Origin of the sequence: Curtobacterium sp. MCLR17_031 (genome assembly GCF_003234775.2) — a bacterium.
GTDB lineage: Bacteria > Actinomycetota > Actinomycetes > Actinomycetales > Microbacteriaceae > Curtobacterium > Curtobacterium flaccumfaciens.
Genome location: NZ_CP126270.1, coordinates 3,477,545 through 3,531,991 on the forward strand (window position 1 = coordinate 3,477,545; position 54,447 = coordinate 3,531,991).

The following is a 54,447-nucleotide window of genomic DNA, read 5'->3' on the forward strand; positions in this document are numbered from 1 at the left end:
AGCGCTGCCTCGCGCTCCTCTTCCTGCTCGCGCTCCCAGGCGTCCTTCACGAACCGGTACCAGAGGAACACGGCGAAGCCGGCGAAGACGACCCACTCGATCGCGTAGAACAGGTTGAGCCAGTCGAACTGGACCTCGCGCGACGGTGCACGGTCGGCGATGGTGCCGAGGTCGGCGGCCTTCGCGGTGGTGCCGTCGGCGACGACGTACCCGAGGTACATGCGGTCGTCGAAGGCCTGCCAGGTGTTCACGAACCGGGCGGGGGCGACTGCGGAGTACTCGCCCTTCTTGTAGGCGTCCTGGTCGGGCGACTCCGCCGGGTAGTAGCGGCCCTGGATCGTGAGCGTCTGGCCGTCCGCCAGGCGCTCGCCCCCGGCGACGGCGGCCGACCGCTGGTCGGACCACCCGATGACGACCGGGAGGCTCGCCCCACCGTCCGAGTCCACCAGGTGTCCGACGGTCTGGTACTTCCCACCCCCGGTGCGGCCGGTCAGGACGGTGGTGTCGTCGGCGACGAAGGTCCCGGTGACGGTGACCTTCTGCCCGGCGAGACTCTCGCTGACGGGGCGCTCGGGGGTGGTGACCGCCTCGAGCGTGCGGCGGGTCTCGGTGGTCGCCGGCAGGGGCTTGCCGTTGGCGATCGACCGCTCCAGCTGCCACTTGCCCAGCCCGGCGAACACCGCCGCCAGCACGAGCGCCAGCAGCAGCAGCGCGATCCACCTCGGTCGTCGGGCAACGGCCCACATCTGTATCAGTACTCCGGATCGCGCTGTCGGACCGGGCGCTCGGGGCGCTCGGCGGGGATCTCGACCGGCGACGTCACGGGTGCGGACGTCGGCTCGGACCCCTCATTGTCTCGCTCGTCCCTGCCAGCCGCCTCGACGAGCGCGAACTCCTCGGCGAACTGGCGGTCCCGCTCGGCCTTCCGCGCCGCGGCGGTGGCGTCCGCCTCGGCCTCGGCCGCTTCGGCGCTCTCGGCGGCGGCTGCGGCGGCGACGGCACGTCGGCCGCCCAGGCGTCCGCGCAGGCGGATGAGCCGACCCGGGCGCACCACGAGGCGGCCGATCCGGTCCGAGTTCACCGCGAGCAGCGGCCCGAGGACGGCCATGCAGAGGACGTAGAGGCCCGCGAAGGCGGTGATCCGCGCCTCCAGCCCGGCGGCAGCCGACAGCGTCGCGAGGATCAGCGCGAACTCGCCACGGTTCACCAGGATGACGGCGGTGTTGATGCCCTGCTGGACGTTGAAGCCGTTCATCCGCGCGACGATCTGGCCGGCGACCGCGTTGAGCACGACCGTCATGCCGATCGCGCCGAGGACGGGCCAGAGCACCTCACCGAAGGTCGACAGGTCGAGGCCGAGCCCGAAGTTCACGAAGAAGAACGCGGCGAAGACGTCGCGCATCGGCAGGGCGAGCTGTTCGATGCGATCGCGGTACCGGGTCGCTCCGCAGAGCAGGCCGATGACGAAGGCACCGATGGCGTCGGTCACGCCGAGCAGATCGCCGATGCCACCGAACATGACCGCGAGTCCGAAGAACAGCACCGTGAACAGCTCGTCGTCACGGGTGGCGAAGATCTTCGAGACCCACTTGCCCGCGAAGCGCGCGAGCGTGAACATCACGATGAGGAACCCGAACGCGAGTGCCAGCTTGCCGACGACGGCCCAGACGTTGGTGTCGCCGGACAGCACGACCGAGACGATCGCCAGGTAGACGGCGATGAAGACGTCCTCGATCACGGTGACGCCGAGGATCATCGGGGTCTCGTCGTTCGCCAGGCGCCGGAGCTCGATGAGGAGCTTCGTCACGATGGCGCTCGAGGACGTCGCCGTCATGCCCGCGATGATCAGGGCTTCTCGGGTGCCCCAGCCGAGCGAGAACCCGAAGGCGAACCCCACGCCCATGTTGATGACGACGTAGGTGCCGCCGGACACCAGGAGCTTGCCGGCGTTGCCGTAGAACTCCTCTTGGTCGAACTCGAGCCCGAGGTTGAACAGCAGCAGGATGAGCCCGAACGTCGCGATGAGCTCGATCGTGTGGGACTCGACGCTCAGCCCGAACCACGGGGTGTTCGGACTCGCGACGAGTCCGACCACCATGTAGATCGGGATGGCCGGCAGACCGATGGTCTTGCCGAGCCGGCCCAGGACGTAGGCGATGACGAAGAGCACACCGATGGTGAGCAGCTCACCACCCAGGTGCATGCGCTAGCTCTTCCGCGGGGCCTCGGCCGAGGCGGCCGCAAGCTCTCCGCTGCGGTAGAAGGAGAACGCCTTGGCGACCTTCTCGGGGGATCCGGCGACGACGATGGTGTCTCCGGGGAAGACGACGAAGTCCGACGACGGCGCCGGGTTGGCGCTGTCGCCACGGACCACGGCGACGACGGTCAGGCCGATGAAGCCGGAGTCGTGCAGGTCGCCGAGGGGCTTGCCCGCGATGGCGTCGTCGTAGTCGACGGAGAACCAGTCGATGGACAGCCCGGGGATCTCGTCGAGCTTGTCGAGGCCCTCGGTGATCCGGGTGCCGCCGAGCAGTTCGGCGAGCGTGTGCGCTTCGTCTTCGCTGAGACGCAGCGAGACCTTCTCGGACTTGTCCGCGCCGTCGGAGACGTCGGCGAACGAGATGAGGTCGGAGTGCCCCGACCGGTGCGTGATGACACCGCACTTGCCACCGTCGTCGGTGTAGAAGCTGTGCAGCACGCCGACTCCGGGGAGTTTGACGCGATGGACGTCGACCATGATGGCTCCCTCTTCGAGTACCCCCATGCTAACCACCCGGTGACCCCGCGCATTCCTCCCGCTACTGTTCTGTGGATGGGGAGAACACGGATCGTCGTGGCCGTCGTCGGGGTGCTGGTCGTGACGCTGTACGCGGCCTTGCTCGCGGTGCAGCAACTCGTGCTGGATCCGCTCGCGGCGGTGCCGGGCACCTCGCTGGACGCGATCCACGCGCACCTCGAGGGGCAGGGGTTCGACGTCCGCGGTGACGTCGTCGCCATCCTCGTCACCGCGGCGATCGGTGTCGCGCTGGCGCTCGTGGCCGCGACGGTGACGCTCTGGCGGCGCGTGGAACCGCACTTCGTCGTCGCCTGGATGCTCGGGATCATCGCGGCGGGTGCGGTCCCGTTCTTCGTCACCGGCTTCCAGCTCGGCATGGACGTCGCCGACGGCTACGGGGTCAGCGGCCACGCCCACACCGCCTGGGCCGGTGTCCTGTACGTCACGAGCCTGGTCGCGTTGGTCGCGATCCCGGTGGTGATCGTGTTCGGCGAGCGGCGGCGCGCCCTCCGGGCCACGTCGGGACCGCGGGTCGCCTGACGGACGCACCACGGGCCTCCAGTCCGGTCTGCTGGCCTGGAGGCCCGTGGTGCGTCCGCGACGCGGCTCGCTACTCCGGCTCGCTCGTCTTCTCGCCGACGACCTGCTCGTCGGACGCCTTCGCGCCCTCGGCGCCGTCCGAGCGACCGCCGCCCACGACCACGTCGTCCTCGTCGAAGCCGAACGCGATGTCCGGGGCCTCGAGCCGCACGCGGTCCGCGCTCTCGTCGTCGGGCTGCAGCTGCGACTCCCGTTCGGCGGCGACACGCTTCAGGTAGTTCGCGACCTCGTGCTCGGTCGTCTCCTGGTCCCACCCGAGCACGTCCGCCATGAGCTTCGCGGCGACGGGCGCTGCTGACTCACCGCGATCCCAGGCCTCGATGGAGATGCGGGTGCGGCGGGCGAGGACGTCCTCCAGGTGCAGGGCGCCCTCGTGCGAGGCGGCGTAGACGACCTCGGCGCCGATGTAGTCGTCGGCCCCCGGCAGCGGTTCGGCGAGCGCGGGGTCCTGCTCGACGAGCTGCAGCACCTCGGTCGCGAGGGTGCCGTACCGGTTGAGCAGGTGCTCGATGCGGACCTTGTGCACGTTGAAGCTCCGTGCGGTGCGGGCGCGTCGGTTCCACGCGGCGGGGTAGCCCTCGGCACCGAGGAGCGGGATGTCCTCGGTCGTCGACTCCGGGATCCTGCCGTCCATGGCCGCGACGGCCTCGTCGATGGCGTCCTTGCCCATCACCCGGTAGGTGGTCCACTTGCCGCCGGCGACCACGACGAGCCCGGGCACGGTGTGCGCGACGACGTGCTCGCGGCTGAGCTGCGAGGTCTGGTCGGACTCCCCCGCCAGCAGCGGGCGGAGTCCGGCGTAGACGCCCTCGACGTCCTCGCGAGTGAGCGGGACGGCGAGCACCTTGTTGACGTGCTCGAGGATGTAGTCGATGTCCGCCGCGGTCGCTGCCGGGTGCGCCTTGTCGAGGTACCAGTCGGTGTCGGTCGTGCCGACGAGCCAGTGCCGGTCCCACGGGATGACGAAGAGGACGCTCTTCTCGGTGCGCAGGATCATGCCCGTGTTCGACTGGAACCGGTCACGGGGGATGACGAGGTGGACGCCCTTCGACGCCCGCACCTTGAACTGGCCGCGGGTGCCGATCATCGCCTGGGTGTCGTCGGTCCAGACACCGGTGGCGTTGACGACCTGCTTCGCGCGGATCTCGAACCGTTCGCCGGTCTGGATGTCGTGGGCCTGCGCGCCGACCACGCGCTCCCCGACCTTGATGAACCCCTCGATGCGGACGCGACTGGCTGCCTCGGCGCCGTAGGAGGCGGCGGTGCGCACGAGCGACGCGACGTAGCGGGCATCGTCGACCTGGGCGTCGTAGTACGTCATGCCGCCGACGAAGGCGTCCTTCTTGAGCCCGGGCATGTTCCTGAGCACCTGCTTCCGGCTGAGGTGCCGGTGGTGCGGGACGCCGGGCGGACGGCCGCCGGACCAGCTGAACACGTCGTACATCGCCATGCCGATCCCGATGTAAAAGCGCTCCCAGACCCGGTGGTTGAGCGGGTAGAGGAAGCGCACGGGCTTCACCAGGTGCGGGGCGATGCGCTGGAGCAGCAGGCCGCGTTCGATGAGCGCCTCGCGGACGAGTGCGAAGTTGAGCTGCTCCAGGTAGCGGATGCCGCCGTGCACGAGCTTGGACGAGCGGCTCGACGTCCCCGAGCCCCAGTCGCGGGCCTCGACGATGCCGACGCTCAGGCCGCGGGTCACGGCGTCGAGCGCGCTGCCCGCACCGACGATCCCGCCGCCCACGACCAGGACGTCGAGCTCCTTGGTCTTCAGCGTCTCGATCGCGGCCGCACGTTCGTCCGGCCCGAGCTTCGCCGCGGGGTCGAACCCCACGCCGGGCGCGACGTCACGCGGACGTCCGGCCGTGCTGGTCTGCTTCGTCGTGCTGGACTTGGCCATCGTCGCCTCCGGGTCACGGTCGGCGCCGTGGCGTCACCCGGGTTCGTGCCCGGGTGCCACCGTCACTGGTGGTACGGCGCCACGACCACTTCTACTCGCTGGAACTCCTTGGCGTCGGAGTATCCGGTCGTCGCCATCGAGCGGCGCAGGGCACCGACGAGGTTGGCGCGGCCGTCGTGGGTCGGCGTCGGGCCGTTCAGGACGTTCTCGAGCGGGGCGATCGTGCCCACCTCGACCCGGCGGCCGCGGGGCAGCTCCGGGTGGTGCGCCTCGGCACCCCAGTGGTAGCCACCCCCCGGGGCCTCGGTCGCGCGGGCGAGCGCGGTGCCGAGCATCACGGCGTCGGCACCCACGGCGATGGCCTTGACGATGTCGCCCGCGGTGTCGAGCCCGCCGTCGGCGATGACGTGCACGTAGCGGCCGCCCGACTCGTCGAGGTAGTCACGACGGGCACCGGCGACGTCCGCGACGGCGGTCGCCATCGGGGCGTGGATGCCGAGCGCGGCGCGAGTGGTCGACGCTGCGCCGCCACCGAAGCCGACGAGCACACCGGCGGCACCGGTGCGCATGAGGTGCAGCGCCGACGTGTACGTCGAGGCACCGCCCACGATCACCGGGACGTCGAGCTCGTAGATGAACTTCTTGAGGTTGAGGGGTTCCTCGGTCTGGGAGACGTGCTCGGCCGAGACCGTGGTGCCGCGGATGACGAACAGGTCGACACCGGCGTCGACGACCGTCTTCGAGAACTCCTGGGTGCGCTGCGGGCTGAGCGAGCCGGCGACCGGCACCCCGGCTGCGCGGATCTCCGCCAGGCGTGCGGTGATCAGCTCGGCCTTGATCGGCTCGGAGTAGATCTCCTGCATGCGCTTCGTGACGTTGCCGTCGGTGAGCGACTTGATCTGGTCGTAGTACGGGGTCGGGTCCTCGTAGCGGGTCCACAGGCCTTCGAGGTCGAGCACACCGAGGATGCCGAGCTTGCCCATCTGGATGACCGTCGCCGGCGAGGACACGGAGTCCATCGGCGCGGACAGGATCGGCGACGCGAACGTGAACGCGTCGATCGACCACTGCACGCTGACGTCGCGCGGGTCACGCGTCCGCCTGGAGGGGACCACCGCGATGTCGTCGAACGCGTACGCCCGACGTCCGCGCTTGCCTGCACCGATCTCGACTTCGCTCACTCGGACAGCCTACCGGGCGGGCTCTGCGGCGTGCACGGGCCGGACGGTGCGGGTGCCGGGCAACCTCGCACCGTGCGAGGCCTGCCGCCTACGGTGCGAGGTTCCGTGTTCGGTGCGAGGTCTCGAGGGTCGCACCGAACACGGAACCTCGCACCACGCAGCCGTCAGCGCGGGTGGCGCGGGGCCCGGCGGCGCTTCCGGAGCGCCCGCAGCACGAAGCCGAGCAGGAGCGCGAGCACCACGAGGACGACGAGCAGCACGGCCGCGACCTTGACGAGCAGCGCCGCCCCGACGAAGAGCGCGATGAACACGAGCCAGACGAGGGCGTCGAGCACGAGGGGTCCAGAGGTGCGCACCCGCGGAACGATACCGACCCGCGCGGGGCGAGCCGCGCCTCCTGGCCGGGTGCGACGGACGACGCCGTCGTCAACGGAAGACGCCGTCGTCAGCGCAGGACACCGCCACGCCGACGAGACGCCGCCGAATTCCGAGGCGTCTCGACGGGACCGCGGCGTCAACGGAACACGACGGCGTCATGCGACCACAGTCATGCGACCAGGGGCGAGCCGCGCCTCCTGGCCGGGTACAGGAGCGGGGCCGTGCGGCGCGAAGCGACCACGCACGGCCCCACCCGTCACGGATACCACCCCCACAGCGGTACCCGTAGTCGACGACAGCGCTAGCGCTGTGCGTCGACGTCCTTGGCGAGCGTCCCCAGGTAGAGCTCGATGACCTTGGGGTCGTCAGCGAGTTCCTTCCCGGTGCCCGAGTACGCGTTCTTCCCCTGGTCGAGCACGTACCCACGATCGCAGATCTGCAGACAGCGTCGCGCGTTCTGCTCCACCATGATGATCGACACACCGGCCTTGTTGATCCGGCGGGTCCGCAGGAAGGTCTCGTCCTGGCGCACGGGGGACAGTCCGGCGCTCGGCTCGTCGAGCAGCAGCACCTTCGGGTCCATCATCAGCGCACGGGCCATCGCGACGGACTGCCGCTCACCACCCGAGAGCGATCCGGCCCGCTGGTTGCGTCGCTGCGCGAGGACCGGGAACAGGTCGTAGATGACCTCGAGCCGCTCGGCGAACTTCCGGGGCCGCAGGTACAGCCCCATCTGCAGGTTCTCCTCGATGGACAGCGAGGGGAACACGTTGTTCGTCTGCGGCACGAAGCCGACACCGGCCTGCACGAGCTTGTTCGCCTTGAGGTTCGTGATGTCGTCCCCCTGCAGGGTCACCGAACCCTCGCGGATGGACACGAGCCCGAACAGCGCCTTGAGGAGCGTCGACTTCCCCGCACCGTTCGGCCCGATGATGCCGATGAGCTCGCCCGGGTAGCAGTCCAGGTCGCAGCCGTTCAGGATGTTCACGCCCGGCAGGTACCCGGCGACGAGGTTCTTCGCGCTGAGCACCGGCTCGCGTTCCAGCGTGGCCGCCGTGGACGGACTGGAGGCACTGCTCGCGTTCGTGGGGTCCGTTGCGTCCGTCATCGGGTCGTCTCCTCTGCTGCGTCCTCTTCGGCGACTTCCTCCGCCAGTTCCTCGAAGGTCTCCTCGGTGAGGAGCGAGTCGTCACCCAGGTCGGTGTCGTGGTGCGCACCGAGGTAGGCGTCGATCACGGCCTGGTCGTCCATCACCGTGTCCGCCGGGCCCTCGGCGACGACCTTGCCCTCGGCCATCACGACCACCCAGTCCGAGATGTGCCGGACCATGTGCATGTCGTGCTCGACGAACAGCACGGTCATGCCGTCGTCGCGCAGGGACTGGATGTGTCCGAGGAGCGACTGGGTGAGCGCGGGGTTCACGCCGGCCATCGGCTCGTCGAGCATGATCATCGTCGGGTCGGACATCAGCGCCCGGGCCATCTCGAGCAGCTTGCGCTGCCCGCCGGACAGCGAGCCTGCGTAGTCGTCGGCCTTGGTGTCGAGCTTGAACCGGGCGAGGAGGTCCTCGGCCTTGGCCGTGATCTCGCGCTCCCGCTTCGCCCACACCGGCTTGACCAGGGCGGCGAAGAAGTTCTCGCCGGGCTGGTCGCGGGCACCGAGGAGCATGTTCTGCATCACGGTGAGCCGGGACAGCGCCTTGGTCAGCTGGAAGGTGCGGACCATGCCCTTGTTCGCGATGTGCGTCGCGCTCGTCTTCTGCAGCGTCGCGCCGTTGAACTGCGTCTTCGCTCCGGGGCTCGGCTTGTCGAACCCGGTGAGCAGGTTGAAGAACGTGGTCTTGCCGGCGCCGTTCGGGCCGATCAAGGCCGTGATGGAGCCGCGCTGGACCTCGAGGTGGTCGACGTCCACGGCGGTCATGCCCCCGAAGCGGCGGGTGACGTCGTCGACGGTGAGGATCGGGTCGGCCTTGGGGTGGCCGTAGGTCTCAGACACTGAACGTCAGCTCCTTCTTGTTGCCGAGCAACCCCTGTGGACGGAACACGATGAGCAGCATGAGCGCGACGCCGACGAGCACGTACGAGAACTGCTCGGCCTGCTGCGCGTTCATGATCGAGTCGGGGATGAAGTCGCCGGCCAGCGTGCGGATGAAGAGCCGGACGACGAAGAAGAGCACGGCTCCGAGCACCGGTCCGAACACCGTCGCCGCACCACCGAGGATGAGCGCCGTCCAGATGAAGAACGTCATCGAGCGGCCCATGGCGTCCGGTTGCACCGAACTCGGCAGCACGTAGATGATGCCCGCGATCGCACCGAGCGCCCCACCGAACACGAGCGCCTGCATTTTGTACGAGTAGACGTTCTTGCCGAGCGAGCGGACGGCGTCCTCGTCCTCGCGGATGGCCTTCACCACGCGGCCCCACGGGCTGCGCATGAGCAGGAAGAGCACCAGGGTGAACAGGGCGACCATGGCCCACGCCGCGATGCGGATCCACCAGCCGTTGACGCCGTTGTTCGCGTACGTGAACCACAGGATCGTGGTGGTGCCGTCGGGCAGCGGGCTGAGGGCGGTGAACGGGTCGCGGTAGCTCGACCCGGTGATGCCGTTCGAGCCACCCGTGGTCGAGGTGAGCAGGCTCGAGCGGCCCACCATGCGGATGATCTCGGCGCCGGAGATCGTGACGATCGCCAGGTAGTCGCCGCGCAACCGCAGCGTCGGGATGCCGAGGATGATCGCGAACACGATCGCGACGAGCAGGGCGATGAGGACCGCCATCACGAACGGCAGTCCGTTCGTGATCGAGATCGCGAATCCGTAGGCACCGAGCAGCAGGAACGCCGCCTGGCCCATGTTCACGAGGCCGGTGAGCCCGAAGTGCACGTTCAGGCCGATCGCGGCCAGCGCGAACGCCGCCGTGGTCGGGGCGAGTGCCTCCTGGGTGAGCGAGGACAGCAGGTTGAGGATGTAGTCCATGCGCGTGCTCCCTTAGCCGATCCGCTCGGCGCGGCCGAAGATGCCCTGCGGCCGGAACAGCAGGATGAGGATGAGGATGACGAGGGCGGTGGCGTACTTGAAGTCACCGGGGAGCACCAGGTTCGTGAGCTCCACGACGACACCGATGATCATCGAGCCGACCAGGGCGCCGTACGCGGTGCCGAGGCCGCCGAGCGTGACCGAGGCGAACATGAGCAGGAGCAGCTGGAGCCCGGTCTGCCAGTTCACGCCGTTCAGGACGAGCCCGAGCATCACACCGGAGAGCCCCGCGAGGCCGGCGGCGAGCGTCCACACGAAGCGGATCACCCGGTCGACGTCGATGCCGGAGGCCGCGGCGAGCGCCGGGTTGTCGGACACGGCCCGGGTCGCCCGGCCGAAGCGGGTCTTCGCCAGGAAGAGCCCGGTCGCGATCAGGACCACGAGCGCGATCCCCATGGCGACGTACGACTGCACCGTCAGGGTGACGCCGGCGAACCGCACGGTCTCCGGGTTGCCCTGCTGGATGCGGACCGTCGAGGCGCCGAAGAAGTACTGGAACGCGTACTGGGCGGCGATCGACAGACCGATCGTCACGATCATGAGCTGTGTGAGGCTGATGCGCCGTCGCCGGAGTGGGCGCCAGATCGCGGCGTCCTGCAGGTACCCGGTCGCGGCGCACAACAGCGTGACGACGATGCCGGTGACCCAGATGTTCCAGCCGAGCTGGTTGGCGAACACGTACGCCAGCAGACCGCCGAGGGTGACCTGCTCACCGTGCGAGAAGCTCGACAGCCCTGTCGTGCCGTAGATGAGCGAGAGCCCGATCGACGCCAGGGCGATGAGCAGCCCGAGCCGGAGCCCGGAGGCGAACTGCTGCCAGGCCCGCTGGATGCTCACGCCCGACGAGTCCGTCGAGGTCGTGGCGCCCTTCTGGTCGGACAGCTGGAAGATCTGCCCGACGTTGGCGTTCAGGGTGGCCTGCACCTTGCGGTCGGCGTCGGCGGCGTTCGTCAGGTACTGGCCCTTCGGCAGGGTGCCCTGGTCGACGCTCACGGTGTACTCGCCGGCCGTGTCGACGCTGACGGACCAGCGGCCGTCGCCGTTGGTCGTGGCCGTCTGGTCGAAGCCGCTCGGGCCGGTCACGTCGACGTCGACGCCCTCGGCCGGTTCACGCTCGGAGTCGGTGATCGTGCCCTGGATGCACCCGTTGTCGGGGCTGACGGTGCACGCCTGGCTGGTGGCCGGTGCCGAGGTGGCACTGAAGGCCGGCAGGGTGACCGCCCAGTCGATCAGGAAGGTCGCCAGGAACGCGGCGACGAGCACGGCCGCCAGGACCGGTCGTCGTCGTGCGTGGCGGAGGCGGAACAGGCGCGGCTGCGCCCGTCCCGGAGGAGTGATGGATCCCACGGAAGAGCCTCTCGTTCGGATGACGAGGAACCTATGGGGATTTTGTGACACCCGTGTTTCCAACACGTTCCCTGTGTGATTCGTACCCGAACTGTGACGTTGTGGAGGAATGCTCCGAGGCGGGCGCGATCCGTGCCTCCAGGCGGAATGCGGCGACAGCCGCTCGCGTTACCATGTCCTATCCGGAACCCGTCGTCGTGTTCCCGGTGTCTCGACACTTCACTCGCCCACGAAGGGGACCCATGGACCAGCCGGATCCGTTCGGATTCATCGGACTCACGTACGACGACGTCATGCTGCTGCCCGGGCACACCGACGTCATCCCGAGCGAGGCGTCCACGGCGTCCCGGCTCACCAAGCGGATCTCCGTCAACGTCCCGCTGCTCTCCGCCGCGATGGACACCGTCACCGAAGCCCGCATGGCCATCGCCATGGCGCGCCAGGGCGGCATCGGGATCCTGCACCGCAACCTGTCCATCGAGGACCAGGCTGCCTACGTCGACAAGGTCAAGCGCTCCGAGTCGGGCATGATCACCAACCCGGTGACCACCACCCCGGACGCCACCGTGGCCGAGGTCGACGCGCTCTGCGGCCAGTTCCGTGTCTCCGGCCTGCCGGTCGTCGAGCAGGACGGCACCCTCGTCGGCATCATCACGAACCGCGACATGCGCTTCGTGGCCACGTTCGAGCAGGCCACCACGTACGTGCGCGACGTGATGACGAAGGCCCCGCTGATCACCGCGATGGAGGGCATCGACCCCGAAGAGGCGATCGCCATCTTCGCGCAGCACAAGATCGAGAAGCTGCCGCTGGTCGACGCCGACGGCAAGCTCCGCGGCCTCATCACCGTCAAGGACTTCGACAAGAGCGAGCAGTACCCGGACGCCACGAAGGACGACGAGGGCCGACTCCGCGTCGGTGCCGCGATCGGGTTCTTCGGCGATGCCTGGCAGCGTGCCGAGGCCCTGCGTGACGCCGGCGTCGACGTGCTCGTCGTCGACACGGCCAACGGCGAGAGCGAAGGCGTGCTCGACATGGTCCGCCGTCTCAAGGCCGACCCGACGTTCGACGCGATCGACGTCATCGGCGGCAACGTCGCCACCCGCGCGGGCGCCCAGGCGCTCATCGACGCGGGTGTGGACGCCGTCAAGGTCGGTGTCGGCCCGGGCTCCATCTGCACCACGCGCGTCGTCGCCGGTGTGGGTGTGCCGCAGGTGACCGCCGTGTACGAGGCCTCCCTCGCCGCACGCGAAGCCGGTGTCCCGATCATCGCCGACGGTGGCCTGCAGTACTCGGGTGACATCGCGAAGGCCCTGGTTGCCGGCGCCGACACCGTCATGCTCGGCTCGCTGCTCGCCGGCACCGACGAGTCCCCCGGTGACCTGGTGTTCGTGGGTGGCAAGCAGTTCAAGGCCTACCGCGGCATGGGGTCCCTCGGGGCCCTGCAGACCCGTGGCAAGAAGACCTCGTACTCGAAGGACCGCTACTTCCAGGCGGACGTGCCGAACGACGACAAGCTCATCCCCGAGGGCATCGAGGGCCAGGTGCCCTACCGCGGCTCGGTCGGCAACGTCGTCTACCAGCTCACCGGTGGGCTGCGGCAGTCGATGTTCTACGTCGGCGGTCGCACGATCCCCGAGCTGAAGGCCCGTGGCAAGTTCGTCCGCATCACGGCGGCGGGGCTCAAGGAGTCCCACCCGCACGACGTCCAGATGGTCGTCGAGGCGCCGAACTACCGCAGCTAGCAGCACTCGACCAGACGCCCCCGCTCCGGACGGAGCGGGGGCGTCTGGCGTTCGTGCGTCGACGCGTCAGGCCGAACGCCAGTCGTTCGACGTGATGTGCGAGCCGCCGTGCGGACCCATCTGCAGCATGCCGCCGTCCACCGGCAGGGACACCCCGGTGATGTACGACGACGCACGCGAGGCCAGGAACGCCACGGCGGCCGCGATCTCCCACGCGTTGCCCGGACGGCCGAGCGGGACACCGGGACGGTCGATGGTGTGCGGGTCCTCGTCCTCGGCGCCGGTCATCCGGGTGGCGATCTCGCCGGGGGCGACGGCGTTCACGGTGATGCCGTGCTCGGCGAGCTCGATCGCCATGGTCTTCAGCAGGCCGCCGAGCCCGTGCTTGGCGGCGTCGTAGGCGCTCGAGCCGGAGCGGGGCTGGTGTTCGTGCACGCTCGTGATGCCGATGATCCGGCCGCCGGTGCCGGCCTGCACCATGTGCTTCGCGGCGGCCTGCATCGTGACGAAGGCGCCGTCGAGGTCGGTCGACACCGTGTGGCGCCACTGGTCGAGGGTCATCTCGAGGAACGGGGCGTTGTCGCCGGTGCCGGCGTCGGCCACGAAGACGTCGACGCCGCCCAGCTGCGAGACGAGGCGGTCGATGACGGCGGCCGCCCCGGCGAGGTCGGAGACGTCGATCTGCTCGACGAAGGCCCGACGGCCGGTCTTCCGGACCTCCTCCGCGGTCTCCTCGGCACGGTCGGGTTCGGACAGGTAGGTGAGGCCGACGTCCATGCCGGCTTCGGCGAGCGCGACGGCGGTCGCACGGCCGATCCCGGACTCGGAGCCGGTGACGATGGCTGTGGTGGGCTGGAAGTCGCTCATGCGGCGGACCGTACGCCGGGCCTCCCGGGCGCCCTGCCGGACCATCCGCCTGGCGCAGGTCGGGTCGCCGCACCGGCACCGTCGCTGCTGCACCGATCCCTGTCCCTGCGCACAGGAACGTCACGGCTCGGTAACGAAACACCTTTGCGTACCGCCCCGTCACACGGGCGAAACACATGGACCCTACGTTTCTCGACATCCAGTGGAGGCGTCGCATTCACCCGAAGCGGCACAGCCTCCGCGCAGAGAAAGGGCTCCACGGATGATCAGAACCACCCGTGCCACCGCGGCACTGGCGTTGGCGGGCGCAGCAGCCGTCCTCCTCGCCGCGTGTTCCACCACCGGCAGTGCTTCCCCCTCGAGCTCGGCGTCGAGCGATGCGAAGAAGGATCCCGCCGCCAGCTGCAAGGCCCCGGACACCCCCGGTACGGACGCGCTGAAGATCGGCACGATCCTGCCCCTGACCGGTTCGCTGGCCTACCTCAACCCGCCGGCGGAGTCCGGTGTCGGCCTGGCCGTCAAGGACATCAACGCCGCGGGCGGCGTCCTCGACAAGGACGTCACGATCGACCCGGCGACCGACTCCGGCGACAGCAACGACATGACCGTGTCGAGCTCCGCCGCGACGAAGCTGGTCAACGCGAAGGTGCCGGTCGCGATCGGCGCCGAGTCCTCGTCCGTCACGCTGAACGTCATCGACCAGCTGACGAGCAACTGCATCGTCGAGATCTCGCCCGCGAACACCGCGACCGACCTCTCCGGCTACTCGTCGTACTACTACCGGACCGCACCGCCGGACTCGGTGCAGGGTTCCGCGCTCGGCCAGCTCGTGACCGGTGACGGCAACGCGAAGGTCGCCTTCCTGGTCTTCAACGACACGTACGGCACCGGCCTCCGCAACTCGGTGCAGGCTGCGGTCGAGGCGTCGGGTGGCCAGGTCGTCTACGGCGGCAAGGGTGAGGGCCAGGAGTTCCCGCCCGGCCAGACCACGTTCTCGTCCGAGGTGACCGCGGCCCTGGCCGCGAAGCCCGACGCGATCGTCGTCCTCGCCTTCGACGAGACGAAGTCGATCATCCCGGAGCTCGTGTCGCAGGGCAACGAGGCGAAGATCTACATGTCCGACGGCAACACGGCGGACTACTCGAAGGACTTCGACAAGGGCACCCTGACCGGCGCCCAGGGCACCATCCCCGGTGCCTCGCCGAAGGACGACTTCAAGAAGCAGCTCGCTGCGTTCTACAAGGACTCGTCGGGCAAGACGCTCGCCGACTACTCGTACGCGGCGGAGTCCTACGACGCCACCGTCCTCGCCGCCCTCGCCGCGGTGAAGGGCAAGGGCACCGACTCCGGCACGATCCAGGCCAACATGGCTGCGGTGTCGGGTGCTGACGGCGGCACCGAGTGCGCGACGTTCAAGGAGTGCAAGACGCTCCTGGACGACGGCAAGGACATCCACTACACCGGCCCGTCCGGCATCGGTCCGTTCGACGAGAACAACGACCCGTCGGCCGCCTACATCGGCATCTACAAGTTCGACGACGACAACAAGCCGGTCTACCAGAGCGCCATCCAGGGTGCGGTGAAGAAGTAGGGCTCAGCCCAGCACCGCTCGCGAAAGCGACAGTCCCCCACGGAACTTCCGTGGGGGACTGTCGCTTTCGCGTGGGTGGCGGGGACGCCCGGCAGGGTCCGTCGCCGCAGCAGGACGGACCAACGGACGGCCTGGAGGCCCGTGGGGCGTCCGTCAGACCGGCTCGGCGTGGGTGGGTGCGAGCGCCCGGCGACGGGACGCTCGCGCTGCGGCGAACGAGTCCGCCGTCAGCACCACGAGCGCGAGCCACACGATGCCGAAGCCGAACCAGCGTCCGGCCGACATCTCCTCGTGCTGCACCAGCACCCCGACGAGCAGCTGCATCACCGGCGCCAGGTACTGGGTCAGCCCGAGCGTCGACAGGCTCACCCGCCGTGCCGACGATGCGAAGAGCAGCAGCGGCACCGCGGTCGCCGGCCCGGTCAGCACGGTGATGACCGCGTGTCCCCAGCCCTCGCTCGTGAACGTCACGCCACCACCGAGCCCGGTCACGCCGAGCACGATGAGCGCCACGACCGCGATCGGCAGCAGCCACACGGTCTCGATCGTCAGGCCGCTCAGGGCGTCCACGGTGCCGCCGACCCGCTTCTTCACCAGGCCGTACAGTCCGAACGAGAACGCCAGGGCCAGCGAGATCCACGGCATCTGCCCGTAGCCGATCGCGATGACGACGACCGCCACGACGCTCAGCCCGACGGCTGCCCACTGCGCCGGACGCAGGCGTTCGCGCAGGACCACGACGCCGAGCGCGATCGTGACGAGCGGGTTGATGAAGTAGCCGAGCGCGGCCTCGACGGTGTGGCCGGTGGTCGTCGCGAGGACGTAGACGGTCCAGTTGACCAGGATCAGGACGGCGGCGAGCCCCATCACGAGCATCACACGACGCTGGGCCATCAGGGTGCGGGTGCGGAGCCACGACCGGGTCACCGCGATCGCCACCGCGCAGAACACCAGGCCGAAGACGATCCGCCACGACACGATCTCGAACGCCGCCGCGGGGGCCATGGCCGCGAAGAGCAGCGGCATCAGCCCCCAGAGCCCGTAGGCCACGATGGCCTGCACCACGCCGACGGATGCCTCGCTGCGGACGGGTCGCGCCGGACTCGGTTCACTCACGGAACCATCCTAGGAACGACCGCAGACCGTGGGACGCGCACCGGGCCTCCAGGCGGGGTGACAGCGGGATGATCAGGACCGGCGCACCCGGGTGACCGGCCTCGGACGCACGAACGCCCCGTCGGCCCGAAGGCCGGACGGGGCGTCCGTGGTGAGTACTCGACTCAGTGAACGATGACCGCGAGGACATCGCGGGCCGACAGGACCAGCAGGTCCTCGCCCGAGTACTTGACCTCGGTTCCGCCGTACTTGGAGTAGATGACCTTGTCACCCACGGCGACGTCGAGCGGGACGCGGTTGCCGTTGTCGTCGATGCGACCCGGACCCACGGCGACGACCTCGCCCTCCTGGGGCTTCTCCTTCGCGGTGTCGGGGATGACCAGACCGGAAGCGGTGGTCTGCTCCGCCTCGACCTGGCGGATGACGATGCGATCCTCGAGCGGCTTGATGCTGACGGCCACGGTGACCTCTTCTTTCTCGGTACGGACTCGGTACAGATGAAAACCGGGTTGGCACTTCGCACAGGAGAGTGCCAACGCCAACTCTAGGGGGCCTCTGGCACTCGGTCAATCCGAGTGCCAGCACATCCGGAGAACACGCAGCACCTGCGAGGATCGACGCATGGACGCCGCCGAACTCACCGCACTGCTGACCCCCGACGGGATGGCCCTGCTCGACCGTACCCCGGGCGTCTCCGACGGCGGCGAGATCGTCCGCGTGGTGTCCCGGCTGCGCGCCGAGGGGCACGATCCCCGGCTCGTCGCCGCAGTGCTGACCCAGGCGAAGCTGCGGCTGAAGGCCCGCGGCAAGTTCGGCGACTTCGCCTCCCGCATGCTCTTCACCGAGGCCGGGCTCGAGCAGGCCACCCGGCTGCAGGTCGCGGCCCAGCACGCCGGACGCTTCGCGGCGGCCGGGCTGACCCGTGTCGCCGACCTCGGCTGCGGCATCGGCGGGGACGCCATGGCGATGGCGGCGCTCGACCTCGACGTCACCGCGGTCGATCGCGACGAGGTGACGGCGGCCGTCGCGACCCACAACCTCGCGGTGTGGCCGAACGCGCGGGTGGAGCTCGGGGATGCCGCGTCCTTCGACCTGTCCTCGGTGGACGGCGTGTGGATGGACCCCGCACGACGCACCTCCGGCCACTCGGACACCCGCCGGCTCGCCGACCCCGACGACTGGTCGCCCTCGCTCGACACCGTGTTCGCCGCGGCGACGTCGACGCCGACCGGTGTGAAGCTCGGACCGGGCATCGACCGCGACCTGATCCCGGACACCGCCGAGGCGCAGTGGACCTCCGTCGACCGCGAGGTCGTGGAGCTCGCCCTGTGGTTCGGCCCCCTCGCCCGACCCGGGATCCGCCGCGCTGCCACCGTCATCGGTGCACACGGCATCGCCGAGATGACCGGAGCGGCCGACGCCGACGATGCCGAGGTCGGACCGCTCGGTGCCTACCTGTACGAGCCCGACGGCGCCGTGATCCGCGCACGGCTGATCGGCGACCTGGCACGGGGCCTCGACGGGCACATGCTGTCCGAGGGCATCGCCTACGTCACGGCCGACCGCGCCGTCGCGACCCCCTTCGCGCAGGGCTTCCGGGTGCTCGACACGATGCCGCTCGACGTCAAGCGCCTGGCCGCACGGCTCGCCGCCGACGGCATCGGCACCGTCGAGATCAAGAAGCGCGGCGTCGACGTCGACCCGGCGCAGTTCCGCAAGCGGCTGCGGTTGCGCGGGTCGGGTCGCGTCACGCTCGTGCTCACCCGCCTGGAGGGACGCCACACGGCGATCCTGTGCGAGCGGCTCACCGACACGGTCGGCTGACGGCCGGGGGCCGCGTGCGGTGCTGCGGGCGCGTCGGCGTCAGTTGACGAAGGCGCCGGAGTTCGAGCTGTAGTCGGAGTAGTCCGACGCGTTCGCGATCGAGATCCACACCAGGGCGACGATCAAGATGAACAGGCCCGTCAGGATCCAGCCACCGATGATGCCGGCGAGCGCCAGGCCGCGGCCACCCTCGCCGGTCTGCTTGATCTTGCCGAGGGCGATGTGGCCCATGATCGCGCCGGCCGGGCTCGTCAGGATGATGATCGGCCAGATGATGATGCCGCCGAACGCGAAGACGATCGACAGGATCGACAGGACGTTCGTCTTCGGGCGCTGCGCGTAGGGCTGGTACGTGTACGGGTTCGACGCGTAGGGCTGCTGCTGCGGCTGCGCGTACGGGTTCTGCTGCTGGCCGTACGGGTTCTGCGGGGCGCCGTACGCGTTCTGCTGCTGCTGCTGCGGGGCCGCGTACGGGTCCTGCTGCTGCGCGTACGGGTTCGACTGGGGCTGCGGGGCCGAGTACGGGTTCTGCTGCTGGCCGTACGGGTTCGGCTGCTGCTGCTGGCCGTACTGGTTCTGGGGCTGCTGCGGCTGACCGTACGGGTTCTGCGGCTGCTGCGGAGCGCTGTACGGGTTCTGCTGCGGCGGGGCCGCGTACGGGTCCTGCTGCTGGCCGTACGGGTTCTGGGGCGCTTCCGGGGCCGACGGCGCCTGCGGTGCGTCAGGAGCCTGCGGGGCGTCCGGGGCGGGCGTGCCGTCGGGCTGTCCGCTCGCCGGGCCGTTCGGCGTCTCGCCCGGCTTCGGCCACTCGTTCTGATCGGACACCGTCCACCCCTCTCGGGCGTCCGGTCTCTCCGACGCCCGTGTGAATCCTCCCACAGGCTCCCGAAGAAGGACCGGGGCCGAACTGGTCAGAACTGGTCAGACCTGGACGGTCGTCACCGGCAGGGTCGAGTCGGCGGCGATGCCGAGGTCGCTCGGAGCATGCCCCTCGGCCACGAGTCGAGCGCCGACGGCGGCGATCATCGCGCCGTTGTCGGTGCACAGGTCGAACGGCGGGATCCGGAGCCGCACGCCCGCGGCCGCGCAGCGCTCCTCGGCGACCTGTCGCAGTCGGGCGTTCGCGACGACCCCGCCACCGAGCAGCAGCCGGTCGACGCCGGTGTCGCGGCACGCGTTCAGGGCCTTGGTCAGCAGGACGTCGACGACGGCCTCGCGGAAGCTCGCGGCGACGTCGGCCACCGGCACCTCGCGGCCCTCGTCACGGCAGCGCTCGACCCACCGTGCGACGGCGGTCTTGAGCCCCGAGAACGAGAAGTCGTACCGGTGCGCGGCCATGTCCTTCGGCAGCGTCAGTCCGCGGGGGAACCGGATCGCCGTCGGGTCACCCTCGGCCGCAGCCCGGTCGATCTGCGGGCCGCCGGGGTAGGGCAGTCCGAGCAGCCGCGCGACCTTGTCGAACGCCTCGCCCGCCGCGTCGTCGATCGTCTCGCCGAGCAGTTCGACGTCGCCGACCAGGTCCCGCACCAGCAGCAGCGACGTGTGGCCGCCGGAGACCAGCAGCGCGATCGTCGGCAGCTCGATCTCGCTGCCGTCCTCGCGCAGCACGTCGGCCCCGACGTGCCCGACCAGGTGGTTCACGCCGTACAGGGGCTTCCCCGTGGCCACGGCGAGCGCCTTCGCGGCTCCCACCCCGACCATGAGCGCCCCCGCCAGGCCCGGCCCGGCGGTCACCGCGACGGCGTCGAGTTCGTCGAGGGTGACGCCGGCACGCTCGAGCGCCTCGTGCAGCGTCGGGGTCATCGCCTCCAGGTGGGCCCGTGCGGCGACCTCGGGCACGACCCCGCCGTAGCGCGCGTGCTCGTCCATGCTCGAGGCGATCACGTTCGCCAGCAGGGTGCTCCCCCGCACGATGCCCACGCCCGTCTCGTCGCAGCTCGTCTCGATGCCGAGCACCAGTGGTTCAGTCGCGCTCACCGAGGGCCTCCTGTCCGATGGGTCCGACGCCCGACGACCGCTCGGCGTCCGGGCCGGGCAGCTCTGCCCGCATCACCCACGCGTCGACGCCGTCCGGTTGGTAGTAGCGCGGTCGGGTCGCAATGTGCTCGAACCCGAACGCCGTGTACATCGCCTGCGCCACGGGGTTGTCCGCGCGCACCTCGAGGAACACCTCGCGCACACCGCGGCGCCGGGCCTCGTCGAGCAGCTCCGTGAACAGGACCCGCCCGAGCCCCTTGCCGCGCTGGTCCGCGGCGACGGCGATGGTCTGCACGTCGGCCACCGGGTTGCCCGCGAGCGACGAGAGGCCGGCGTACCCGACGACCAGCGGCGCGGACGTGTCGTCGGCCGTCTCGATCACGACGTAGTACCCGTGCGGTGAGTACAGCTCACCGGACATCTGCGACGCCGACCAGGCGTCCGTCGGGAACGAGACGTGCTCGAGCCACATGATGTCGTCGAGGTCCTGCGGGTGTGCTCGCCGCAGGCGGAGCCCGTCCGGCAGGGTCACTGCTTCACCCGCTTGGGCGCACCCGGCACCGTGACGTCGGGGTCGCGCAGGTACAGGGGCGTGTCCTGGTCGAACGCCGCACCGGACGCGAGCCGGTCCGCGGCGAGCGAGCCGAGCCTCCAGGCCGGGATGGACGCGACCGTCACGCGGTCCCAGCCCACCGCTTCGGGCCGGGAGGCGCGGATCGCGTCGTCGAGATCGGCGGGCTTGGCGAGTCCGGGGCCGGCCACGCGGACGCCGTCGGCATCGTAGGCGCTCCAGTAGACCTCGCGGCGGCGTGCGTCCGTGAGGACGACGAACGGTCCGGCGGTGCCCGAGTCGCGCTGGTCGAGGGCCACCGCGTCGTGGCTGACGAGGGGCAGGACGGGGACGCCGCGGGCCGCGGCGAAGGTGCGGGCGGCGGCGATGCCGACGCGCAGGCCGGTGAAGGGGCCCGGGCCCATGCCGGCGACGACCCCGGTGACGTCGGCGCCGGTGATGCCGGCCTCGGCGAGGGTCTCGGCGAGGAACGGGCCGATCACCTCGGCGTGCCGGCGGCTGTCCTCGGTGTCGCGGGTCGCGAGGGCCTGGCCGGTGGCCGGGTCGACGACGGCGACGGAGGTCCCGGCGGAGGTGTCGATCGCGAGCAGCACCCGTCCATCGTAGGCGGCGGTCAGCGCACCGGCAGCCTGCGGGACCACGCGACCTCGTGCTCCAGTTGCCCGGTCCGACGGAACAGGCGGACCTGGTGGGTGTCCGGCAGCGCGGCGGCCAGGGCCCGTCGGTCGGCGGGCGTGAAGCCGAGCGACTGCCAGAACGGACCAGAGCGGCGCGAGAACAGCCACGCGCGCTCCGCACCGGCCTCGGTCGCCCGCTCGATCGCGAACCGCGCCAGGCGCGTACCGGCCCCGGAGCCGCGGTGCTGCGGCGCGACGGCCACGCTGCGGATCAGCACGTGCAGGCCGTCAGCGCTCGCCTCGAACCCGGTGCTGCCGACCACCCTGCCGGCGTCGTCGCGGTCGAGCCAGAGTCGGACCGTCGGCTCGTCGAGCCCGGCGAGCGTCAGGTCCGCCCCGACGAGGAACGCACGGAGCGCCTCGACGTCACCCGCGTCGACGGGCTGCAGGGTCAGAGGGCCACGCCTTCCCAGCGCGGGCCGGTGGCGGTGACGACGACGCGGCGGGGCTCGTCGGGCACGTCGTCCGGGTCCGTGTCGTCGGCAGCTGCGTCATCGGCACCGGTGGCGCGCGTGATCTCGACGTCGAGCACACTGTCGCTGATGCCGTCGACCATGCCGCGGCCCCACTCGACGACGACGATTGCGGCGTCCCAGTCGAGGTCGAGGTCGTCGAGCTCGACCGGGTCGGACAGACGGTAGGCGTCGACGTGCACCAGGTCGGGTCCGGCGGTCGTCGGGTGGGTCCGGGCGAGGACGAAGGTCGGGCTGGACACCTGGCCGCGCGCGCCGAGTGCAGCGCCGAGCCCGCGCGTCAGGGTCGTCTTGCCGGCACCGAGCGGCCCGGTCAGCACGACGAGGTCCCCAGCGCGCAGCACGGCGGCCAGCCGGGCGCCGAGCTCCCCCATCGCCTCGGTGCCGTCGACGGTGGTGTCGAGCAGGACGCGCGCCGACTCGGTCACGGCCGCTCGCCCCGCAGGTACTCCCCGACCCGCCCCTCGATGTCGTGGCCCTCGTAGAACCGGGGCACACGGCTGCCGATGCGGCAGACGATCTCTTCACCGATGGTCTCGAGCGCCGCGCCCCACTCGAGCACGGTCATCTCGTCGTGCTCGCCGGTACCGAACAGCACGACGGTGTCGCCGGTCTGCACGTCGTCCTCGCCGACGTCCACCAGGAACTGGTCCATCGCGACGCGGCCGGCGATCGGGTAGCGCTTGCCGCCGATCGCGACCTCGATGCGTCCCTGCGCCAGACGCGGGACCCCGTCGGCGTACCCGACGGGCACGAGCGCCAGGGTCGTCTCCGTCGCGGTGCGGTACGTGTAGTCGTAGGAGACGCCGGTGTCGACGGGGACGCGCTTCGTCTTCGCGACCGACGCGGTCAGGGTCATCACCGGTTCGAGTCCGAGGTCGGCCGCCGAGACGCCGTCGGCTCCGGGGATGCCGAACAGGTTCGCACCCATCCGGACCATGTCCTTGCGGAACTCCTTGCGCTCCAGCCCCGCGAGCGACGCGGCGACGTGTTCCATCGGCACGTCGAGCCCCAGGTCCTCGGCGATCTCGATCGCAGCGTCGAACACGGCGACCGCGGCGCTGTCCTCGTGGTCGGACGCCTCGGCCAGGTGCGTGTACGCGGCGACGACCTCGATGCGGCCGTTCCGCTGGGCGTCCCGGGCGAGCTCGACGAGCGCCGGCCAGTCCGCCGGGGTCGCGCCGTCGCGGTGCAGGCCGGAGTCGACGCCGAGGTGCACCCGGGCCGGTCGCTGGTCGACGGCGTCGACGATGCGCTGCAGCTCGGCGACGTTCGAGACGCCGAGGTCGACGGCCGAGTCGATGGCGTCACGGAAGTCCAGGTCGGGGTCGTGCTGCCAGGTGAACAGGTGGACGTCCTCGCCGACGCCGATCGAGCGCAGGCGCAGGGCCGCGGGCACCGTCAGCACACCGATCCAGCGGATGCCGGCGTCGACCGCGGCGAGCGCGATCGGCTCGAGGCCGTGCCCGTAGGCGTCGGCCTTCATGATCGCCATCACGGCGACCGGGTCCATCCACTCGCGGACACGGTCGAGGTTGGCCCGGTAGGCGTCGAGGTCGATGCGCGCCTGACGCAGCGGTGCGGAGCTCACGTCGTCCTCCGTTCCACGCTGCGGCCGATCCGGGCGACCACCTCGTAGTTGATCGTGCCGATGGCGTCGGCCCAGTCCTCGACGGCGGGGTCGCCGTTCGCGGGGTCGCCCCACAGCACCGCCTCGTCACCGACCTGGACGTCGGCGTCGCCGATGTCGACGTGCATGGCGTTCATCGCGACGCGTCCGACCACCGGGAACGTCCGGTCGCCGATCCGCACCGAGACCCGGTTGCCGAAGTCGCGGTCGAAGCCGTCCGCGTAGCCGAGTCCGATCACGGCGAGACGGGTGTCCGTCTCGGCGCGCCAGGTGTAGCCGTAGGAGACGCCGTCGCCCGCGGCGACCGGCACGGTGCGGAGCACGGCGGCGGTGACGCGCATCGCGGGGCGCAGCCCCAGGTCGGCCGAGGTGCGACCGTCGAAGGGGCTCAGCCCGTACAGGGCGAGCCCGACGCGGGACAGGTCGTGGCGGGTCTCCGGCACGGCGATGCTCGCGGCACTCGCGGCGAGGTGCACCACGTCCGGCACGATGCCGTTCGCGGCGAGGCCGTCCAGCGCCCGCTGCAGTGCGGCGTCCTGGTCGAGGTCGTCGGTGCGCGACGCGTTCGACAGGTGGGACATGAGCCCCTCGACCCGGGTGCGGTTGCCGCCGCGGGCCAGGGCACCCGCGGTCGCGAAGAGCTCGGCCCATTCGGACTCGACCGCACCGTTGCGGCTCAGGCCGGTGTCGACGCACAGGTGCACGGCGCGGACGTCGGAGTCGGCTGCTGCAGAGAGCTGCTCGACGCTCGACACCGCTGGCGTGACGTCGAACTGCGCGGCGCGACGGAAGTCCTCGTCGGGGGCGTGCAGCCACGCGAGGATCCGGACCCCCTCGTCGATGCCACCCTGACGGAGCGCGACGGCCTCGTCGATGTCGGCGACCCCGAGCCACTCGGCACCGGCGTCCACGAAGGCCTGCGCGGCGTCGAGGGCCCCGTGGCCGTAGGCGTTCGCCTTGACCACCGCGATGACCCCGGCCGGGGCGACCCGGTCGGCGATGGTCGCGTAGTTCTCGATCAGGGCTCCGCGATCGACCGTGATGCCGGTGAACGCACTCACCGGGGAGTTCCTTCCAGGCCCACGTCTGTTCCTTCCAGGACCACGAACGCGGTCGCGATCCCTCCATCATGCGAGAGCGACAGGTGCACGCTCGTCACGCCACGCGCGTCCGCCACCTGCCGGGCGACCTGGTGCAGGGTGAGCGACGGGTTCCGCTGGTCGTCGGACACGACCTCGAGGTCCTGCCAGCTCAGCCCGGCACTCGACCCGAAGGCCTTGATCAGGGCTTCCTTCGCCGCGAACCGTGCCGCGAGGGACGCGATCGGCCGGGGTTCGCCGTCACGGACCTGCTCGGACGGCGTGAACAGCCGCGCCCGCATCGCCGGTGTGCGCTCCAGCACCCGTTCGAACCGCTCCAGGTCGACCACGTCGACCCCGATCCCGATGATCACCGTCGCGACTACTCGACGGTGACCGACTTCGCGAGGTTGCGTGGCTGGTCGACGTCGAGGCCCTTGGCCGCGGCGAGCTCCATGCCGAACATGTGCAGCGGTGCCACGGCGAGCAGCGGCTCGAACAGCGGGGTCGCCAGCGGGATCCGCAGGACCTCGTCGGCGAACGGCAGCACCGCGGCGTCGCCCTCTTCGGCGATCGCGATCACCCGGGCACCGCGGGCGCGGATCTCCTGGATGTTCGAGACGACCTTCGGGTGCAGCGATCGGGGGTCGCGCGGCGAGGGCACGATGACGAAGACGATCTGGCCCGGCTCGATCAGTGCGATCGGGCCGTGCTTGAGCTCACCGGCGGCGAAGCCCTCGGCGTGGATGTACGCGAGCTCCTTGAGCTTGAGGGCGCCCTCGAGTGCGATCGGGTAGCCGACGTGGCGGCCGAGGAACAGCACGCTCCGGGTGTCCGCCATCCAACGGGCCAGGTCCTTGATGCCGGCGGCGTCCTCGATGGTCTGCTGCAGCTTCGGCGCGAGGCCCTCGAGCTCGGCCACCTGCTCGGCGATCTGCTCGGTGGTGAGCGTGCCGCGCAGCGTCGCCAGGTGCAGCCCGAGCAGGTAGAGCGCGACGCCCTGGGCGATGAAGGCCTTGGTCGACGCGACGGCGACCTCGGGTCCGGCGTGCGTGTAGATCACGGCGTCGGACTCACGCGGGATCGTGGCGCCCTGGGTGTTGCAGATCGACAGGACCTGCGCGCCCTGCTCGCGGGCGTACTTGACGGCCATGAGCGTGTCCATGGTCTCGCCGGACTGGCTGATCGAGACGACCAGGGTGCGCTCGTTCAGCACCGGGTCGCGGTAGCGGAACTCGTGCGCGAGCTCGACCTCGACCGGGATGCGGGCCCACTGCTCGATGGCGTACTTGCCGAGGATGCCGGCGTAGGCGGCGGTGCCGCAGGCGATCACGATGACGCGGTCGACGGTCGCCAGGCGCTCGGCGATCGGGTCGAGGTCGGTCAGCGTGACGGCGCCGTCGTGGACGCGACCGAGGATCGTCTTCGCGACGGCCTCGGGCTCCTCGCTGATCTCCTTCGCCATGAACGAGCTCCAGCCGCCCTTGTCGGCGGCGGAGGCGTCCCAGTTGACCTCGAACTCGGTCGGCGTGGCCGGGGTGCCGTCGAAGTGGATGACGTCGACGCCGTCGGGGCGGATCGTGGCGATCTCGTCCTGCCCGATCGACAGCGCGCGCTGCGTGTAGGCGACGAACGCGGCGACGTCCGAGCCCATGAAGTTCTCACCGTCGCCGAGCCCGACCACCAGGGGCGAGTTGCGACGGGCACCGACGACGACGCCGGGCTGGTCGGCGTGCACGACGAGGAGCGTGAAGGCCCCTTCGAGTCGCTGCACGGCCTGCTGCATGGCGGCGGTCAGGTCACCGGTGTCGCGGAAGGCCCGTCCGACCAGGTGCGCGGCGACCTCGGAGTCGGTCTCGCTGCGGAACTCGATGCCCTCGGCCTGCAGTTCGGCGCGGAGCTCGGAGAAGTTCTCGATGATGCCGTTGTGGATGAGGGCGAGCTTGTCGCCGTCGGCCAGGTGCGGGTGGGCGTTGCCGTCGGTCGGGCCACCGTGGGTCGCCCAGCGGGTGTGCCCGATGCCCGTCGTGCCGTCCGGGATCGGCGACGACTCGAGCTCGTCGACCAGCGCCTGGAGCTTGCCGGCCTTCTTGGCCGACACGAGGTCTCCGGCTGGGTCGACGACGGCGATGCCCGCCGAGTCGTAGCCGCGGTACTCGAGGCGACGGAGGCCACCGAGGAGGACGTCCTGGCTGCTGTTGCTGCCGACGTAGCCGACGATTCCACACATGGAACCGATCCTACGGTCTGCCTGGACGCCGACCCTGCGAAGTCCCGGGGGTGGGGATAACGTTTCGGCCATGGGACGCTTCGACGACATCGCCATCACCACGCTGCACGGCGAGGACACCACGTTCGGCGCCTACGCCGACAAGGCCGTACTGGTCGTGAACGTCGCCTCCCGGTGCGGCCTCGCCCCGCAGTACGAGCAGCTCGAGGCCCTGCAGAAGCAGTACGGCCCCCGCGGGTTCACGGTGCTGGGCTTCCCGAGCAACCAGTTCCTGCAGGAGCTCGGCTCGTCCGAGGCGATCGACGAGTACTGCTCCACCACCTGGGGCGTCACGTTCCCGATGTCCGAGAAGGTCAAGGTCAACGGCAAGAGCGCCCACCCGCTCTACCAGGCCCTCAAGGAGACCCCGGACGCCGACGGCAAGGCCGGCCGGGTCGCCTGGAACTTCGAGAAGTTCCTCGTCGCCCCCGACGGCTCCGTCACGCGCTTCCGCCCCACCACGAAGCCGGACGCCCCCGAGGTCGTCGCCGCCATCGAGGCGGCCCTCCCCGCCTGACGCGCCGCGTCCTGCGGACGCGCACCGAGCACTCGACGGGAGGCCCGGGGCACGTGAGCCGACCGGCTCACGTGCCCCGGGCCTCCCGTCTGTACGCTCGATCCCATGCCGTTCTCGGAGACCGCCGTCGCGCACCCGACCCCGTTCGTGGAGATCCCGCGTGACGAGTGGTCCCAGCTCGCCCCGAAGGAGCACCTGTCGCTCACCGAGCCCGAGATCGTGCAGCTGCGCGGTCTCGGCGACCGGTTGGACATGCAGGAGGTGCAGGAGGTCTACCTGCCGCTGTCCCGCCTGCTCACGCTCTACGCCGCCGGTGCGCGCAACCTGCACGCCGAGACGAGCCGGTTCCTCGGGGAGCGCGCCGGACGCACGCCGTTCGTCATCGGCGTCGCGGGCTCCGTCGCGGTCGGCAAGTCCACCGTCGCCCGTCTGCTGCGCGAGCTGACGAAGCGCTGGCCGGACACCCCGCGGGTGGAGCTCGTGACGACCGACGGCTTCCTGTACCCGAACGCCGAGCTCGAGCGCCGCGGGATCATGGACCGCAAGGGCTTCCCGGAGTCGTACGACCGCCGCTCCCTGCTGCGCTTCGTGAGCCAGGTGAAGAGCGGGGCGACCGAGGTCCGCGCGCCGTACTACTCGCACCTGGTCTACGACATCGTGCCCGATGCCGAGATCGTCGTCCGGCAGCCCGACGTGCTCATCGTCGAGGGCCTGAACGTGCTGGCGCCGCCGGTGCACGGGCGGCTCGCGCTGTCCGACCTGTTCGACTTCACGATCTACGTGGACGCGAAGACGAAGGACATCGAGTCCTGGTACGTCGACCGGTTCCTCGCCCTGCAGGAAGAGGCGTTCTCGAGCCCCGACTCGTTCTTCCACCGGTTCGCCTCGCTCTCGCGCGAGGACGCGGTCCGGACGGCGACCGACGTCTGGCGGGCGATCAACGAGCCGAACCTGATCGAGAACGTGCTGCCCACGCGCTCCCGCGCCACCCTGGTGCTGAAGAAGGGCGCGAACCACAAGGTGAACTCGGTCCTGCTCCGCAAGATCTGAGCGGACGGGGACAGCGGATCACCGGTGTTCGCGAGCTGAACCGCGTTCTGCGCGTGTTCAACCGGCGAACACCGGTGTCCAGCGGAGAGGAACCTACGCGGCGTCGAGCGCCAGGCGGTCCTGCACGACGGCGGCGAGCTCCTCGGCGATGCGCTGGGCATCGTCCTGCGAGGCAGCCTCGACCATCACGCGCACGACCGGCTCGGTGCCCGACGGACGGAGCAGCACACGGCCGCTGTCCCCGAGTGCCTCGCTGGCGGCGGCGATGGCGTCCTGCACGCCCTGGTCGGCGAGCCCGTGGCGATCGACGCCCCGGACGTTGAGCAGCACCTGTGGGAACACCGTCATGCACGAGGCGAGCTCCTGCAGGGTCTTGCCCGTGCGCGCCATCTCGGCGACCAGGTGCAGCCCGGTCAGGATGCCGTCACCCGTGGTGGCGAACTCGTTGAAGATGATGTGGCCGGACTGCTCGCCACCGATGGAGTAGTCGCCCTCGGTCATCTTCTCGAGCACGTAGCGGTCGCCCACGCCGGCCTCGATCACGGTGATGCCCGCGTCGGCCATGGCGCGCTTCAGCCCGAGGTTCGACATGACCGTCGCGACGAGGGTGTCGTCCTTCAGTCGTCCGCGCTCCTGCAGGGACAGCGCGAGGATCGCCATGATCTGGTCGCCGTCGATCGCGTTGCCCGCGGCGTCGACCGCCAGGCAGCGGTCCGCGTCGCCGTCGTGCGCGATGCCGACGTCGGCACCGTGCTCGAGCACCGCGCGGGCGAGGTTGTCGATGTGGGTCGAACCGACGCCGTCGTTGATGTTCCAGCCGTCGGGGTCGGCGCCGATGAGCGTCACGCGGGCACCCGCGTTGACGAACACCTCGGGCGAGACGCCGGCGGCGGCACCGTTGGCGCAGTCGAGCACGACGTGGATGCCGTCGAGTCGGTGCGGCAGCGTGGCGAGCAGGTGCACCACGTAGCGGTCCTCGGCGTCGGCGAACCGCGAGATGCGCCCGACGTCGATGCCGGTGGGGGTGGGTGCGGAGTGGTCGTGCATGGCCGCTTCGATGCGGTCCTCGACCTCGTCCGGCAGCTTGCGGCCACCCGTGGCGAAGAACTTGATCCCGTTGTCGGGAGCGGGGTTGTGCGATGCGGAGATCATCACGCCGAAGTCGGCGTCGATGTCCGCGACGAGGAACGCCGCGGCGGGCGTGGGGATGACCCCGGCGTCGAGCACGTCGACGCCGGCCGAGGCGAGCCCGGCCGCGACGGCGGCACCGAGGAACTCGCCGGAGACGCGCGGGTCACGCGCGAGGACCGCGCGCGGGCGCGGTCGACCCGACGCCCGGCGGGCGTCGGCATGGTGTCCGTGTGTGAGGACGGCCGCGCTCGCCTGGGCAAGACCCAGTGCGAGCGCGGCCGTCAGCTCGCCGTTGGCGAGACCACGAACCCCGTCGGTACCGAACAGACGCGGCATTGCGATCTTCAGCCGGTGACGACTAGCGCTTCGAGAACTGCGAAGCCTTGCGGGCCTTCTTGAGACCGGCCTTCTTGCGCTCGATGACGCGGGCGTCACGGGTGAGGAAGCCGGCCTTCTTGAGGGCCGCGCGGTTGTTCTCGCGGTCGATCTCGTTCAGGGTGCGGGCGATGGCGAGGCGGAGCGCGCCGGCCTGACCCGAGGGGCCGCCACCGGTGATGCGGGCGACGACGTCGTACGAGCCGAGGAGCTCGAGCACCTTGAAGGGGTCGTTGATGAGCTGCTGGTGCAGCTTGTTCGGGAAGTAGTCCTCGAGCGTGCGGCCGTTCACGACGAACGTGCCGGAGCCCGGGACGAGCCGGACGCGCGCGATGGCCTCCTTGCGGCGCCCGACGGCACCGCCGGAGACGTTGAGGATCTGACGGGGAGCGGCCTCGGCAGCGGCGGGTGCGCTCTCCGTGGTGAAGCTCTCCGGGGTCTGGTCGAGGGAATCAGCGATCTGAGCCATGAGTTTTTTCGTGTCCTTGAAGTCGTCGTGGCCGGAACTACTGTGCGACCTGGTCGAAGATGTACGGCTTGGGCTGCTGCGCGGCGTGCGGGTGCTCCGCGCCGGCGTAGACCTTCAGCTTCTTGAGCTGCTCGCGGCCGAGGGTGTTCTTCGGCAGCATGCCGCGGATCGCCTTCTCGACGGCGCGGGTGGGGTGCTTCTCGAGCATCTCCGGGTAGGAGGTCGCCGTCAGGCCGCCCGGGTAACCCGAGTGACGGTAGTAGACCTTCTTCGCGAGCTTCGAACCGGTCAGGGCGACCTTGTCGGCGTTCACGATGATGACGAAGTCACCCATGTCCATGTGCTGGGCGAAGGTGGCCTTGTGCTTGCCGCGCAGGAGCGCCGCGGCGTGGGTGGCGAGACGGCCGAGGACGACGTCGGTGGCGTCGATGACGATCCAGTCGTGCTGGACGTCTGCCGGCTTCGGTGAGAACGTGCGAGTCACAGGAGTGCTGCTTTCGTGTCGAGGTGAGGAGTCCGTGAATCCCACTCCGGTCGGGAGTTCCACGAGCAGAAGCACGGGGAACACCTCGGTTGGAGGGCTCATCTGACTGTCCGCGCGCGGGGCGCACAGACCAAGGTGAGAGCTTAGCCGACGTGGGGTACGTCGGTCAAACGCGGCCGACTGCCGGCCTGGAGGCGCGGGGCGGCCCCGCACCGCGCCTCCCGTCCGCCCTGGGGCACCCCCACCGCGCATGGTGAGCAGCAACGGTCGGGTCCCCACTGCGGACCCGACCATTCCTGCTCACCAAGTGCGCCCGTGGGGAGTGGGGACTACCCCGCGGCGGCCGCGGTCCTGCGGCGACGGACGACCAGCACACCCGCACCCGCCGCGAGCAGCAGGAACGCCACCAACGCACCGGCACCGAGGCCCGCAGCACCCGTGAACGCGAGCTGCCCCTCCACGGTGATCGTGATCGGGGTCCACCCGATCAGGCTCCCGTTCGCAGCCGTCACCGCCAACCGGTGCGCACCAGCCACCGTGTCCGCCGGGATCGTCACCCGCACCGTCCCGTCAGCAGCCACCACAGCGGTACCGATCAGCGTCGGCTCCGAGAACAACCACACGCTGACGACGTCACCGGCAGACGCAGTACCCACCGTCACCGTGATCGTCTCCCCCGCACGAGCGGTCGCCGGAGCCGACACCCCACCACGGTTCGCCTCCGTCAACAGCGACTCCGACGGCGCCACCGGAGCAACCGGCGGGGTGATCCCGTCGACCGGCGGCACCGGAGTCGGGGTCGGCGTCGGCGTCGGGGTCGGCCCCGGCGTCGGGTCCGTGCCCGGGTCGGTGCCTGCGGCGTCAAGGTCGAGCCCGACCAGGATCGGGTCGTGGTCGCTCGCCCGGTACACGTCGTCGTTGTACAGGTTCGTCGCGTTGTAGTTGTAGCGGCTGTACTCCAGGCCCACCGACTCGACCGAGTTGATGTTCCAGATGTCCACGCCCGTGACCGTCTCGAGCGCGGCCTTCGATGCGAAGACGTGGTCGAGCGAGCCGCTCAGGCCGGAGAACACGTACGAGTACTCGGTGCTGTCGAGCGCCGGGCCGAGGTCGGTGTAGCCGGCCTCGTCGAGGACCACCACCGGGTCCTCCTTGCTGTAGGCGTTGAAGTCGCCGAGCATGAACACCTTGTCGGTGCCGTACTGCTCCTGCATGTCGGTGGAGAAGGTCACGAGGGCCTTCGCCTGCTCGACGCGGTCGGCGTTCGACGCCCCCTGCCCGTCGCCCTGGTCGGCGTTCTCGCCGGTGCCGGAGCCCTTCGACTTGAAGTGGTTCGCGATCACCAGGAAGTCGTCGTCCGCGGTGCCCCCGACCGGGCGGAACGCGTCCGCCACGGGCTGGCGGGCGTTCGTGAACGCGTCGTCGAGCAGGATCGTCGACTCGCCGACGGGCTCGACGCGGTCCTTCTTGTAGATGAGGGCGAGGCGGATGACGTCCTCGCTCGCGGGCACGACGGTCGGGGACTTCGCGTAGGCCCAGGTGTCCTGGCCGGTGGCGGCGTTGAGCGCGTCGACCAGGGTCGCCACGGCGGCGTCACGGTCCTGACCGAAGCGGACCGAGTTCTCGATCTCCTCGAGCGAGACGACGTCGGCGTCCAGGCCGTTGATCGCCTTGACGATCTTGACCTGCTGGCGCAGGAAGTCCTCCTGCTCGGCGGCACCGCGGGCGTCGCAGCCGGAGTTCACCGTGACGGGGTCACCGGCACGGTCGGTGTAGTACTTGCAGCCGGTGAGCTCGTCGCCCGTGGTCGGGAAGTAGTTGAGCACGTTGAAGCCGGCGAGCTTCAGGTCGCCTCCGACGTCCTGCGGTGCCGGCTGGCGCACCTTCGAGAACGACGCCGGCAGGTCGGCGGCCGGGGTCGCACCCGTGATCGGCGCGGTCGGCTGGAACTTCCACCCGTTGTTGCGGTAGTCGAGGACGACCGGCTCGGTGAAGGTGGCGGCGGCCCCGACTGTGACCGGGCCCTGGGTGAGCCACGACACCGGGATGCCCTGGTTCGCCTGGGTCAGGAAGTTGGTGCTCGCACCGTCGTCGAGCGTGACCTTGCGCGCGGCGTTGTCGGCCTCGACGGCCTTCGCCTCGGCGCTGCCCGGACGGCCGACCTCGGTCGGCTGGATCAGGCGCTTCGTGCCGCTGGCGAGCACGACCTCGCCGTACTGGTTCGTCGTGTAGTTGTCGGCGACCGTGTACGCGCCCTGGGGAGCGACGAGCATGCTCTCGAGCGACTCGCGCTGGGCGTCGGACGACGGGAATGCGACCGCGGCGGGCTGCGGTGCCGCGACGGTGTCGTCGAGCTGCTGCAGCGACGCGGCACCGGACACCGTGAGCTCGGTCAGGCCGAAGTACTCGGACACGGCGCCGGTGACCCGCACGTGGTCGCCCTCGTGCACCAGGCCGGCGGTGGCGGACGAGAAGACGAACACCGCGTCGGACGCGGTGTGGGCGCCGAGGTCGATGGCGCCGCCGGTGCCGGGGGTCTGGATCGTGTAGCCGTTGAAGCCGCCGGTGCCGTAGACCGCGGTGACGACGCCGTCGGTCGTGACGCTCTTGCCGGCGTACGGCGAGGTGTCCGTGGTGCCCTGCAGCTGGGCGATGGTCACCGTCTCGGCGGGCGTGCCGGGCGCGGGGGTCCCGCCGTCACCCGGGTCGGTCGGTTCCGTGGGCTCGGTCGGTGCCGTCGTCTCGCCCGCGGCGTTCCGCGGGGTGGGCGTCGTCGTCACGGAGAAGTCCGCACCGTTGACGTCGGTGTCCGTGGTGCCCTGACGGACCAGGCCGTTCGGCACGGAGTTGTCCCCGGTCACGGTGCGCACGGTCGACTCGAAGGTGTTCGAGGCGCCGTAGCCGAGCAGGTCGACCACGCCGTCGGTGCCGGTGGTGACGGGTCCGGCGGCGAGCGCCAGGGGTGCGGTGGCGTCGGACAGCACGAGCGTGCCCGTGGTGCCCGAGGGGTTGAGCGTCGCGGTGTCGTCGGCGGCGGGCAGGTCCTCGCCGGCCGGGGTGGCCCCGCCGTTGCCCGCCATCGACACCAGGAAGGTGCCCTTCGCCGGCACGGTGCCCTGGAGTGCACTGGCCGAGAACGTGCCGGTACCCGTGGCGGAGCGGTACTGCAGCGACCACCCGTCGAGCGACACGGCGGCGTCGGTCGGGTTGCCGATCTCGACGAACTTCTCGTTGTAGAACGCGCCCTTGCTCCCCGCCTTCAGGTAGGCCTCCTCGATGACGAGGTCGGTCCCCTCGGGGTTCGCGGTCGCTGCGGTGACGGTGACGAGTGGAGCCGCGAGGAGCGTCGCGGCCGCCGTGGCGCACAGCAGAGTGCGCCCGAGGGTGTTGGCCATGCCCGCACGCTACCGACCTGCGGGGACATTCAGGTTGCGTCGAGGTAAATGATTGCGTTCGACAACATCAGCGACGCGGCGGCATCAGCCGATCGGCAGCCAGGTCCCGCCCACACGTCGGACGGCCGGTCCGTGTCCCGGCAGCACGAGCGCCGGGAACGGCAGCGCCCGTGCCGACTCGAGCGCGCGGTCCTGGTCGGCGGTGAAGAACGGCGTGATCATCCGCGGCCGAGGGGCCCACGACCCCGGCTGGGTGTCGTGCCGACTGACGACCGCGTCGCCCGTGACGATCGCGTCCGCCGCGGGCAGCAGGTACGCCGTCGAGCCGTCGGTGTGGCCGACGGCCGGGAACGGTGCGATCGCCCGACCCGAGAAGTCCGCACCGGTGAACGCGCGAGCGGACGGCACGGTCGTGGGTCGGAGGGCGTCGGAGCGGATCGCCCGTGCCAGCCAGGCGAGCACGCGGGGGCTGGCGAGCCGGCCGCCGATCTCCGCCGGGGTGACCTGCTGCCGCTCCGGCCCACGCACGTTGGCGAGCTCGTCGGCGTGCGCGAGCACCTCGACGTCGGGGTACCGCTCGAGGATCCCGGGGATGCCGCCGACGTGGTCGACGTGTCCGTGCGTCACGTAGACGCGTCGGAGGTCGGCGGGGTCGTGCCCGGCGGCGCGCACCGTGTCGAGCACGAGGTCGGTGTCGGCCGGGTAGCCGGCGTCGATCAGCGCGACGCCGTCCTCCTCGGCCAGCACCACCCAGTTGGACACCGGACCCTCGACGAAGACGACTCCGGGGGCGACGGACACGACGGAACGGGGTTCGCGCGGGCTCATCCCTCGACGGTACCGTCCACCGACCGTCGGGCCCGGGTCTGCTCCGCCCGCTCCGCGAGCTCCGCGTCCGCCGGGTAGCCCACCTCGGTCAGGGTCAGTCCCTTCGCCGGCGCCGTCTTGAAGGCGCTCGTGCGTTCCTCGGCGACGCGCAGTTCCTCGAGGCGGTCCGGGCCGAAGCGGCCCTCGCCCACGGCGATGGTCGCGCCGACCATGGCCCGCACCATCGAGTGGCAGAAGGCGTCCGCCTGGAGGCGCGCCACCAGCACGCCGTCCGGCTCGCGGTCCCAGCGGAACTGCTGCAACGTCCGGATGGTCGTCGCCCCCTCGCGCGGCTTGCAGAACGTCGCGAAGTCGTGCAGCCCGAGCAACGTCAGCGCACCGCGCTCCATCGCTGCCGGGTCGAGCCGCGCCGCGTGCCAGACCGTGTGCCCACGACGACGTGGATCGCGCGGGGCGTCGGCGTCCGCGATCCGGTACTCGTACCGGCGCCAGAGCGGGGAGAACCGAGCGTCGAACCCGTCGGGTGCCACCGAGGCACCGGTGACGACGACGTCCCCCTCGGGTGCCGCGATGCCGTTGACCCGCTTGAGCAGCCCGTCGAGCGGTGATCGGCCCGTCCCGCGCTTGGCGGTCAACGCTGCCCACTGTTCTGCCGACAGGTCCAGGTGCGCGACCTGCCCGGTGGCGTGCACCCCGGCGTCGGTGCGTCCGGCGACGGTGAGCAACGGCGGTTCGCCCCAGCGGGTGAACACGGTGGCGAGTGCGGCCTCGAGGGCGCCCTGGACGGTCCGGAGCCCGGGCTGTCGGGCCCAACCGGAGAACGCCGCCCCGTCGTAGGCGATGTCCAGCCGCAGCCGCACGTCGCCCGGGCTGTCGGGGTCCTGGAAGCCGACCGTCTCGTCCACGTGACCACCGTAGCGGGGGTGATCGGTGCCTCCCGGCCCGCGCTCGGTCTGCCGGACGGCGGCCGCCCGTACCCGCTCAGCCGCGCGGGCGGCCGAACGCCGACGGACCGGTCCGGGTGTCGAGGTCGTCGGTGGCGCGTCGCTCGGACTCGACGATCCCGCGCAGGGCGACGAGCGCGGCCGAGGTGACCGCGACGTGCGAGGGGTTCTCGCGCGATGCGTCGAGCGCGCTCTCGAGTCGTGCGATGGCCTCTTCGGCCTGGTCCTCCGGGGAGTCGCCGCGGATCGTGCTGGCGATCTTCCGCAGTGCCTCGGCGATGGGGGTGGCGAACGCGGGGTCCGGACGCCCGACGCCCTCGGACACCGGGCCGGAGCGTGCCACGAGCTCGGTGAGGTCGGTCGTGTACCAGGCGACCCGCTCCAGTGCGCGGAAGCGTCCGCCGTCCTTCTGGAGCCGCGCTCGGGACCCGCGCAGTGCACCACGGGGGTTGAGTCGGCGGCTCTCGTGCGCGATCGCCACCCGCGACCGGACGTCCGCGATCGCGCGGTCCAGGCGGTCCTGCTGGTGGTCCCACGCCTTCTCGTCGCGCTTGCCCTCCTCGAGCACGGCTGCCAGCCCGTCGAGGTGGTCCGCCAGCACGCCGTTCACCGCGTCGATGCGGTGTTCGGCGTCCCAGAAGTGCAGCGGCGGGAACACGAGGAAGTTGACCAGCAACCCGATCACGACGCCCACCGCCATCTGCACGAGGTACCCGAGCGAGTACCCCTCGGCGTTGGCGCCGCCGACGAGCAGGACGAAGAGCGCCGCGGTGGACACCCACGAGCTGCCCTCGCCCAGCACGCGGAACCCGCCGACCAGCACCCCGACGCCGACCGCGAGCGCGATCGCGAGGAAGCCGGGATCGCCGACCCACATCGTGAACGCGGCGATGAGGATGCCGAGGGCGATCCCGACCAGGGTCTGCACACCGCTCCGGATGCCCGCGAACACCGTCGTCTGCATCGCGACGACGGCGCCGAGTGGTGCGTAGTACGGGTACTCGGCCGCGACGCCCGGGATGTGCCGCGCCACGAACCAGGCGATCACCGCGGCGGCGGCGGCCTTGCCGGCGTGCAGCAGGCGCGGCTGTGTGCCCGAGGTCCGGCTCCACCGCCAGACACGGGTCCCCAGACCCGCAACGTGCTGGAACGCCATGACTTCCTTCCGTCGCACCCGGCCCGTGACGGTACGCCGAGCAGTCGGTGTGCACGACCAGCCTCGGACGCGAGGAAGCCCCCGCGACCTGGGTCGCGGGGGCTTCCTCGTGGTGGTGCAGCGCCCCGGAGGGCACCGGACTACTTGGTGTCGGCGTCGTCCGACTTCTCGGCGGCGTCGGCCTCGACCTCGGCAGCAGCCTCGGTCTCGGACTCGGTCTCGACCGGGGCGGACTCCTCGGTGGTCTCGGTCTCTTCGACCGGGGCCTCCTCGGTGGTCTCGTCGGCGGCGGGCTCGTCGACCGGGGCGGCAGCAGCGGCCGGAGCCGAGTTGCGCTTGACCGGAGCGGGCGTGCTCGAGACGGGCTCGAGGACGAGCTCGATCGACGCCAGCGGGGCGTTGTCGCCCTTGCGGAAGCCGAGCTTCGTGATGCGGGTGTAACCGCCCTGGCGGTCCTCGACCTGGGGAGCGATCTCGGTGAACAGCGTGTGCACGACGGACTTGTCGCGCAGGATGCTGATCACACGACGACGCGCGTGCAGGTCGCCGCGCTTCGCGAACGTGATGAGACGCTCGGCGACCGGGCGGAGGCGCTTGGCCTTCGTCTCGGTGGTCGTGATGCGACCGTGCGTGAAGAGGGCGTTGGCGAGGTTGCTCAGGAGCAGGCGCTCGTGGGCGGGACCGCCACCGAGGCGGGGGCCCTTGGTGGGCTTCGGCATGTCAGTTCTCCAGTGGTGAAAGTGGTGCGCGCGGTGTCAGCGCGCTTGCGCGTGAGCGCGAGGTCAGTTGTTGGACTCGTCCTCGTCGTACCCGCTGTAGAAGTGGGCGCCGTCGAATCCGGGGACGGTGTCCTTGAGGGACAGGCCGAGCTCGGTGAGCTTGTCCTTGACCTCGTCCACCGACTTCTGACCGAAGTTGCGGATGTTCATGAGCTGCGTCTCCGACAGGGCGACGAGCTCGGACACCGTGTTGATGCCCTCCCGCTTCAGGCAGTTGTAGCTGCGGACCGACAGGTCGAGGTCCTCGATCGGGGTCTGCAGTTCGTTCGAGAGCACGGCGTCGACCGGCGCGGGGCCGATCTCGATGCCCTCTGCCGCCGTGTTGAGCTCGCGAGCGAGCCCGAACAGCTCGACCAGCGTGCGACCGGCCGACGCGATGGCGTCGCGCGGCGTGATGGCCGGCTTCGCTTCGACGTCGACGACCAGGCGGTCGAAGTCCGTGCGCTCACCGGCACGCGTCGCCTCGACGCGGTAGGTGACCTTGAGGACGGGCGAGTAGATCGAGTCGATCGGGATCTGCCCGGCTTCGCTGAACTCGGAACGGTTCTGCGTCGCCGAGACGTAGCCACGGCCACGCTCGATCGTGAGCTCGAGCTCGAAGCGCGCGGTGTCGTTCAGGGTCGCGATGACGAGTTCCGGGTTGTGGATCTCGACGCCGGCCGGAGCGGAGATGTCCGCCGCGGTGACCTGACCGGCACCCTGCTTGCGCAGGTACGCCGTGATGGGCTCGTCGTGCTCGCTGGAGACGACCAGGCTCTTGATGTTGAGGATGATCTCGGTGACGTCTTCCTTGACACCGGGAACGGTGCTGAACTCGTGGAGGACGCCGTCGATGCGGATGCTGGTGACAGCCGCGCCGGGGATCGAGGAGAGGAGCGTGCGGCGCAGCGAGTTGCCGAGGGTGTAACCGAAGCCCGGCTCGAGCGGCTCGATGACGAAGCGCGAGCGGTGCTCGGAGATCGGCTCCTCGGTCAGGGTGGGGCGCTGTGCAATGAGCACTGTGGGATTCCTTTCGGCGAAGTGTCCGCTATATGACACTTGGCGGTACGACGGGGCCGCATGGGCCCCGACGGGTCTGTTGAGTTGTGATCACGCGCACACACGTGCGCGATCGAACGACCAGGAATGGCCGCGGGCCCTGCCCGCCCTCGCCGGAACGGATCCGGTCAGGGGACGAGCAGGGCGCGGCCGGTTGCTCCTCGCGTCAGACGCGACGGCGCTTGGGCGGGCGGCACCCGTTGTGCGCCTGCGGCGTGACGTCGTTGATCGAGCCGACCTCGAGGCCAGCGGCCTGGAGGGAGCGGATCGCGGTCTCGCGACCCGAACCCGGGCCCTTCACGAAGACGTCGACCTTCTTGACGCCGTGCTCCTGCGCCTGACGCGCAGCGGACTCGGCAGCGAGCTGCGCCGCGAACGGCGTCGACTTGCGCGAACCCTTGAAGCCCACGGCACCCGAGGACGCCCAGCTGAGGACGGCACCCGACGGGTCGGTGATGCTGACGATCGTGTTGTTGAACGTGCTCTTGATGTGGGCCTGGCCCACAGCGACGTTCTTCTTCTCCTTGCGGCGCGGCTTGCGCGCGGCAGTCTTGGGGGTAGCCATCGGGGTCTCCTATCGAGCCTTCTTCTTGCCTGCCACGGTGCGCTTCGGTCCCTTGCGGGTACGAGCGTTGGTCTTGGTGCGCTGACCGCGCACCGGGAGACCACGACGGTGGCGAAGACCCTCGTAGCTGCCGATCTCGACCTTGCGGCGGATGTCGGCGGCGACCTCACGGCGGAGGTCACCCTCGACCTTGAAGTTGCCCTCGATGAAGTCACGGAGGGCGACGAGCTGGTCGTCGGTCAGGTCCTTGACGCGGATGTCACCGGAGATACCGGTCTCCGTCAGTGCCTGGACGGCGCGGGTACGGCCGACGCCGTAGATGTACGTGAGTGCGATCTCCACGCGCTTCTCGCGCGGGATGTCGACGCCTGCTAGACGTGCCATGTGATGGCTGCTCCTGTTGTCGATGGAGGTGTGGCGCAGTACCGGTGCTCGGGCCTCCGCCCCGAGGTGTCCCCCGGTCGTCGTGCAACCGGGTTCTGGTACTGCGTTGTCGATCTTCAGTTGTGGGTCGTGCTCGAGCAGCCTGGTGTCCGAGGGACACCGTCGGCGCCGGTCACGCGCCCGGGACTAGCCCTGGCGCTGCTTGTGACGCGGGTTGCTCTTGCAGATCACCATGACGCGGCCCTTGCGGCGAATCACACGGCAGTGTTCGCAGATGGGCTTGACGCTGGGGTTGACCTTCATGGTTCTTTCCTCGTGCTCGCTGGCTTCGTGCTCGGCAGGATTGCCGTGCCGTTCCTTTCCAGCTCGCGGATCACTTGTAGCGGTAGACGATCCGGCCGCGGGTCAGGTCGTACGGGCTCAGCTCCACGATCACGCGGTCCTCGGGGAGGATGCGGATGTAGTGCTGGCGCATCTTCCCGGAGATGTGCGCGAGGACCTTGTGTCCGTTCGTCAGCTCAACGCGGAACATCGCGTTGGGCAGAGCTTCGAGCACCGAGCCTTCGATCTCGATGACGCCGTCTTTCTTGGCCATAGCCTCACTGTCGCTTGGTTGTGGAACAGGTGTGATCCCCGAACCGGTCTGCGGGTCGGTCGCCACACCCGAGAGGGCATGACACACCAAAGATCGATCTTATGTGGTAAACCCGCAATTGCCAAGTGGGGACGCGGAACACCCCACGTCTGGGGCTTCCGGGGCCGCGCCTGAGCGTTGCACAGTGGTTTGACGGCGCGCTCCGGGCGCGCACATGCGCGCGAACCGTAGTTTTGCTCCGCAGCCACGTCCGCCGCACCAGCAGCTCGCGCCGGACCACCGAACGGAGAACACGTGCCCGACGCCACCCGACGCCCCTTCGCCAGCCACGGCAAGCAGGCCCGTCGCCGGGGTTGGGGCACGCTCGTCACCGTCGTCGCGTCCGCCGTCGCCGTCCTGCTCGTCAGCGGCACGAGCGTCGCCGCGATCGCCGGGGCCCAGCTCGCCACCGCGCCGCAGACCGTCGCGCTGAGCACCGACGACCAGAGCACCGCGAAGACCGCGGACATCTCGGCGATCAAGGGCGGGGCGAACATCCTGCTCATCGGGAGCGACACCCGGGTCGGCCAGTTCGACTCCGACGAGGACGTCGAGGGCGCCCGCAACGACGTCACGATGCTCATCCACATCTCTGCGGACCACCAGCAGCTCACCGCGGTCAGCTTCCCCCGCGACCTGATGGTCCCCATCCCGGCCTGCACGAACCCCGCGACCGGCACGACCTACCCGGCGTCCACCTCGGCGATGTTCAACACCGCGCTCGGCAACGGCGGTGTCTCCTGCGTCGTGGACACGGTGGAGAACCTGACCGGTCTGAGCATCCCCTACGCCGGACTCATCACGTTCGACGGCGTGATCGAGATGTCGAACGCCCTCGGCGGCGTGGACGTCTGCGTCGCCGAGCCGATCGACGACACGTTCACCGGCCTGCACCTCACGACGGGCTCGCACTCCCTCGAGGGCTCGGACGCCCTGGCGTTCCTGCGCACGCGCCACGGGGTCGGCGACGGCAGCGACCTCGCCCGCATCAGCTCGCAGCAGGTGTTCCTGTCGGCGCTCCTCCGCAAGGTCACCTCGGACGGCACGCTCTCGAACCCGATCACGCTCTACAAGCTGGCCGGCGCCGCCCTGTCCAACATGACGCTGTCCGACGGCCTCGCCCAGACCGGCACCCTCGTCAAGCTCGCGGCAGCCCTGCGCGGGATGAGCACGGCCAACATGCTCTTCGTGCAGTACCCGGTGGCCGACGACCCCGCCGACAGCGCCCGCGTGATCGTCGACCAGGAGACGGCCCACACCCTGAACGTGGCGCTGCAGAACGACGTCCGGTCCTCGCTGAGCGACTCGAGCACCGGTCGCGCGTCCGAGGAGTCGCCGTCGAGCGGCGGGACGTCGAGCGGCACCGGGTCGTCCGGCTCCTCGGGGTCGTCCGGCACCTCGGGTTCGTCCGGGACCTCGTCGTCCGCCGGCACACCGTCGGCGACGTCGAGCGCGACCGCCACGCGGACGCCGACCGCGTCGGCGACACCGCTGCCCTCGTCGATCACCGGGCAGAGCGCCTCCGAGGAGACCTGCTCCGTCGGCAACTGACGCGACGCCACGGCGCGTGCGCCGGGCAGTGGTCGGGTGGGTCCACGCGACATCGTCGACGCGGCGGACGCCAGCCGGGCCTCCCGGTCGTCGCATCGAGCGGAGACGCCCAGCGTGGGCACCGCGTGCGGACTGGAGGCCCGTCCTACGGGATCGGGACGGGCGTCACACCCAGCGGGGCCAGGCCCCGAGCGCCGCCGTCGGCGGCCGTGAGCACCCAGATGCCGGCCGCGTGCACCGCGACGCTGTGCTCCCAGTGGGCGGCGTCGGAGCCGTCGAGCGTCCGGACCGTCCACTCGTCGTCGTCCGTCGAGCTGTCGATCGCGCCGGCCGTGACCATGGGCTCGATGGCGACCACCAGCCCCGGCTTGACGGCAGGTCCGGCACCGCGCACGCGGTAGTTGAAGACCGGCGGTTCCTCGTGCATCGACCGGCCGATGCCGTGGCCGGTGTAGTCCTCGACGATGCCCCACGCGCCGGTCTCGTCGATCGCGTCCTCCACAGCCGAGCCGACCTCGTGCAGGTTCTTCGCGTGGGCGAGCGCGGCGATGCCGTGCCAGAGCGACCGCTCGGTCGTGTCGCAGAGCGTCTGACGGGCTGCGGCGACCGCTGCGTCGCCGCCGGGCACGACGGTCGTGAAGGCGCTGTCGCCGTTCCAGCCGTCGACCTCGGCGCCGGCGTCCACCGACACGATGTCGCCGGGCGCGAGCACGCGCGCACCGGGGATCCCGTGCACGATCTCGTCGTTCACCGACACGCACAGCGTGTGGCGGTAGCCGGGCACGAGCTGGAAGTTCGGGACTCCCCCGCCCTCACGGATGGTGCGCTCGGCGATCGCATCGAGTTCACCGGTGGTGATCCCCGGACGGATCGCTGCACAGACGGCGTCGAGCGCCTCGGCGGTCAGCAGACCCGGCCGGACCATCGCCCGGAGCTCGTCCGGGGTCTTGTAGATCGAGGGCTTCTTGAACCGCACCACGCTGGTCAGACGGTCGCGGAGAGCCCGCGGCCCGCCAGTGCCGTCTGGATGCGGTCGCCGACCTCGTCGATGGCACCGAGGCCGTCGACGTCGACGACGAGGCCACGCTCGCCGTACGCCGCCACGATGGGCGCCGTCTGCTCGGCGTAGACCTGCTGGCGACGACGGATCGTCTCCTCGGTGTCGTCGCTGCGGCCCTGGTCCTCGGCGCGCTTGAGCAGGCGACCGACGAGCTCGTCCTGGTCGGCGACGAGCTGCACGACGGCGTCGATCCCGGTGCCCTGCTCAGCGAGCAGTGCGTCGAGGTACTCGACCTGACCGACCGTGCGCGGGTAGCCGTCCAGCAGGAAGCCGTGCTCGGCGTCGGGCTCCTGCAGGCGGGACTTCACGAGCTCGTTCGTCAGGGAGTCCGGCACGTAGTCGCCGGCGTCCATGATCGCCTTCGCCTGCACACCGAGGGGCGTGCCCTCTGCCACGTTCTTGCGGAAGATGTCCCCGGTCGAGATCGCGGGGATCCCGAAGGAGTCGGCGATGCGGCCGGCCTGGGTGCCCTTCCCGGCTCCGGGAGGTCCGACGATGATGAGACGTGCGCTCAACGGAGAAGCCCTTCGTAGTGACGCTGCTGCAGTTGCGAGTCGATCTGCTTCACGGTCTCGAGACCGACACCCACGATGATGAGGATGCTCGCGCCACCGAACGGGAAGTTCTGGTTCGCGCCGAACAGCGCCAGTGCTGCCAGCGGGATGAGCGCGATGAGACCGAGGTAGAGCGAACCGGGCAGCGTCACCCGGGTGAGGACGTAGTCGAGGTACTCGGCGGTCGGACGACCGGCACGGATGCCGGGGATGAACCCGCCGTACTTCTTCATGTTGTCGGCGACCTCTTCGGGGTTGAAGGTGATCGCCACGTAGAAGTACGTGAACCCGACGATGAGCAGGAAGTACAGGACCATGTAGAACCAGTTGTCACCCGAGGTCAGGTTGTTCTGGATCCACGTCACCCACGCGGCCGGCTCGGAGCCGTCCGAGGGCTGGTTGAACTGCGCGATCAGGGCCGGCAGGTACAGCAGCGACGAGGCGAAGATGACGGGCACCACGCCGGCCATGTTCACCTTGATCGGGATGTAGGTGTTGTTGCCGCCGTACGTCCGCCGCCCGACCATGCGCTTGGCGTACTGCACGGGGATCCGCCGCTGTGACTGCTCGACGAACACGACGGCCATCATGATCACGAGTCCGACCAGGATCACGAACAGGAAGAGCTCGAACGACTGCGACTGCTCGATCGCCCAGAGCGCCGACGGGAACTGCGCCGCGATGGACGTGAAGATCAGGAGCGACATGCCGTTGCCGATGCCGCGCTCGGTGACGAGCTCGCCCATCCACATGATGAGGCCGGTACCGGCGGTCAGCGTGACGACCATCAGCATGATGGCGTACCAGCTGTCGTTCGAGATGATCGACGTGCAGGACGCGGAGGCGTTGGTGCCGAACAGGGCGCCGGAGCGGGCGACCGTGATCAGGGTCGTGGACTGCAGCACACCGAGCGCGATGGTGAGGTAGCGCGTGTACTGCGTCAGCTTCGCCTGGCCCGACTGGCCCTCCTTGTAGAGGGTGTCGAAGTGCGGGATGACCACGCGCAGGAGCTGCACGATGATCGACGACGTGATGTACGGCATGATGCCGAGCGCGAAGACCGAGAGCTTCAGCAGCGCGCCGCCGGAGAAGAGGTTGATGAGGTCGTAGAGACCGCCGGAGGACGACGCGCTGGCGAGGCAGCTCTGCACGGCGGCGTAGTCGACGAACGGTGCCGGGATGTACGACCCGAGACGGAACAGCGCGATGATCGCGAGGGTGAAGCCGATCTTCTTGCGAAGATCAGGGGTGCGCATGATGCGCGCGACCGCTCTGAACACGATGACTCCGAACTTGTGGGACCGGGGCCGTCGATCGCGGCCGGACCGGTTTCGGTCGGCAGGGCCGACCCGGCTGGCGGATGCCGGCCACTGTCAAGGAAACCGTAACGGCGGCCCGTGCGCAAACGCACGGGCCGCCGACGGGGGTTACTGGGAGACGGTGCCGCCAGCAGCCACGATCTTCTCGGCGGCGGACGCCGAGACCTTGTCGACCGCGACCGTGATCTTCACGGTGATGTCACCCTGACCGAGAACCTTGACCTTCTCGTTCTTGCGGACAGCGCCCTTGGCGACCAGGCCCGCAACGGTGACGTCGCCACCATCGGGGTAGAGCTCCGAGATCTTGTCCAGGTTCACGACCTGGTACTCGACCCGGAACGGGTTCTTGAACCCGCGGAGCTTCGGGGTGCGCATGTGCAGCGGCATCTGCCCACCCTCGAAGCCGACCCGGACCTGGTAACGGGCCTTCGTGCCCTTGGTACCACGCCCAGCGGTCTTGCCCTTCGAGCCCTCACCGCGACCAACACGTGTGCGGTCCTTCTTGGCGCCCTCTGCAGGACGGAGGTGGTGCAGCTTCAGCACCTGCACGCGCTCGTTCTTCTCGTCGCTCATGCGTCGACCTCCTCGACCTTCACGAGGTGCGCCACCGTCGCGATGTACCCGCGGTTCTGGGAGTTGTCCTCACGCTCGACCGAACGGCCGATGCGCTTGAGGCCCAGGCTGCGCAGGGTGTCGCGCTGGTACTGCTTCTCGCTGATAACGGACTTGATCTGCGTGATCTTCAGCATCGCCATCACGCACCTGCCTTCTCGGTCGCGGCACGCAGGGCTGCGGCCTCGGCCTGGAGCAGACGGGCCGGGACGACCCGCTCGACGTCGAGGCCACGACGGCTCGCGACGGCGCGGGGCTCCTCGAGCTGCTTCAGGGCCTCGACGGTCGCGTGCACGATGTTGATGGTGTTCGACGAGCCGAGCGACTTGCTCAGGACGTCGTGGATGCCGGCGCACTCGAGCACGGCGCGGACCGGACCACCGGCGATGACACCGGTACCGGGGCCGGCCGGACGCAGGAGGACGACGCCAGCGGCGGCTTCACCCTGCACCGGGTGCGGGATCGTGTTGCCGACGCGGGGGACGCGGAAGAAGTTCTTCTTCGCCTCTTCGACACCCTTGGAGATCGCCGTGGGGACCTCCTTGGCCTTGCCGTAGCCGACGCCCACGAGGCCGTTGCCGTCACCGACGACGACGAGCGCCGTGAAGCTGAAGCGACGACCACCCTTGACGACCTTCGAGACGCGGTTGATGGTCACCACGCGCTCGAGGAACTGGCTGTCGCCACCGCGGTTGTTGCGGTCGCGGCCCTGCTGACGGTCACGACCGCCACCACGACGGCCACGGTTGTCAGCGGAGTCGCGGTTGTTGGACGCGGAGCCCGCGGCGGTCTCGACCGGACGCTCGGCGACGGCAGGTGCCTCCGCCTCCTTGCCGGTCTTGGCGCCCTCGGTGGTCGCCTCGGCGGTTGCGTCGGTGGCCGTGGCCTCCGTGCTCGCCTCGGTGGTCTCCGTGGTCTCGACAGCCTCGGTCTCCGTGGCCTCGACGGCCTCGGTCTTGGCGTCTTCGTTGGTGTTCGCGTTGTCGCTCACAGGTTCAGCCCTCCTTCACGGGCACCATCGGCGATCGCGGCGACGCGACCGGCGTACTTGCTGCCACCGCGGTCGAAGACCACGGCCTCGACGCCAGCCGACTTCGCGCGCTCGGCGAGGAGCTCACCGACGCGACGGGCCTTGGCGGTCTTGTCGCCGTCGAACGAGCGGAGGTCTGCCTCCATCGTCGAGGCGCTGGCGAGGGTGTGACCCTTCGAGTCGTCGATGACCTGCACGAACACGTGACGCGACGAGCGGGTGACGGCGAGACGGGGACGAGCCTCGGTGCCGGTGATCTTCTTGCGGAGACGGTTGTGACGACGCGCCTTGGCGGCCGCCTTGCTCTTGCCTCGTGTCTTGAGGAGTCCCATGATCACTTACCTGACTTTCCGGCCTTGCGGCGCACGTTCTCGCCGGCGTAACGGACACCCTTGCCCTTGTAGGGCTCGGGCTTCCGGAGCTTCCGGATGTTCGCGGCGACCTCGCCGACAGCCTGCTTGTCGATACCGGCGACGGTGACCTTGTTGTTGCCCTCCACCGCGAAGCTGATGCCCGCCGGCGGCTCGACCGTGATCGAGTGGGAGTACCCGAGGGCGAACTCGAGGTTCGAGCCCTTGGCCGCGACACGGTAACCCGTACCGACGACCTCGAGGCCCTTGGTGTAGCCCTGGGTCACGCCGATGATGTTGTTGGCGATGAGGGTCCGGGTCAGTCCGTGGAGCGAACGCGACTCGCGCTCGTCGTCCGGACGGGTGACGAGGACCTGGTTCTCCTCGACCTTGGCCTGGATGGGCTCCGCGATGACGAGCGCGAGCTCGCCCTTCGGGCCCTTGACCGCCACGTTCTGACCGTCAACGGAGACGGTGACGCCGGCGGGGATGTCGATGGGGAGACGTCCGATTCGTGACATTGTCGATCACCACACGTAGGCGAGGACTTCCCCACCCACGCCCTTCTGCTCGGCTTCGCGGTCGGTCAGGAGGCCGGAGGAGGTCGAGAGGATCGCCACGCCGAGGCCACCGAGGACCTGGGGGATCTCCGTCGACTTCGCGTAGACCCGGAGGCCCGGCTTCGAGACGCGCTTGATGCCGGCGATCGAACGCTCGCGCTCGGGGCCGTACTTCAGGTCGATGGTGAGGGTCTGCCCGACTCGGGCGTCCTCCACCTTCCACTCGCTGATGTAGCCCTCACGCTTGAGGATGTCGGCGATGTTCTTCTTGAGCTTGGAGCTCGGGAGCGCGACTGCGTCGTGGTGCGCGGAGTTCGCGTTCCGCAATCTGGTCAGCATGTCTGCGACCGGATCGGTCATCGTCATGATGTTCGTCCATTTCTCGCCTGGTTTCGACACCCGTTCCACGAATGCCGACCTGAGCGATCGAGTGATCCCGGGGCGGTTCCCCGAGATCGGTGTGTTCGTGCGTGCGGGCCGGAGGACGTGAATCCTCCGGCCCGCACCGCCCGAAGTAGTTTAGACCGTCTGCTCGTTGGAGCGGAACGGGAAGCCGAGCTGGCGGAGCAGCGCGCGTCCCTCGTCGTCCGTCTTCGCGGTGGTGACGACAGTGATGTCGAAGCCGCGGACACGGTCGATGCGGTCCTGGTCGATCTCGTGGAACACGGACTGCTCCGTGAGACCGAACGTGTAGTTGCCGTTGCCGTCGAACTGCTTGTCGCTGAGACCGCGGAAGTCGCGGATGCGGGGCAGTGCGAGCGTCACCAGGCGGTCCAGGAACTCCCACGCGCGGTCACCACGGAGGGTGACGTGCGCGCCGATGGCCTGACCCTCGCGCAGCTTGAACTGTGCGATGGACTTGCGGGCGATGTTGACCTGGGGCTTCTGACCCGTGATCGCCGTGAGGTCCTTGATGGCCCCCTCGATGATCTTGGAGTCACGAGCGGCCTCGCCGACACCGGTGTTCACGACGACCTTGACCAGGCCGGGGACCTGGTTGACGTTCGCGTAACCGAACTGCTCGGTGAGGGCCGTCTTGATCTCGGCCAGGTACTTCTGCTTGAGGCGCGGCTGGATCTTGCCAGCGGGCGCAGCAGTCGTGTCAGTCATCAGAGCTTCTCACCAGACTTCTTCGCGTAGCGGACACGGACGGTCTTCTTGACGCCGTCCTTCTCCACCTCTTCGGTGCGGAAGCCGACACGCGTCGGCTTCTTCGTCTTCGGGTCGACGAGTGCGACGTTCGAGACGTGGATCGAGGCTTCGTGCTGCTCGATGCCACCGGTCTTCGAACCACGCTGCGTCTGACCGACGCGGACGTGCTTCGTGACGAAGTTCACGCCCTCGACGACGACGCGGTTCTTGTCCTTGAGGACCTCGATGACCTTGCCCTGCTTGCCACGGTCGCCGCCACGCTCCTGCGTCGCGCCCGTGATGACCTGGACGAGGTCACCCTTCTTGATGTTCGCCATGGCTTACAGCACCTCCGGCGCGAGCGAGATGATCTTCATGAACTTCTTGTCACGGAGCTCGCGACCGACCGGACCGAAGATGCGCGTACCGCGCGGGTCGCCGTCGGCCTTGAGGATCACTGCCGCGTTCTCGTCGAACTTGATGTAGGAGCCGTCCTGACGACGGGTCTCCTTCTTGGTGCGAACGATGACTGCCTTGACGACGTCACCCTTCTTCACGTTGCCGCCGGGGATGGCGTCCTTCACCGTGGCGACGATGACGTCACCGAGGCCGGCGTAGCGACGACCCGAGCCACCGAGCACGCGGATGGTCAAGATCTCCTTGGCACCCGTGTTGTCGGCGACCTTCAGGCGGGATTCCTGCTGAATCACTGCTGTCTCCTATTCCGAAGCAGGCCGAGGCCTACTTGGCCTTCTCGAGGATCTCGACCAGGCGCCAGCGCTTGGAGGCGCTGAGGGGACGGGTCTCGCTGATCACGACGAGGTCGCCGACACCAGCGGTGCCGAGCTCGTCGTGGGCCTTCACCTTGGACGTGCGACGGATGATCTTGCCGTAGAGCGCGTGCTTCACGCGGTCCTCGACCTCGACCACGATGGTCTTGTCCATCTTGTCGCTCGTCACGTAGCCGCGACGCGTCTTGCGGTAGCCGCGAGTGAGGGCGGCGGAGTTCTTCTCTTCGTTCGCCATTACTTCTCCTCGGCGGTCTCGGCCTCGGTCGACTCGGCCGGCTTGTCAGCCTTCTTCGTCGTCTTCTTGGCCTTGGGGGCGGTCTCGACGGGCGCGGGAGTGGCACGGATGCCGAGCTCGCGCTCGCGGAGGACGGTGTAGATGCGGGCGATGTCGCGCTTGACGGCACGGAGACGACCGTGGCTCTCCAGCTGGCCGGTGGCCGACTGGAAGCGGAGGTTGAAGAGTTCCTCCTTGGCCTTCTTCAGCTCGTCAGCGAGACGCTCGTTCTCGAACGTGTCGAGCTCCGTCGGACGGAGCTCCTTGGAACCGATCGCCATTATGCGTCGCCCTCCTCGCGCTTGATGATGCGTGCCTTGAGGGGCAGCTTGTGGATTGCACGAGTCAACGCCTCGCGGGCGATCTCCTCGCTGACGCCGGAGAGCTCGAAGAGCACCCGGCCCGGCTTCACGTTCGCGACCCACCACTCGGGCGAACCCTTACCGGAACCCATGCGGGTCTCGGCGGGCTTCTTGGTCAGCGGACGGTCCGGGTAGATGTTGATCCAGACCTTGCCACCACGCTTGATGTGACGCGTCATGGCGATACGAGCGGACTCGATCTGACGGTTGGTCACGTACGCCGGGGTGAGGGCCTGGATGCCGTAGTCGCCGAAGCTGACCTTGGTACCACCGGTGGCCTGACCCGAACGCTTCGGGTGGTGCTGCTTGCGGTGCTTGACTCGACGGGGAATAAGCATGGTTACGCCTCAACTCCTGCGCCGGCCGGCGCGTCCTGCGGGGCCTGCTGCGGACGACGGTCACCGCGGTCGCCGCCACGACGGTCGCCGCCACGGTCGCCACGCTCACCGCGCGGGCCGCCACGACGCTCCGGGCGCGACGAACGCTGGTTCGCCTGCTCGCGAGCGAGCTCCTTGTTCGTGATGTCGCCCTTGTAGATCCAGACCTTCACGCCGATGCGGCCGAACGTGGTCCGGGCCTCGTAGAAGCCGTAGTCGATGTTCGCGCGGAGGGTGTGCAGCGGCACACGGCCTTCGCGGTAGAACTCCGAACGCGACATCTCGGCGCCGCCGAGACGACCCGACACCTGGATGCGGACACCCTTGGCGCCGGCGCGCTGTGCACCCTGCAGGCCCTTGCGCATGGCGCGACGGAACGCGACACGAGCGGAGAGCTGCTCGGCGATGCCCTGCGCGACGAGCTGGGCCTCGGTCTCGGGGTTCTTGACCTCGAGGATGTTCAGCTGGATCTGCTTCTTGGTGAGCTTCTCGAGCTCACCGCGAACGCGCTCCGCCTCGGCGCCGCGGCGGCCGATGACGATGCCCGGACGAGCCGTGTGGATGTCCACGCGGACACGGTCACGGGTGCGCTCGAGCTCGATGCGTGCAACGCCGGCGCGGTCGAGGGTCTTCTTCAGGTACTCGCGCACCTTGATGTCCTCGGCCACGTAGTCGGCGTAGCGCTGACCGGCCTTCTTGCTGTCGGTGAACCAGTGCGAGACGTGGTCCGTCGTGATCCCGAGACGGAAGCCGTACGGGTTGACCTTCTGGCCCATTACTTGCTCGCCTTCTTGCTCGTCGCGGCAACCTCGGCCTCGTCGGGCGTCGCGAGGACGACCGTGATGTGGCTGGTGCGCTTGTTGATGCGGAAGGCGCGGCCCTGGGCGCGCGGCTGGAACCGCTTCAGGGTCGTGCCCTCGTCGACGAAGACGCGGCTCACGTAGAGGTCGCGCTCGTCGAGGAAGCTGTTCGTCGAGTCCGCCTTGACCCGTGCGTTCGCGATCGCCGAGGCGACCAGCTTGTACACGGGCTCCGAAGCGCCCTGGGGGGCGAACTTCAGGATGGCGAGGGCCTCGTGGGCCTGCTTGCCGCGGATCAGCTCGATGACGCGACGGGCCTTCTGAGGCGTGACGCGGATGTGTCGCACGCGTGCGATCGACTCCACCATTTCGTTCCTCCTCTGCGTCGCCGCCTCAGCGGCGACGGCCCTTCTTGTCGTCCTTCACGTGACCACGGAAGGTGCGGGTCGGCGCGAACTCGCCGAGCTTGTGACCGACCATCGACTCGGTGACGAACACCGGGATGTGCTTGCGGCCGTCGTGGACGGCGATCGTGTGCCCGAGCATGTTCGGGACGATCATCGACCGACGCGACCACGTACGGATCACGTTCTTGGTGTTGGCCTCGTTCTGCGTGACGACCTTGCGGAGCAGGTGCTCGTCGACGAAGGGGCCCTTCTTCAGACTGCGTGGCATCTTCTGAACTCCTACTTGCGCTTCTTGCCGGCGTTACGGCGACGGACGATGAGCTTGTCGCTCGGCTTGTTCGGCTTGCGCGTACGGCCCTCGGACTGACCCCAGGGGCTGACCGGGTGACGACCACCGGACGTCTTGCCCTCACCACCACCGTGCGGGTGGTCGACCGGGTTCATCGCGACACCACGAACGGTCGGGCGGACGCCCTTCCAGCGCATGCGGCCGGCCTTGCCCCAGTTGATGTTCGACTGCTCGGCGTTGCCGACCTCGCCGATCGTGGCGCGGCAGCGTGCGTCGACGTTGCGGACCTCGCCCGACGGCAGACGGAGCTGCGCGTAGGGGCCGTCCTTGGCGACGAGACGCACCGAGGCGCCGGCGGAGCGGGCCATCTTGGCGCCGCCACCGGGGCGGAGCTCGATGGCGTGCACGACGGTACCCACGGGGATGTTGCGCAGCGGCAGGTTGTTGCCGGGCTTGATGTCGGCGCCGGGGCCCTGCTCGATGACGTCGCCCTGCTTGAGCTTGTTCGGCGCGATGATGTACCGCTTCGTGCCGTCCACGTAGTGCAGGAGCGCGATGCGCGCAGTGCGGTTGGGGTCGTACTCGATGTGAGCGACCTTGGCGTCGACGCCGTCCTTGTCGGAGCGACGGAAGTCGATCACGCGGTACTGGCGCTTGTGGCCACCACCGATGTGACGCGTGGTGATACGGCCGGAGCTGTTGCGACCACCGGTCTTCGGCAGCGGACGAAGCAGTGACTTCTCCGGAGTCGAACGGGTGATCTCAGCGAAGTCGGCGACCGACGAGCCGCGACGACCGGGGGTCGTCGGCTTGTAGTTACGAATAGCCATGATTTATCCCTCTGGTCCTCAGCCGACAGCCGTGAAGATGTCGATCGAACCGGACTTGAGCGTCACGATGGCGCGCTTGGTGTCCTTGCGCTTGCCGAGACCGAACTTGGTGCGACGGGTCTTGCCCGGGCGGTTCAGCGTGTTGATGCTCGCGACCTTGACGTCGAAGATCTTCTCGATGGCGAGCTTGATCTCGGTCTTGTTCGAGCGGGGGTCCACGATGAACGTGTACTTGCCCTGGTCGATGAGCGCGTAGCTCTTCTCCGAGACGACCGGCGAGATGATGACGTCGCGCGGGTCCTTGTTGAAGCCGCTCATGCGGTGATCTCCTTCGCGGTCTTCGACGCGATGAAGGCGTCGAGGGCGCTCTTGCTGAAGACGACGGCGTCCGAACGCAGCACGTCGTAGGCGTTGAGCTGGCCGTACGAGAGCGCGTGGACGTTCGACAGGTTGCGGATCGACTTGAGCGTCAGCTCGTCGTCCGTCTCGAGCACGACGAGCACGTTCTTGACGGGCGCGACCTTCTCGAGGAGCGTGCGGGCGGTCTTGGTCGACGGCAGTTCAGCCGCGACGAAGCCCTCCACGGCGGAGATGCGGCCACCGCGGGCGCGGTCCGAGAGCGAGCCGAGCAGAGCAGCGGCGATCATCTTCTTCGGGGTGCGCTGCGAGTAGTCGCGCGGGGTCGGTCCGTGGACGACGCCACCGCCGGTGTGCTCCGGAGCACGGACGGAACCCTGACGGGCGCGGCCGGTGCCCTTCTGCTTGAACGGCTTGCGACCGGCACCGCGGACTTCGCCACGGTTCTTGGTCTTGTGGGTGCCCTGACGCGCGGCTGCGAGCTGCGCGGTGACGACCTGGTGGATCAGCGGGACGTTGGTCTCGACGTCGAAGAGAGCTGCGGGGAGCTCGACGGTGCCGGACTTGGCACCCGATGCGTCGAGGACGTCGATCGTGGTTGCGGTCGTGGTGGCCATGATCACTTACCCTTCACGGCGGTGCGGACGAAGACGGAGCGGCCACGAGCACCGGGGACGGCGCCCTTGACGAGCAGCAGACCCTTCTCGGCGTCGACGGCGTGCACCGTGAGGTTGAGGACGGTCACGCGGTCGCCACCCATACGACCAGCCATGCGCATGCCCTTGAAGACGCGCGACGGGGTCGAGGAAGCACCGATCGAGCCGGGCTTGCGGTGGTTGCGGTGCGCACCGTGCGAGGCGCCGACGCCGTGGAAGCCGTGGCGCTTCATGACACCGGCGAAGCCCTTGCCCTTGGAGGTACCGACGACGTCGACCTTCTGGCCCGCCGTGAACGTGCTGTCCACGGTGAGCTCCTGGCCGAGCGTGTACTCAGCGGAGTCGTTGGTACGGAT

The 54,447-nt window shown here is 69.6% G+C and carries 65 protein-coding genes (2 of these 65 only partly in view); 7 read left to right on the forward strand and 58 right to left on the reverse strand.

Going from position 1 to position 54,447, the window contains the following annotated elements:
• The 3 genes in view from DEI96_RS16410 to DEI96_RS16420 are tightly spaced (at most 5 nt apart) and all read right to left on the reverse strand, a layout consistent with a single transcriptional unit that may run on beyond the window.
• Nucleotides 1-746 carry the 5' portion of an SURF1 family cytochrome oxidase biogenesis protein gene (locus DEI96_RS16410; protein ID WP_017885468.1) on the reverse strand. Its footprint begins 31 nt before the window's first position, so 746 of the gene's 777 nt are visible here — the first part of the coding sequence; the start codon lies at nucleotides 744-746; its stop codon lies off the left edge, out of view.
• A 5-nt stretch (nucleotides 747-751) separates the two neighbouring features.
• The gene (locus DEI96_RS16415; RefSeq protein ID WP_027466692.1) at nucleotides 752-2,203 is read right to left on the reverse strand and encodes a cation:proton antiporter; all 1,452 of its coding nucleotides are present in this window, start codon (nucleotides 2,201-2,203) and stop codon (nucleotides 752-754) included.
• Between the two features lie 3 nt (nucleotides 2,204-2,206).
• A complete protein-coding gene (locus DEI96_RS16420; protein ID WP_017885470.1) occupies nucleotides 2,207-2,737 on the reverse strand; it encodes a cation:proton antiporter regulatory subunit in 531 nt (176 codons plus the stop codon).
• Between the two features lie 75 nt (nucleotides 2,738-2,812).
• Here DEI96_RS16420 and DEI96_RS16425 point away from each other — a divergent pair, with 75 nt between their 5' ends.
• Complete coding sequence (locus tag DEI96_RS16425; protein WP_146246908.1) at nucleotides 2,813-3,316, forward strand: hypothetical protein; 504 nt, start codon at nucleotides 2,813-2,815, stop codon at nucleotides 3,314-3,316.
• A 70-nt stretch (nucleotides 3,317-3,386) separates the two neighbouring features.
• Here the strand turns inward: DEI96_RS16425 and DEI96_RS16430 are convergent, their stop codons facing one another.
• From DEI96_RS16430 to DEI96_RS16460, 7 genes are all read right to left on the reverse strand, one after another.
• The gene (locus tag DEI96_RS16430) at nucleotides 3,387-5,273 is read right to left on the reverse strand and encodes a glycerol-3-phosphate dehydrogenase/oxidase (protein WP_111023306.1); all 1,887 of its coding nucleotides are present in this window, start codon (nucleotides 5,271-5,273) and stop codon (nucleotides 3,387-3,389) included.
• Between the two features lie 62 nt (nucleotides 5,274-5,335).
• On the reverse strand, nucleotides 5,336-6,454 hold the full coding sequence (locus DEI96_RS16435; RefSeq protein ID WP_111023305.1) for a GuaB3 family IMP dehydrogenase-related protein: 1,119 nt from the start codon (nucleotides 6,452-6,454) through the stop codon (nucleotides 5,336-5,338).
• A 164-nt stretch (nucleotides 6,455-6,618) separates the two neighbouring features.
• Nucleotides 6,619-6,810: a hypothetical protein gene (locus DEI96_RS16440; protein WP_111234660.1), complete on the reverse strand. Its 192-nt coding sequence runs from the start codon at nucleotides 6,808-6,810 to the stop codon at nucleotides 6,619-6,621.
• 323 nt (nucleotides 6,811-7,133) lie between these two features.
• The gene (locus DEI96_RS16445; RefSeq protein WP_239001357.1) at nucleotides 7,134-7,940 is read right to left on the reverse strand and encodes an ABC transporter ATP-binding protein; all 807 of its coding nucleotides are present in this window, start codon (nucleotides 7,938-7,940) and stop codon (nucleotides 7,134-7,136) included.
• Nucleotides 7,937-8,827: an ABC transporter ATP-binding protein gene (locus DEI96_RS16450; RefSeq protein ID WP_027466697.1), complete on the reverse strand. Its 891-nt coding sequence runs from the start codon at nucleotides 8,825-8,827 to the stop codon at nucleotides 7,937-7,939. Before DEI96_RS16450 ends, DEI96_RS16445 begins: the two co-directional genes overlap by 4 nt.
• Entirely contained in the window at nucleotides 8,820-9,806 is a 987-nt protein-coding gene (locus DEI96_RS16455) for a branched-chain amino acid ABC transporter permease (protein ID WP_027466698.1), read from the reverse strand. The genes DEI96_RS16450 and DEI96_RS16455 overlap by 8 nt, the downstream gene beginning before the upstream one ends.
• A gap of 12 nt (nucleotides 9,807-9,818) precedes the next feature.
• Complete coding sequence (locus DEI96_RS16460; protein WP_111023304.1) at nucleotides 9,819-11,129, reverse strand: branched-chain amino acid ABC transporter permease; 1,311 nt, start codon at nucleotides 11,127-11,129, stop codon at nucleotides 9,819-9,821.
• A 326-nt stretch (nucleotides 11,130-11,455) separates the two neighbouring features.
• Between DEI96_RS16460 and guaB the strand changes: the two genes are divergently transcribed.
• Complete coding sequence (gene guaB / locus DEI96_RS16465) at nucleotides 11,456-12,958, forward strand: IMP dehydrogenase (RefSeq protein WP_071404638.1); 1,503 nt, start codon at nucleotides 11,456-11,458, stop codon at nucleotides 12,956-12,958.
• A 66-nt stretch (nucleotides 12,959-13,024) separates the two neighbouring features.
• On the opposite strand, the gene DEI96_RS16470 is transcribed toward guaB, so the two are convergent.
• Complete coding sequence (locus tag DEI96_RS16470; protein ID WP_111023323.1) at nucleotides 13,025-13,825, reverse strand: SDR family oxidoreductase; 801 nt, start codon at nucleotides 13,823-13,825, stop codon at nucleotides 13,025-13,027.
• 262 nt (nucleotides 13,826-14,087) lie between these two features.
• Here DEI96_RS16470 and DEI96_RS16475 point away from each other — a divergent pair, with 262 nt between their 5' ends.
• Nucleotides 14,088-15,416: an ABC transporter substrate-binding protein gene (locus DEI96_RS16475; protein WP_111023303.1), complete on the forward strand. Its 1,329-nt coding sequence runs from the start codon at nucleotides 14,088-14,090 to the stop codon at nucleotides 15,414-15,416.
• Nucleotides 15,417-15,569: 153 nt separating this feature from the next.
• Here the strand turns inward: DEI96_RS16475 and rarD are convergent, their stop codons facing one another.
• Nucleotides 15,570-16,532 carry an EamA family transporter RarD gene (gene rarD, locus DEI96_RS16480; RefSeq protein ID WP_181242998.1) on the reverse strand — a complete coding sequence of 321 codons (963 nt, stop codon included), beginning with the start codon at nucleotides 16,530-16,532 and terminating at the stop codon, nucleotides 15,570-15,572.
• 164 nt (nucleotides 16,533-16,696) lie between these two features.
• Complete coding sequence (gene groES, locus DEI96_RS16485; protein ID WP_017885484.1) at nucleotides 16,697-16,993, reverse strand: co-chaperone GroES; 297 nt, start codon at nucleotides 16,991-16,993, stop codon at nucleotides 16,697-16,699.
• Between the two features lie 160 nt (nucleotides 16,994-17,153).
• Between groES and DEI96_RS16490 the strand changes: the two genes are divergently transcribed.
• A complete protein-coding gene (locus DEI96_RS16490; RefSeq protein ID WP_111023302.1) occupies nucleotides 17,154-18,356 on the forward strand; it encodes a class I SAM-dependent methyltransferase in 1,203 nt (400 codons plus the stop codon).
• 39 nt (nucleotides 18,357-18,395) lie between these two features.
• Here DEI96_RS16490 and DEI96_RS16495 read toward each other — a convergent pair whose 3' ends face one another.
• From DEI96_RS16495 to glmS, 10 genes are all read right to left on the reverse strand, one after another.
• Nucleotides 18,396-19,181: a DUF4190 domain-containing protein gene (locus DEI96_RS16495; protein ID WP_111023301.1), complete on the reverse strand. Its 786-nt coding sequence runs from the start codon at nucleotides 19,179-19,181 to the stop codon at nucleotides 18,396-18,398.
• 96 nt (nucleotides 19,182-19,277) lie between these two features.
• Nucleotides 19,278-20,333: a tRNA (adenosine(37)-N6)-threonylcarbamoyltransferase complex transferase subunit TsaD gene (gene tsaD, locus DEI96_RS16500; RefSeq protein WP_111023300.1), complete on the reverse strand. Its 1,056-nt coding sequence runs from the start codon at nucleotides 20,331-20,333 to the stop codon at nucleotides 19,278-19,280.
• Nucleotides 20,320-20,865, reverse strand: a complete 546-nt coding sequence (rimI, locus tag DEI96_RS16505) for a ribosomal protein S18-alanine N-acetyltransferase (RefSeq protein ID WP_111023299.1) — start codon at nucleotides 20,863-20,865, stop codon at nucleotides 20,320-20,322. The genes tsaD and rimI overlap by 14 nt, the downstream gene beginning before the upstream one ends.
• Nucleotides 20,862-21,497, reverse strand: a complete 636-nt coding sequence (gene tsaB / locus DEI96_RS16510) for a tRNA (adenosine(37)-N6)-threonylcarbamoyltransferase complex dimerization subunit type 1 TsaB (protein WP_111023321.1) — start codon at nucleotides 21,495-21,497, stop codon at nucleotides 20,862-20,864. Before tsaB ends, rimI begins: the two co-directional genes overlap by 4 nt.
• A 20-nt stretch (nucleotides 21,498-21,517) precedes the next feature.
• Entirely contained in the window at nucleotides 21,518-21,910 is a 393-nt protein-coding gene (locus tag DEI96_RS16515; RefSeq protein ID WP_307803932.1) for a GNAT family N-acetyltransferase, read from the reverse strand.
• A 62-nt stretch (nucleotides 21,911-21,972) separates the two neighbouring features.
• Nucleotides 21,973-22,482, reverse strand: a complete 510-nt coding sequence (gene tsaE / locus DEI96_RS16520; protein ID WP_220039119.1) for a tRNA (adenosine(37)-N6)-threonylcarbamoyltransferase complex ATPase subunit type 1 TsaE — start codon at nucleotides 22,480-22,482, stop codon at nucleotides 21,973-21,975.
• The gene (gene alr, locus DEI96_RS16525; protein ID WP_181440532.1) at nucleotides 22,479-23,645 is read right to left on the reverse strand and encodes an alanine racemase; all 1,167 of its coding nucleotides are present in this window, start codon (nucleotides 23,643-23,645) and stop codon (nucleotides 22,479-22,481) included. The genes tsaE and alr (DEI96_RS16525) overlap by 4 nt, the downstream gene beginning before the upstream one ends.
• A complete protein-coding gene (gene alr, locus DEI96_RS16530) occupies nucleotides 23,642-24,745 on the reverse strand; it encodes an alanine racemase (protein WP_071406148.1) in 1,104 nt (367 codons plus the stop codon). Before alr (DEI96_RS16530) ends, alr (DEI96_RS16525) begins: the two co-directional genes overlap by 4 nt.
• Nucleotides 24,742-25,137, reverse strand: coding sequence for a holo-ACP synthase (locus DEI96_RS16535; RefSeq protein WP_111023296.1), 396 nt, complete (start codon nucleotides 25,135-25,137; stop codon nucleotides 24,742-24,744). The genes alr (DEI96_RS16530) and DEI96_RS16535 overlap by 4 nt, the downstream gene beginning before the upstream one ends.
• 8 nt (nucleotides 25,138-25,145) lie before the next feature.
• Nucleotides 25,146-26,993 (reverse strand): glutamine--fructose-6-phosphate transaminase (isomerizing), encoded by a 1,848-nt coding sequence (gene glmS / locus DEI96_RS16540; RefSeq protein ID WP_042537488.1) that lies wholly within the window; start codon nucleotides 26,991-26,993, stop codon nucleotides 25,146-25,148.
• A 70-nt stretch (nucleotides 26,994-27,063) separates the two neighbouring features.
• Between glmS and DEI96_RS16545 the strand changes: the two genes are divergently transcribed.
• Together DEI96_RS16545 and coaA are read left to right on the forward strand one after the other, a co-directional pair.
• Nucleotides 27,064-27,549, forward strand: coding sequence for a glutathione peroxidase (locus tag DEI96_RS16545; protein ID WP_111023295.1), 486 nt, complete (start codon nucleotides 27,064-27,066; stop codon nucleotides 27,547-27,549).
• Between the two features lie 105 nt (nucleotides 27,550-27,654).
• Nucleotides 27,655-28,599 (forward strand): type I pantothenate kinase, encoded by a 945-nt coding sequence (gene coaA, locus DEI96_RS16550; protein WP_111023294.1) that lies wholly within the window; start codon nucleotides 27,655-27,657, stop codon nucleotides 28,597-28,599.
• Nucleotides 28,600-28,692: 93 nt separating this feature from the next.
• Here coaA and glmM read toward each other — a convergent pair whose 3' ends face one another.
• The 13 genes from glmM to infA form a co-directional block, all read right to left on the reverse strand.
• On the reverse strand, nucleotides 28,693-30,066 hold the full coding sequence (gene glmM / locus DEI96_RS16555; protein WP_111023293.1) for a phosphoglucosamine mutase: 1,374 nt from the start codon (nucleotides 30,064-30,066) through the stop codon (nucleotides 28,693-28,695).
• Between the two features lie 22 nt (nucleotides 30,067-30,088).
• Nucleotides 30,089-30,574, reverse strand: coding sequence for a 30S ribosomal protein S9 (gene rpsI / locus DEI96_RS16560; protein ID WP_017885499.1), 486 nt, complete (start codon nucleotides 30,572-30,574; stop codon nucleotides 30,089-30,091).
• Nucleotides 30,575-30,611: 37 nt separating this feature from the next.
• The gene (gene rplM / locus DEI96_RS16565) at nucleotides 30,612-31,058 is read right to left on the reverse strand and encodes a 50S ribosomal protein L13 (RefSeq protein WP_027466717.1); all 447 of its coding nucleotides are present in this window, start codon (nucleotides 31,056-31,058) and stop codon (nucleotides 30,612-30,614) included.
• Between the two features lie 329 nt (nucleotides 31,059-31,387).
• Nucleotides 31,388-34,453, reverse strand: coding sequence for an ExeM/NucH family extracellular endonuclease (locus DEI96_RS16570; protein ID WP_111023292.1), 3,066 nt, complete (start codon nucleotides 34,451-34,453; stop codon nucleotides 31,388-31,390).
• A gap of 84 nt (nucleotides 34,454-34,537) precedes the next feature.
• Nucleotides 34,538-35,281: an MBL fold metallo-hydrolase gene (locus tag DEI96_RS16575; RefSeq protein ID WP_111023291.1), complete on the reverse strand. Its 744-nt coding sequence runs from the start codon at nucleotides 35,279-35,281 to the stop codon at nucleotides 34,538-34,540.
• Nucleotides 35,278-36,186 carry a tRNA pseudouridine(38-40) synthase TruA gene (truA, locus tag DEI96_RS16580; protein WP_111023290.1) on the reverse strand — a complete coding sequence of 303 codons (909 nt, stop codon included), beginning with the start codon at nucleotides 36,184-36,186 and terminating at the stop codon, nucleotides 35,278-35,280. The genes DEI96_RS16575 and truA overlap by 4 nt, the downstream gene beginning before the upstream one ends.
• A 76-nt stretch (nucleotides 36,187-36,262) precedes the next feature.
• Entirely contained in the window at nucleotides 36,263-37,399 is a 1,137-nt protein-coding gene (locus tag DEI96_RS16585) for an FUSC family protein (protein WP_146244986.1), read from the reverse strand.
• Between the two features lie 122 nt (nucleotides 37,400-37,521).
• On the reverse strand, nucleotides 37,522-38,100 hold the full coding sequence (gene rplQ, locus DEI96_RS16590; protein WP_071245471.1) for a 50S ribosomal protein L17: 579 nt from the start codon (nucleotides 38,098-38,100) through the stop codon (nucleotides 37,522-37,524).
• Between the two features lie 63 nt (nucleotides 38,101-38,163).
• On the reverse strand, nucleotides 38,164-39,159 hold the full coding sequence (locus DEI96_RS16595) for a DNA-directed RNA polymerase subunit alpha (RefSeq protein ID WP_017885506.1): 996 nt from the start codon (nucleotides 39,157-39,159) through the stop codon (nucleotides 38,164-38,166).
• A gap of 205 nt (nucleotides 39,160-39,364) precedes the next feature.
• On the reverse strand, nucleotides 39,365-39,763 hold the full coding sequence (gene rpsK / locus DEI96_RS16600; RefSeq protein ID WP_017885507.1) for a 30S ribosomal protein S11: 399 nt from the start codon (nucleotides 39,761-39,763) through the stop codon (nucleotides 39,365-39,367).
• A gap of 9 nt (nucleotides 39,764-39,772) precedes the next feature.
• Nucleotides 39,773-40,147, reverse strand: a complete 375-nt coding sequence (rpsM, locus tag DEI96_RS16605) for a 30S ribosomal protein S13 (RefSeq protein WP_017885508.1) — start codon at nucleotides 40,145-40,147, stop codon at nucleotides 39,773-39,775.
• 186 nt (nucleotides 40,148-40,333) lie between these two features.
• Entirely contained in the window at nucleotides 40,334-40,450 is a 117-nt protein-coding gene (gene rpmJ, locus DEI96_RS16610; RefSeq protein WP_022903266.1) for a 50S ribosomal protein L36, read from the reverse strand.
• A gap of 70 nt (nucleotides 40,451-40,520) precedes the next feature.
• Nucleotides 40,521-40,742, reverse strand: coding sequence for a translation initiation factor IF-1 (gene infA / locus DEI96_RS16615; RefSeq protein ID WP_017885509.1), 222 nt, complete (start codon nucleotides 40,740-40,742; stop codon nucleotides 40,521-40,523).
• 294 nt (nucleotides 40,743-41,036) lie between these two features.
• Between infA and DEI96_RS16620 the strand changes: the two genes are divergently transcribed.
• Complete coding sequence (locus DEI96_RS16620) at nucleotides 41,037-42,332, forward strand: LCP family protein (protein ID WP_110863214.1); 1,296 nt, start codon at nucleotides 41,037-41,039, stop codon at nucleotides 42,330-42,332.
• A 145-nt stretch (nucleotides 42,333-42,477) separates the two neighbouring features.
• Here the strand turns inward: DEI96_RS16620 and map are convergent, their stop codons facing one another.
• The 22 genes from map to rplC all read right to left on the reverse strand — a co-directional run.
• Complete coding sequence (gene map, locus DEI96_RS16625; RefSeq protein WP_502866285.1) at nucleotides 42,478-43,311, reverse strand: type I methionyl aminopeptidase; 834 nt, start codon at nucleotides 43,309-43,311, stop codon at nucleotides 42,478-42,480.
• 5 nt (nucleotides 43,312-43,316) lie between these two features.
• Nucleotides 43,317-43,907: an adenylate kinase gene (locus tag DEI96_RS16630; RefSeq protein ID WP_111023288.1), complete on the reverse strand. Its 591-nt coding sequence runs from the start codon at nucleotides 43,905-43,907 to the stop codon at nucleotides 43,317-43,319.
• On the reverse strand, nucleotides 43,904-45,226 hold the full coding sequence (secY, locus tag DEI96_RS16635; RefSeq protein ID WP_027466722.1) for a preprotein translocase subunit SecY: 1,323 nt from the start codon (nucleotides 45,224-45,226) through the stop codon (nucleotides 43,904-43,906). The genes DEI96_RS16630 and secY overlap by 4 nt, the downstream gene beginning before the upstream one ends.
• A 147-nt stretch (nucleotides 45,227-45,373) precedes the next feature.
• Entirely contained in the window at nucleotides 45,374-45,838 is a 465-nt protein-coding gene (gene rplO / locus DEI96_RS16640; RefSeq protein ID WP_017885514.1) for a 50S ribosomal protein L15, read from the reverse strand.
• Entirely contained in the window at nucleotides 45,835-46,020 is a 186-nt protein-coding gene (gene rpmD, locus DEI96_RS16645; RefSeq protein ID WP_017885515.1) for a 50S ribosomal protein L30, read from the reverse strand. The genes rplO and rpmD overlap by 4 nt, the downstream gene beginning before the upstream one ends.
• A complete protein-coding gene (rpsE, locus tag DEI96_RS16650) occupies nucleotides 46,020-46,868 on the reverse strand; it encodes a 30S ribosomal protein S5 (protein ID WP_071406161.1) in 849 nt (282 codons plus the stop codon). Before rpsE ends, rpmD begins: the two co-directional genes overlap by 1 nt.
• The gene (rplR, locus tag DEI96_RS16655; protein WP_027466725.1) at nucleotides 46,865-47,239 is read right to left on the reverse strand and encodes a 50S ribosomal protein L18; all 375 of its coding nucleotides are present in this window, start codon (nucleotides 47,237-47,239) and stop codon (nucleotides 46,865-46,867) included. The genes rpsE and rplR overlap by 4 nt, the downstream gene beginning before the upstream one ends.
• Nucleotides 47,240-47,241: 2 nt before the next feature.
• Nucleotides 47,242-47,778 carry a 50S ribosomal protein L6 gene (gene rplF / locus DEI96_RS16660; protein WP_017885518.1) on the reverse strand — a complete coding sequence of 179 codons (537 nt, stop codon included), beginning with the start codon at nucleotides 47,776-47,778 and terminating at the stop codon, nucleotides 47,242-47,244.
• A gap of 6 nt (nucleotides 47,779-47,784) precedes the next feature.
• Nucleotides 47,785-48,183 (reverse strand): 30S ribosomal protein S8, encoded by a 399-nt coding sequence (gene rpsH / locus DEI96_RS16665; protein WP_017885519.1) that lies wholly within the window; start codon nucleotides 48,181-48,183, stop codon nucleotides 47,785-47,787.
• Nucleotides 48,184-48,336: 153 nt separating this feature from the next.
• The gene (gene rplE, locus DEI96_RS16670) at nucleotides 48,337-48,927 is read right to left on the reverse strand and encodes a 50S ribosomal protein L5 (protein WP_042537502.1); all 591 of its coding nucleotides are present in this window, start codon (nucleotides 48,925-48,927) and stop codon (nucleotides 48,337-48,339) included.
• Nucleotides 48,927-49,286, reverse strand: coding sequence for a 50S ribosomal protein L24 (rplX, locus tag DEI96_RS16675; RefSeq protein WP_017885522.1), 360 nt, complete (start codon nucleotides 49,284-49,286; stop codon nucleotides 48,927-48,929). Before rplX ends, rplE begins: the two co-directional genes overlap by 1 nt.
• A 3-nt stretch (nucleotides 49,287-49,289) precedes the next feature.
• Nucleotides 49,290-49,658, reverse strand: a complete 369-nt coding sequence (gene rplN, locus DEI96_RS16680; protein WP_017885523.1) for a 50S ribosomal protein L14 — start codon at nucleotides 49,656-49,658, stop codon at nucleotides 49,290-49,292.
• A gap of 31 nt (nucleotides 49,659-49,689) precedes the next feature.
• Nucleotides 49,690-49,974 carry a 30S ribosomal protein S17 gene (gene rpsQ / locus DEI96_RS16685; RefSeq protein ID WP_017885524.1) on the reverse strand — a complete coding sequence of 95 codons (285 nt, stop codon included), beginning with the start codon at nucleotides 49,972-49,974 and terminating at the stop codon, nucleotides 49,690-49,692.
• A complete protein-coding gene (gene rpmC, locus DEI96_RS16690; RefSeq protein ID WP_017885525.1) occupies nucleotides 49,974-50,294 on the reverse strand; it encodes a 50S ribosomal protein L29 in 321 nt (106 codons plus the stop codon). The genes rpsQ and rpmC overlap by 1 nt, the downstream gene beginning before the upstream one ends.
• Nucleotides 50,294-50,713: a 50S ribosomal protein L16 gene (rplP, locus tag DEI96_RS16695; RefSeq protein WP_017885526.1), complete on the reverse strand. Its 420-nt coding sequence runs from the start codon at nucleotides 50,711-50,713 to the stop codon at nucleotides 50,294-50,296. Before rplP ends, rpmC begins: the two co-directional genes overlap by 1 nt.
• Nucleotides 50,714-50,715: 2 nt before the next feature.
• Entirely contained in the window at nucleotides 50,716-51,528 is an 813-nt protein-coding gene (gene rpsC, locus DEI96_RS16700; RefSeq protein WP_017885527.1) for a 30S ribosomal protein S3, read from the reverse strand.
• Nucleotides 51,528-51,920: a 50S ribosomal protein L22 gene (gene rplV, locus DEI96_RS16705; protein ID WP_035809257.1), complete on the reverse strand. Its 393-nt coding sequence runs from the start codon at nucleotides 51,918-51,920 to the stop codon at nucleotides 51,528-51,530. The genes rpsC and rplV overlap by 1 nt, the downstream gene beginning before the upstream one ends.
• A gap of 25 nt (nucleotides 51,921-51,945) precedes the next feature.
• Nucleotides 51,946-52,227: a 30S ribosomal protein S19 gene (rpsS, locus tag DEI96_RS16710; protein ID WP_017885529.1), complete on the reverse strand. Its 282-nt coding sequence runs from the start codon at nucleotides 52,225-52,227 to the stop codon at nucleotides 51,946-51,948.
• An 11-nt stretch (nucleotides 52,228-52,238) separates the two neighbouring features.
• Nucleotides 52,239-53,078: a 50S ribosomal protein L2 gene (gene rplB / locus DEI96_RS16715; protein ID WP_027466728.1), complete on the reverse strand. Its 840-nt coding sequence runs from the start codon at nucleotides 53,076-53,078 to the stop codon at nucleotides 52,239-52,241.
• An 18-nt stretch (nucleotides 53,079-53,096) separates the two neighbouring features.
• On the reverse strand, nucleotides 53,097-53,396 hold the full coding sequence (gene rplW / locus DEI96_RS16720; RefSeq protein ID WP_027466729.1) for a 50S ribosomal protein L23: 300 nt from the start codon (nucleotides 53,394-53,396) through the stop codon (nucleotides 53,097-53,099).
• Nucleotides 53,393-54,052, reverse strand: coding sequence for a 50S ribosomal protein L4 (rplD, locus tag DEI96_RS16725; protein WP_027466730.1), 660 nt, complete (start codon nucleotides 54,050-54,052; stop codon nucleotides 53,393-53,395). The genes rplW and rplD overlap by 4 nt, the downstream gene beginning before the upstream one ends.
• 2 nt (nucleotides 54,053-54,054) lie before the next feature.
• Nucleotides 54,055-54,447, reverse strand: the 3' portion of a protein-coding gene (gene rplC, locus DEI96_RS16730; RefSeq protein ID WP_017885533.1) for a 50S ribosomal protein L3. 264 nt of this gene lie beyond the right edge of the window; the window shows 393 of its 657 coding nt (coding positions 265-657); its start codon lies beyond the right edge, outside the window; its stop codon occupies nucleotides 54,055-54,057.

Bases quoted from the DNA above. Each gene is read 5' to 3' on its own strand.
- DEI96_RS16415 (WP_027466692.1), bottom strand. From the start codon at position 2,203: ATGCACCTGGGTGGTGAGCTGCTCACCATCGGTGTGCTCTTCGTCATC.
- DEI96_RS16420 (WP_017885470.1), bottom strand. From the start codon at position 2,737: ATGGTCGACGTCCATCGCGTCAAACTCCCCGGAGTCGGCGTGCTGCAC.
- DEI96_RS16425 (WP_146246908.1), top strand. From the start codon at position 2,813: ATGGGGAGAACACGGATCGTCGTGGCCGTCGTCGGGGTGCTGGTCGTG.
- DEI96_RS16430 (WP_111023306.1), bottom strand. From the start codon at position 5,273: ATGGCCAAGTCCAGCACGACGAAGCAGACCAGCACGGCCGGACGTCCG.
- DEI96_RS16445 (WP_239001357.1), bottom strand. From the start codon at position 7,940: ATGACGGACGCAACGGACCCCACGAACGCGAGCAGTGCCTCCAGTCCG.
- DEI96_RS16455 (WP_027466698.1), bottom strand. From the start codon at position 9,806: ATGGACTACATCCTCAACCTGCTGTCCTCGCTCACCCAGGAGGCACTC.
- guaB (WP_071404638.1), top strand. From the start codon at position 11,456: ATGGACCAGCCGGATCCGTTCGGATTCATCGGACTCACGTACGACGAC.
- DEI96_RS16470 (WP_111023323.1), bottom strand. From the start codon at position 13,825: ATGAGCGACTTCCAGCCCACCACAGCCATCGTCACCGGCTCCGAGTCC.
- DEI96_RS16475 (WP_111023303.1), top strand. From the start codon at position 14,088: ATGATCAGAACCACCCGTGCCACCGCGGCACTGGCGTTGGCGGGCGCA.
- DEI96_RS16490 (WP_111023302.1), top strand. From the start codon at position 17,154: ATGGACGCCGCCGAACTCACCGCACTGCTGACCCCCGACGGGATGGCC.
- glmS (WP_042537488.1), bottom strand. From the start codon at position 26,993: ATGTGTGGAATCGTCGGCTACGTCGGCAGCAACAGCAGCCAGGACGTC.
- DEI96_RS16545 (WP_111023295.1), top strand. From the start codon at position 27,064: ATGGGACGCTTCGACGACATCGCCATCACCACGCTGCACGGCGAGGAC.
- coaA (WP_111023294.1), top strand. From the start codon at position 27,655: ATGCCGTTCTCGGAGACCGCCGTCGCGCACCCGACCCCGTTCGTGGAG.
- glmM (WP_111023293.1), bottom strand. From the start codon at position 30,066: ATGCCGCGTCTGTTCGGTACCGACGGGGTTCGTGGTCTCGCCAACGGC.
- rpsI (WP_017885499.1), bottom strand. From the start codon at position 30,574: ATGGCTCAGATCGCTGATTCCCTCGACCAGACCCCGGAGAGCTTCACC.
- DEI96_RS16570 (WP_111023292.1), bottom strand. From the start codon at position 34,453: ATGGCCAACACCCTCGGGCGCACTCTGCTGTGCGCCACGGCGGCCGCG.
- DEI96_RS16575 (WP_111023291.1), bottom strand. From the start codon at position 35,281: ATGAGCCCGCGCGAACCCCGTTCCGTCGTGTCCGTCGCCCCCGGAGTC.
- rplQ (WP_071245471.1), bottom strand. From the start codon at position 38,100: ATGCCGAAGCCCACCAAGGGCCCCCGCCTCGGTGGCGGTCCCGCCCAC.
- rpsK (WP_017885507.1), bottom strand. From the start codon at position 39,763: ATGGCTACCCCCAAGACTGCCGCGCGCAAGCCGCGCCGCAAGGAGAAG.
- rpsM (WP_017885508.1), bottom strand. From the start codon at position 40,147: ATGGCACGTCTAGCAGGCGTCGACATCCCGCGCGAGAAGCGCGTGGAG.
- rpmJ (WP_022903266.1), bottom strand. From the start codon at position 40,450: ATGAAGGTCAACCCCAGCGTCAAGCCCATCTGCGAACACTGCCGTGTG.
- infA (WP_017885509.1), bottom strand. From the start codon at position 40,742: ATGGCCAAGAAAGACGGCGTCATCGAGATCGAAGGCTCGGTGCTCGAA.
- rplO (WP_017885514.1), bottom strand. From the start codon at position 45,838: ATGAGCGACGAGAAGAACGAGCGCGTGCAGGTGCTGAAGCTGCACCAC.
- rpmD (WP_017885515.1), bottom strand. From the start codon at position 46,020: ATGGCGATGCTGAAGATCACGCAGATCAAGTCCGTTATCAGCGAGAAG.
- rplR (WP_027466725.1), bottom strand. From the start codon at position 47,239: ATGGGACTCCTCAAGACACGAGGCAAGAGCAAGGCGGCCGCCAAGGCG.
- rplF (WP_017885518.1), bottom strand. From the start codon at position 47,778: ATGTCACGAATCGGACGTCTCCCCATCGACATCCCCGCCGGCGTCACC.
- rpsH (WP_017885519.1), bottom strand. From the start codon at position 48,183: ATGACGATGACCGATCCGGTCGCAGACATGCTGACCAGATTGCGGAAC.
- rplE (WP_042537502.1), bottom strand. From the start codon at position 48,927: ATGACTGACACGACTGCTGCGCCCGCTGGCAAGATCCAGCCGCGCCTC.
- rplX (WP_017885522.1), bottom strand. From the start codon at position 49,286: ATGGCGAACATCAAGAAGGGTGACCTCGTCCAGGTCATCACGGGCGCG.
- rpsQ (WP_017885524.1), bottom strand. From the start codon at position 49,974: ATGGCGAACGAAGAGAAGAACTCCGCCGCCCTCACTCGCGGCTACCGC.
- rpmC (WP_017885525.1), bottom strand. From the start codon at position 50,294: ATGGCGATCGGTTCCAAGGAGCTCCGTCCGACGGAGCTCGACACGTTC.
- rplP (WP_017885526.1), bottom strand. From the start codon at position 50,713: ATGCTTATTCCCCGTCGAGTCAAGCACCGCAAGCAGCACCACCCGAAG.
- rpsC (WP_017885527.1), bottom strand. From the start codon at position 51,528: ATGGGCCAGAAGGTCAACCCGTACGGCTTCCGTCTCGGGATCACGACG.
- rplV (WP_035809257.1), bottom strand. From the start codon at position 51,920: ATGGTGGAGTCGATCGCACGCGTGCGACACATCCGCGTCACGCCTCAG.
- rpsS (WP_017885529.1), bottom strand. From the start codon at position 52,227: ATGCCACGCAGTCTGAAGAAGGGCCCCTTCGTCGACGAGCACCTGCTC.
- rplB (WP_027466728.1), bottom strand. From the start codon at position 53,078: ATGGCTATTCGTAACTACAAGCCGACGACCCCCGGTCGTCGCGGCTCG.
- rplW (WP_027466729.1), bottom strand. From the start codon at position 53,396: ATGAGCGGCTTCAACAAGGACCCGCGCGACGTCATCATCTCGCCGGTC.
- rplD (WP_027466730.1), bottom strand. From the start codon at position 54,052: ATGGCCACCACGACCGCAACCACGATCGACGTCCTCGACGCATCGGGT.